The following is a 57671-nucleotide window of genomic DNA, read 5'->3' as shown; positions in this document are numbered from 1 at the left end:
CCTGCGCCGGATCGGGTTCGAGGACGGCGTCGAAGAGGAGCGCGATGACGCGCTCGCCGCCTTTGGAGTAGGCCGCGGCCACGCACACGCGCAGGCGGCCCTGCTGTTCGGGGAGGGTGAGGGTCCTGCGGCTGATGGCGATGTCGTCGTAGTCGGGGAGGTCGGGGCCGTCGGTGAAGTTGTACAGCTCTGTGGCGAATTCGGGGCGGGTCTCCATCAGCATGGCGAGGAGTTCGTTGTACTCGATCGACATTCGAGTTCCTAACTTCCGCGTGGGGTCACAAAAGGTGGGTTGTAGGAACAACGAAGACACGAGATTCCGGTTACGGGTAATCGGCGTGGTTTGGGGAGGAAACTTGCGGATGGGTCATGTTCCTCGCTGGTAACTTCTGAAACGCCAAGGGGCGCGGCGGGAATGACTCCCGCCGCGCCCCTGTGGATCTTGTTTACAGGCCGAGCTGGTGCTCGAAGTTGCCCTCTTCGATGCGCTTGGTGACCGCTTCGAGGTAGCGGGCCGCGTCGGCGCCGTCGATCAGGCGGTGGTCGTAGCTCAGCGTCAGGTGCATGACCGAGCGCACCGCGATCACTTCGCCCAGTTCGGGGTCGTTGATCACGCGGGGGCGCTTGACGATCGCGGCGGTGCCGAGGATCGCGGACTGCCCGACGGGGACGATCGGCGTGTCGAACAGCGCGCCGACCGAGCCGGTGTTGGTGATGGTGAAGGTCGCGCCGAACAGGTCGTCGGGCGCGAGGCCGCCGTCGCGGGCCTTCTTGGCGATCTCGGCGATCCGCTTGGCCAGGCCCGGGATGTTCAGGTCGCCGGCGTTCTTGACGACCGGGACGATGAGGCCCTTCGGCGTGTCCACCGCGAAGCCGACGTGCTCGGCCTCGGGGTAGGTGATCGTCTTCTCCTCCATGTTCATGGTGGCGTTGACGACCGGGTACTGCTGGAGCGCCTCGATCGCGGCGATCGAGAAGAACGGCAGGAAGGAGAGCTTCACGCCGTGGCGGGCGAGGAACTCGTCCTTCTTGGCCGCGCGGAGCTTCGCCACCTTCGTGACGTCCACTTCGCGCACCGTGGTCAGCTGCGCCGTGGTCTGCATCGACTGGAGCAGCGCCTTGGCGGCGGCCTGGCGCAGGCGCGACATCTTCTCGGTGCGTCCGCGCAGCGGGCTGACCTCGGCGGGGGCCGAGGCGGCCTTCGCCGGGGCGGCAGCGGCGGGCGCGGGCGCCTCGGCCTTCTTGGCGTCGATGAGGGCCTGGACGTCCTCCTTGCGGACGCGTCCGCCCACACCGGAGCCGGTGACCTGCGCGAGGTCGACGCCGTTGTCGGCGGCGAGCTTGCGCACCAGCGGCGTCACGTACGAGCCCGAGGGCTTGGACGCGGGCGCGGCGGGGGCCGCGGGGGCCGGGGCGCTGACCGGGGCCTCGGCGACCTCGGGGGCGGCCGGGGCCGGGGCGGTCGGCGTGGACTCGGCCTGCGCCGGAGCCGGAGCAAGCTCCGGTTCGGACTTCACCGCGGGCGTCGGCTCGGGAGCCGGGGCCGGGGCGGCAGCGGCGGTGTCGCCGGAGCCGATGATCGCGAGCACGGAGCCGACCTCGGTGGTCTCGTCCTCGGCGACGCGGATCTCCAGCAGGGTCCCGGCGGCCGGGGACGGGATCTCCGTGTCGACCTTGTCGGTCGAGATCTCCAGCAGCGGTTCGTCGACCTCGACGGTGTCGCCGACGGCCTTGAGCCAAGTGGTCACGGTGCCCTCGGTGACGGACTCGCCCAGCTCGGGGAGGAGCACCTCGGTGCCGGACGCGGCGGCCGGAGCGGGGGCCGCGGCGGGCTCGGGCTCGGCGGCGGGGGCCGGAGCGGCCTCGGCCTTCGGCGCCTCGGGCTCGGGCAGCGGCTCCTGGGCGGGCGCGGGCGCCGGGGCCGCGGGGGCGTCCCCGCCGGCCTCGGACGGGTCGCCGATGATGGCGAGCTCGCCGCCGACCTCGACGTCGGTGTCCTCGGGGACCACGATCTTCAGCAGCACGCCGGCAACCGGGGAAGGAACCTCGGTGTCGACCTTGTCGGTCGAGACCTCCAGGAGCGGCTCGTCGACCTCGACGGTGTCGCCTTCCTTCTTGAGCCACTGGGTGACAGTGCCCTCGGTGACCGACTCACCGAGAGCGGGCATCGTTACCGATGTCGGCATCGTTCGTTCAACTCCTGCGGTTGTGGATTAGTCGTGGGCGTGCAGCGGCTTGCCGGCCAGCAGCATCGCCGCTTCGCCGATCGCCTCGTTCTGGGTGGGGTGCATGTGGATCAGCTGGGCGACGTCGTTCGCGTACGCCTCCCAGTTGTAGATCAGCTCCGCTTCGCCGATCTGCTCGGAGATGCGCGCGCCGACCATGTGGACGCCGACGATCGGGCCGTCCTCGACCGCCACGAGCTTGATGAAGCCCTGGGTCTTGAGGATGTTCGACTTGCCGTTGCCCGCGAGGTTGTAGTTGACCGACTTGATCTTGTCGGCGCCGTACTTCTCCTTGGCCTTGTCCTCGTTGAGGCCCATGGAGGCCACCTCGGGCTCGGTGAACGTGACGCGCGGGATGCCGGTCTCGTCGATGACGGCCGGGTTCAGGCCCGCGATGTGCTCGGCGACGAAGATGCCCTGGAGGAAGCCGCGGTGCGCGAGCTGGATGCCGGGGACGATGTCGCCGACGGCGTAGACGCCGGGGACGCTCGTCTGGAGGTGCTCGTTGACCGGGACGAAGCCGCGGTCGAGGGTGATGCCCTGCTCCTCGTAGCCGAGGTTCGCGGTGACGGGGCCGCGGCCGACGGCCACGAGCACGATGTCGCCTTCGACGACGGTGCCGCCCTGGATGGTCACCTGGACGCCCGAGGCGGTCTTCTCGACCTTCTCGAAGAACTTGCCGGTGTGGAACTTGATGCCGCGCTTGCGGAACGCGCGCTCCAGCTGCTTGGACGAGTCGGCGTCCTCGGCCGCGATGAGGCGGGGGAGGCCCTCGATGATCTCGACCTCGACGCCCAGCGACTTCCAGGCGGAGGCGAACTCGACGCCGATGACGCCGCCGCCGATCACGATGGCCTTGTTCGGCAGCTCGGTCAGTTCGAGCGCGTGCTCAGAAGCGATGATCTTCTCGCCGTCGATCTCCAGGCCGGGGAGGGTCTTGGAGTACGAGCCGGTCGCGAGGATGACGTTCTTGCCGGTGACGGTCTGGCCGCCGTCGACCTGCACCGCGTTCGGGCCGACGAGCTTGCCGGTGCCCTGGATGAAGTCGACCTTGTGGGCCTTGACCAGGCCCTGGAGGCCCTTGTACAGCTTGGAGACGACGTCGTCCTTGTACTTCTTCACCGCGGGCATGTCGACGCCCTTGAACTCCGCGAGGATGCCGAACTGCTCGGACTCGCGGGCGGTGTCGGCGACCTCGCCGGCGTGGAGCAGCGCCTTGGTGGGGATGCAGCCGCGGTGGAGGCAGGTGCCGCCGACCTTGTCCTTCTCGATCAGGGCCACCTTCAGGCCCAGCTCAGCGGAGCGGAACGCCGCCGCGTAGCCGCCGCTGCCGCCGCCCAGGATGACGACGTCGTATCCTGCGTTCGGGTCGCTCATTGCTCTCCCCACTTAACGATGCTTAGGTTCGCTGCCCATCCTTCCACCGGGCGCGTCTCGTGGTCGCCCAGACCCGGTGCTTGGAGTGTGCAACACCATTCAACCGCTTGCTGGGAGCTTCGGAAAGTCAAGTTCGTGTGCGGCTGGACACAGGCGTCATAGCGCATGTGTACGCTTGAAAGTCGACATCGGCGGGTGCGTGAGGAGCGGTCGTGGGCTGGTTCGGACGGAAGAAGAAGCAGGGCGACGGGACGCTGGACCGCGCCTCGGACAACGGCGACCAGCGCCACCTGGTCGAGTTCATCGGCACGCGCACCGGCGTCGAGGCGTATGTGGAGCCGAAGACCACGGTCACCGAGACCACGGTCATGCTCATCGCGCACGACGGCGAGTGGACGCGGCGCCGCGTCGACGGCCCCGCGGGCGCGTTCGCCTTGGGCCGCAAGTACAACGTCCCCGTGTACGAGGTCGCGAAGGTCGGGTACCCGCAGCGAAAGAGGGACTACGACGCGCGCAAGAAGCTGGAGCAGCAGCGCCGCCAGTGACGTGAACGGCCGGTCCTCTCGGACCGGCCGCTCGTAAATTCTCGTGCACTGTCCCGCCACATGGCGGTGAACCGCGGTCGACTAGCGGGCGTGCTCCTCCAGGAGCGCTACCAGCGTCCGCACCGGCACGCCGGTCGCGCCCTTCGCCGTGTACCCGTGCGCCGAGTCCGAGTCGGCGGGGCCCGCGATGTCGAGGTGCGCCCACGGGATCTCCTCGGGCACGAACTTCGACAGGAAGATCCCGCCCTGGATCATGTGCCCGTCGCGCTTGAGGCCGGCCGCGCACTGCGACACGTCGGCGATCGAGGACTCCATGAGCTTGACGAGGTCGTCGGGGAACGGCATGGGCCAGCCGTGCTCGCCGGTCTCCTCGCCGATGCGGCGGACCCGCTCGGTCTCGGAGTCGGTGCCCATGAGGCCCATGGTGCGCCGCCCGAGGGCGATGAGCTGCCCGCCGGTGAGGGTCGCGACGTCGTAGACCGCGTCGGGCTCGTCCTCGACGGCCCGCGAGAGCGCGTCGGCGAGGACCAGGCGGCCCTCGGCGTCGGTGTTGAGGATCTCGACGGTCATGCCGTTGCGGATGGTGAGCACGTCGGAGGGGCGGTACGCCGTGCCGGAGACGAGGTTCTCGGCGAGCGCGACGGTGCACGTGACGTTCACGTCGAGGCCGAGCTTCGCGGCGGCGAGGGTCGCGCCGACGACGGCCGCGGCCCCGGCCATGTCGTACTTCATCTCCCACATGCCCGCGGTCGGCTTGATCGAGTAGCCGCCGGAGTCGAACGTGATGCCCTTGCCGACGAGCGCGATGTGCTTGCGCGCGCCTTCGGGCCGGTACGACAGACGCACCAGGCGCGGCTCGGCGGAGGAGCCGCCGCCGACGGCGAGGACGCCGCCGTACCCGCCCGCCGAGAGCGCCTCGGCGTCGAGGATCTCGACCTCCAGGCCCGCGGCGACGGCGGCCTGCTCGATCTCGATCGCGAACGTCGGCGGGCGCAGCAGGTTCGCGGGGGAGGACACCCAGTCCTTGACGAGGGCGACGCTCTCGCCGAGCACCCGCGCCCGCGTCACGGCCTCCTCCGAGGCGCCGTAGACGCTGACCGACTCGGGGGCCGCGTCGCCGCCGCCGTCGGTCTTGAAGCCCTCGTACTTGTATGCCCCGAGGATCGCGCCGGTGGCGGTCGCCTCCGGGTCGCCCTCGAACGCGATCGCGACCGAGCCCTTCCCGAAGGCGGCGCGCACGGCGGCGCCCGCGGAGCGGCGCAGCGTCTCGTCGTCGAGGTCGTCGGCGTCGCCCAGGCCCACCGCGTACACGAGCGCCGCGCGGAGCCCTTCGGGCGCGGGCAGGCGGGTGAGGGACCCGGCCGACCCGGTGTTCCCGAGGGCCGCGAGCTGCGCGGCGAGCCGCCCGTCGAACGCGGCGTCGACGCCCGCGAGGCTCTCGGGGAGCACGGGCGCGTCCTCGCCGGAGAAGACGCCCACGACGAGGACTTCGGCGTCCGCGTTCGCGGCGTCGCCGGAGGCGCTCAGCAGATCAGTCACGATCGTTCCTTAGCTGTTTCGGGGACCAAATGCTCCGATCCTAGCCACTGGGACGCACGCGATAGGCTCTGTCCCATGTCCGAACCGTCGCTGCTCACCTCACCGCTCCACTCCCGCCACATCGACCTCGGCGCCAAGTTCGCCGAGTTCGCCGGCTGGGACATGCCCCTCCAGTACCCGAGCGGCGTGCTCGCCGAGCACCAGGCGGTGCGCACCGGGGTCGGCGTCTTCGACGTCTCCCACCTCGGCAAGGTCTGGGTGACCGGCGAGGGCGCCGCGGCGTTCGTCAACCGCTGCCTCGCGAACGACCTCGACCGGATCGGCCCCGGCGGCGCCCAGTACACGCTGTGCCTCGACGAGAACGGCGGCGTCGTCGACGACCTCATCGCCTACCGCTTCGCCGACGACCAGGTCTTCCTGATCCCCAACGCCGCCAACACCGCCGAAGTCGCCCGCCGTCTGGCCGACGCCGCCCCCGCCGGGATCGAGGTCCGCGACGTCCACCGGTCCTTCGCGGTGCTCGCCGTGCAGGGCCCCGAGTCGCCGCGCATCCTCGAATACCTCGGCCTGCCCCACGAGCACGACTACATGAGCTTCCGCGAGCACCTCGTGGACCACGCCGACGTCATCGTCTGCCGCTCCGGCTACACCGGCGAGACCGGCTTCGAGCTGGTCGTCCCCAACGAGGCGGCGCTCGACCTCTTCGACGGGATCCTCGTCGCCGGAGCGTCCCCGTGCGGCCTCGGCGCCCGCGACACCCTGCGCCTGGAGATGGGCTACCCGCTCCACGGCCAGGACCTGAGCCTCGACATCACCCCCGTGCAGGCCCGCCTCGGCTGGGCCGTGGGCTGGGACAAGCCCGAGTACTGGGGCAAGGCCGCGCTCGACGCCGAGAAGGCCGCCGGGCCGCGCCGCCGCCTGTGGGGCCTGGAGGCCACCGGCAAGGGCGTCCCGCGCGCCCACATGACCGTCCTCGACGGCGACACCGAGGTCGGCGAGACCACCTCCGGCACCCACGCGCCGACCCTGAAGAAGGGGGTCGCGCTCGCGCTCCTCGACGCCGCCTACAAGCCCGGCGCGGAGCTCGAGCTCGACGTGCGCGGGCGGCGCCTGCCGGTGCGAGTCGTCAAGCCCCCCTTCACGAAAGCCACTCCCAAATAGACGGGCGCGAACCCTGACCTTGCCTGGCGCGACGTTCTCAGATAGCGTTTACCAGAACCTCGCAGACGAAGGAGTCACATGTCAGGCACCCCGCACCGCTATGCCATCGTCGGGACCGGATCGCGCGCCACGATGTACGTCAGGGCCATCATCGAGCGGGGTGACCGGACCGCGCTCGTCGCGCTGGCGGACACGAACCCGAAGCGGATCGCCCACCACGCCGCCGCCGTCGCCGAAGCGGGCCTGCCCGCCCCGGCCCTCTACGCCGCCGCGGACTTCGAGCGCCTCCTCGCCGAGACCGACCCCGACACCGTCATCGTCACCTCGGTCGACGCCACCCACCACGAGTACATCCTCGCCGCGCTCGCCGCGGGCAAGGACGTCATCTCCGAGAAGCCGCTGACCACCACCGCCGAGCACGCCGCCCAGATCCTCGAAGCCGAGGCCAAGTCCGAGGGCACGGTCACCGTCACGTTCAACTACCGCTACAACCCGCTGCACGAGAAGGTCGCCGAGCTCCTGCGCGACGGCGCGATCGGCGAGATCACCTCCGTCGGCTTCGACTGGCTCCTCGACACCCGCCACGGCGCCGACTACTTCCGCCGCTGGCACCGCGACGAGGCCAACTCCGGCGGCCTGCTCGTCCACAAGTCCGGCCACCACTTCGACCTCGTCAACTGGTGGCTCGACGCCGCCCCGGTGCGCGCCTTCGCGAAAGGCAAGCTCGCCTTCTACGGCGAGAACGGGAAGGCCAGCGGCCACGACCGCGGCTACGCGCGCGTCCACGGCTCCGACGCCGCTAAGGACGACCCGTTCGCGCTCCACATGGAGGAGAACCCGACCCTCAAGGCCCTGTACCTCGACGCGGAGGACGAGGACGGCTACGTGCGCGACCAGTCCGTGTTCGCGCCGGGCATCACCATCTACGACGACATGATGTCCCTCGTGGACTACGACTCGGGCGTGACGCTCTCCTACCGGCTCACCGCCTACTCCCCTTGGGAGGGCTACCGGGTCCACTTCAACGGCACCCAGGGGCGGCTCGAACTCCTCGTCGTCGAGAACGACCACGTCAACCCGGCCCTCAAGGGCCCCAACGGCGCCAGCATCCACGGTACCCACGCCGCGGCCGAGGAGGGCTGGTACGAGCTCACCGTCCACCCGTTCTGGGCCAAGCCGGAGAAGATCGACCTGGGGGAGTACCAGCGCGCCGGGCACGGCGGCGGCGACACCCGCATGCTCGGCGTCCTCTTCGACGGCGACACCGACCCGCACGACCGCTCCGCGAACGCCCAGGACGGCGTGAACGCGCTGGCCGCCGGCCTCGCGTCCAACGAGTCGATCCGCACTAGGCAATCGGTTGCCGTCGCAGACCTCTTCAAGCTGGAGAAATAACGCATGGCCCTGCATCCCGACCGACTCTTCCCGGCCGACGAGCGCACCCGCGCAATCGCGCGGGAGCTCCACCGCAACACCGCGGACCTGCCGCTGGTCAGCCCGCACGGGCACGTCGACCCGCGGCTGATGTCGGAGAACCGGCCGTTCCCCGACCCGGCCCGCTTGTTCGTGGTCCCCGACCACTACCTGACCCGGATGCTGTACTCCCAGGGCGTGCGCCCCGACGAGCTCGGCGTGCCCTCCGCGACCGGCGAGCCGGCCGAAGCGGACGGCCGCACGATCTGGCGCCGCTTCGCCGAGCATTACAAGCTGTTCCGCGGCACGCCTTCGAAACTGTGGCTCGACTACACGTTCGCGGAGGTCTTCGGCATCTACAAGGACCTCGGCCCCGATACCGCCGACGAGTTCTACGACCACCTCTCCGCGCGCCTCGCCGAACCGGCGTTCCGCCCGCGGGCCCTGTTCGACAAGTTCAACATCGAGGTCCTCGCCACCACCGAGTCCCCTGTGGACTCGCTGGAGCCGCACGCGGCCCTCGCCGCCCTCCAGGGCGCCGACGGCCGCAAGTGGGGCGGCAAGGGCGGCAAGGTCGTCACCACGTTCCGCCCCGACAACCTCGTCGAACCGGGCTGGCCCGGCTGGAAGGACCGCGTCGAGCAGCTCGCCGCGATCACCGGCGAGGACACTACGACCTTCGACGGGTTCCTCGCGGCGCTGCGCAAGAGGCGCCAGGACTTCATCGCCGCCGGGGCCACCTGCACCGACCACGGGAACCTCACGGCCGCAACGGAGGACGACTCGAAGGCCGCCGCGGGCATCTACGCCCGCGCGCTCGCCGGGGAGGCCACCGACGACGAGGTGCTGCGCTTCCCCGCGCTCATGCTCGTCGAGTTCGCGCGCATGAGCGTCGACGACGGCCTGGTCATGCAGCTCCACCCGGGCGCCAACCGCAACCACAACCAGTGGCTGTACGAGGGCTGGGGCCGCGACGTCGGCGGGGACATCCCCGACGCCACCGAGTACACGCGGGCCCTCAAGCCCCTCCTCGACGCGTTCGGCAACGACCCGCGCTTCCGCATCGTCCTCTACACCCTGGACGAGACGGTCTTCAGCCGCGAGATCGCGCCCCTCGCGGGCGGCTACTCGGCGGTCTTCGCGGGCGCGCCCTGGTGGTTCCTCGACTCCCCTGAAGGCATGCGCCGCTTCAGAGAGGCGATCCACGAGACCGCGGGCTTCTACAACACCGCCGGGTTCGTCGACGACACCCGCGCGTTCTGCTCGATCCCGGCCCGCCACGACCTGGCGCGCCGCATCGACGCGTCCTACCTCGCGCGCCTCGTCGCCGAGCACCGCATGACCGACAGCGAGGCCGCCGAGACGGCGATCGACCTCGCCTACAACCTCCCCCGCAAGATCTACGGATTGGAACAGTAAGTGCCGACTCGAATCGAACGCCTCGAAGTCCACGACGTCCGGTTCCCGACCGCGACCGCAGGCGACGGCTCGGACTCGATCAACCGGGCCGACTACTCCGCCTGCTACGTGGAGCTGTTCACCGACGAGGGCCCCACCGGCACCGGCTTCACCTTCACCGGCGGCCGCGGCACCGAGATCTGCGTCCAGGCCGTCAAGGCCTACGCGCCCCTCGTGGTCGGCAGGACCGTCGAGGAGATCTTCGCGAACCCGGTCGAGTTCTCCCGCTCGATCGTCCAGGAGCCCCAGATCCGCTGGCTCGGCCCCGAGAAGGGCGCCACCCACATGGCCGTCGGCGCGATCCTCAACGCCGTGTGGGACCTGCGCGCCAAGCTCGAAGGCAAGCCCATGTGGCGCCTCCTCGCCGAGATGGACTCCGCCGAGCTCGCCGCGCAGATCGACTACCGCCACATCGAGGACGAGCTCACCTACGACGAGGCCGTCGCGATCCTCGAAGAAGGCCGCATCGGCTACGAGGACCGCCTCAAAGTCCTGGAGAACGACGGCTTCCCGGCCTACACCACCTCCGTCGGCTGGCTCGGCTACTCCGACGAGAAGGTCCGCGCCCTCACCGAGCAGGCCGTCGCCGAAGGCTGGACCGCCGCGAAGATGAAGGTGGGCTCGCCCGACGTCGCCGACGACGTGCGCCGCGCCCGCATCATCCGCGACGTCCTCGGCCCCGACCGGCTCCTCATGATGGACGCCAACCAGATCTGGTCGGTGCCCGAAGCGATCGCGAACATGCGCGAACTCGCCGCGTTCGACCCGTACTGGATCGAGGAGCCCACCCACCCCGACGACATCCTCGGCCACGCCAAGATCGCCAAGGCCGTCGACCCGATCCGCGTCGCCACCGGCGAGGTCGCCGCCAACCGCGTCATCTTCAAGCAGCTCCTCCAGGCCGAGGCCATCAAGGTCTGCCAGATCGACGCCTGCCGCGTCGGCGGCGTCCCCGAAGTCCTCGCCACCCTCCTCATGGCCGCCAAGCACGGCGTGGACGTATGCCCGCATTCGGGAGGAGTGGGACTCTGCGAATACGTGCAGCACCTCGGCATGTTCGAATACCTTCGGATCGGGAAGACCCTGGAGGGACGCATGATCGAGTACGTCGACCACCTGCACGAGCACTACACCGACCCCGTCACCGTCGTGGACGGCCGCTACCGGCTCCCCACGCAGCCCGGCTACTCGGTCACCCTCAAGGCCGAGTCGATCGCCGAGTACTCCTACCCGAACGGCCCGGCGTGGAACGCCTAGCCAATGAGGTCCTGAAGCGGCTCCCCGGGGACGTCACCGTCCCCGGGGACCGCCCCGACCGCTCCGGGATCCTCCACCTCGGCGCGGGCGCCTTCCACCGCGCCCACCAGGCCGTCTACACCGACGACACCGACTGGGGCATCACCGTCGCCGCCCCGAACTCCCGCGGCGTCATCGACGCGCTCGCCGCCCAGGACGGTCTCTTCTCCGTCGCGACCCTCGGCCCCGACGGCGCCGACCTCCGCGTCATCGGCTCCATCGTCGACACCGTCCACGTAGCGACCGAACGCGACCGCGCCGCCGGCCTCGTCGCCGACCCCGCCACGCACGTCGTCACCCTCACCGTCACCGAGAAGGCCTACCGCGACCCGCAGGGCGTCCCCAGCCTCCTCGCCGACGGCCTCGCCCGCCGCGCCGCCGCCGACGGCCCGCCGCTCACGATCCTGTGCTGCGACAACCTCCCCGACAACGGGAAGACCACCCGCGCCGCCGTCGAACCCCTCCTCGACGACGCCACCCGCGCCTGGGCCGAGACCAACGTCACGTTCCCCTCCTCGATGGTCGACCGCATCGTCCCCGCCTCCACACAGGCCACCTACGAGCGCGCCCTCGCCGAACTCGGCGTCTCCGACCTCGCCGCCGTCGAAGCGGAGCCGTTCTCCCAGTGGGTCATCGAAGACGACTTCGCCGGGCCCCGCCCCGGCTGGGCCGCCACCTACACCGCCGACGTCGCCGGATGGGAGCGCCTGAAACTGCGCACCCTCAACGGCGTCCACTCCACGCTCGCCTACCTCGGCGCCCTCGCCGGAACCGAGACCGTCGCCGAAGCCCTCGCCCTCCCCGGCGCGGCCGACTTCGCGCGCTGGCTCATCTCCGAGCAGATCGCGCCGTCCTTCACGCCCCCCGACGGGCAGGACACCGTCGCGTACGGCGACAGCGTCCTGGAGCGGTTCGCGAACCCCGGCATCCGCCACCGCTGCATCCAGATCGCCATGGACGGCTCCCAGAAGCTCCCGCAGCGGCTCTTCGCGACCATCGGCGACCTCGCGGAAGCGCACGTCGACCTCGACCTGATCGCCCTGCCGCTCGCCGCCTGGACCCGCTTCTGCGCCGGGAAGACCGACGACGGCGCGGACCTCCCGCTCGACGACCCGCTGCGCGACGTCATCCGACAGAGCCTCGCCGCGGCCGGACCGAACCCGGCGGCGAGAATCGACGCGATCCTCGGCCTCCGCCAGATCGTCCCCGAACCCCTCGCCGACAACCACCAGCTGCGCCGGGCGGCCGCCAAATGGCTGCGCGAACTCGACCGGCACGGCGTCGCCACCACCCTGGAGCACCTGTGACAACGAGCATCCCGCGCGTCGCCCTCGTGGGCGCCAACGGCTTCGGCCTCCACCACCGCGAGCACAACCTCGCCCCCCGCGTCGAACGCGGCGAACTCGCGTTCGTCGGCATGTGCGACACCGCCGAGATCCAGGAGCGCCCCGGCGCCCCCATCGGCGACACGCCCGTCTTCGACGACTACAAGGCCATGCTCGACGCCACCGACCCCGACGTCGTCATCATCGCCACCCCGCCGCCCTCCCACCTGCCCATCGCGGGCGACGCCATGCGCCACGGCGCCGACATCTACCTGGAGAAGCCCCCCGTCACCAACCTCGACGAGTACCGCAAGCTGTACGACGTCATGACCGAGACCGGCCGCAACGTCCAGGTCGGCTTCCAAGCCCTCGGCTCCCACGCGTTCAACGCCGTCCGCGACGCCATCGAAGCAGGCCGCTTCGGCGAGATCGAGTCGATCGGCGTCGCCGGGTCCTGGCAGCGCCCCGACTCCTACTACCGCCGCTCCGCCTGGGCCGGCAAGCGCGAACTCAACGGCACCCTCGTCGCCGACGGCGCCCTCGCCAACCCGTGGGCCCACGCCTCCCAGCAGGCCATCGCCCTCGCCGGGGACTGGCCCCTCCAAGGCCCCGTCGAACTCGAACGCCTCCGCACCCGCGAATCCATCCAGGTCGACGACACCGCCGCCTGGCGCGCGGTCAACAAGAACGGCGTGCGCATCACCGTCGCCGTGACCCTCTGCGGCGACAGGAAAGTCGAAGGCGACATCTACATCAAGGGCACCGAGGGCGAGGCCTGGTACGGCTTCCGCGAGGACCTCCTGCGCCTCCCCGGCGAGACCGAGGCGAAGCAGTACGGCTCCACCAACCTCCTCGACAACCTCCTCGCCCACCGCCGCCGCGGCGTCGGCCTCATCTCCGGCCTGCGCCGCTCCAAGCCCTTCACCGGCGTCCTGGAGCAGGTCCTCACCTCGCCCGTCCCGCGCCTCGTCGACGAGAAGCACCTAGAACGGGTCGGCGACGACCCCGTGACCATCCTCAAGGGCGTCGACCAGGCCGTGGTCGACGCCGCCACCCAGGGAAAGCTCTACAGCGAGCTCGGCCTCCCCTGGGCCTGAAGCGAAGACGGCCCCCGGCTCGCGCCGGGGGCCGTCGTGCATTCGATTGCCGAACCGGAGTTAACTCGCCCCGGCGCTGGCGGTGACCACCGACTTCACCTGCGAGGGCGTCGTCAGCGAGTACCCGTACGGGACGCCGCTGACCGAGCCGCTCGATGCCGGCGTGCCGGTGTTCACCAGGTAGTTGTTCCTGGAGAGGATTCGGCCCGGGTCCGAGGAGCCCTCGCCGATGTGGACGGCGTCGTCCGCGTTCTCCAGGTAGTTCCCTTCGAACAGGACGCCCGCGTTCTCGGTGGTGGCGACGCAGTACGAGCCGATGTTCTGGTAGAAGTTGTTGTAGACGTGGACGGTCGAGCCGAACCGCACGCGCGGGGTGCGCTGGTTCGTGCCGTTGAACCAGTTGTGGTGGTAGGTGACCCGCAGGTGGCCGATGTCCTGGCCGCCGTTGTCGTCGGAGTGGCCCAGCAGCATCGTCTTGTCGGTGCCGTTGAACCGGTTCCAGGACACCGTGATGAAGTCCGAGCCGCGCTTGATGTCGAGCGCGCCGTCGTAGCCGGTGCCGAAGGTGTTGTTGTCGAACCACAGGTTCGTGGACGAGTCCTGGACGTTGATGGCGTCGTCGGACCAGTTGTTGAACCGCATGTTGTAGACGATCACGTTGCGGTCGGAGTCGAAGTTCAGGCCGCCGCCGGTGAAGGTGGCGCCGGAGTTCCCGATGATCGTGGTGTTGGACCCGACGTTCACCATGCCGGACAGGGCGATCGTGCCGCTGACGCGGACGATCTTGGCGCTGTTGGAGGCCACCGCGGAGGTGAACGCCGAGGCGCTCGACACGGTCGTGGTGGGGCCGCCCGCGCCGCCGGTGGTGCCGCCGTTCTGCGTGGCCCAGCCGGTGAGGCCGGTCTGGGCGAACGCGGGTGCCGGGTCGAGGGCGGTGACCGACAGCGCTGCCAGCGCGAGCGCCGCGACGAGTCCGAGGACCCGTCTGGCCGTGAGGGAGACGATCGTCGACATTGACGGACTTCCTTTCGTTGGAGGGGGAGACGCAACATATCGATATGCGTCTATTTCTCACGGTAAGCCCGACCGGACAGCGTTTGCAAGGGGTCCGTCCGAAATAGAAAGAGACGGGGCCGGCGGGAAGGCACCGGCCCCGTCTGGCTGGTGGCAAGCGCTGGTACTGGCGGGACGGCGCCTGCCTCGGCAGTCGCTACGAGGCGCCCGCGCCGCCCTCCACGATCCCCGGGATCCGGTCCGCGGGGTCCGCCGAGTATGCGTACGGCAGGCTCGTGTCCACCGAGCCGTTGGTGAGGATCTCGCCGGAGCCGTCGAGCACGTTGTCGAACGCGACCAGGCGGCCGTCGGCGGAGTCGCCCTCGCCGATGTGGGTCGGGTCCTCGGTGTTCTCGAAGTAGTTCGCCTCCACGATGACGCCCGCGTCCATCGTGGTCGCGATCCCGTAGGACCCGACGTCCTTGTAGTAGTTGTTGAACACGTGGACCTGCTCGCCGAAGCGCACGCGCGGGTTCCGCTGGTTCGTGCCGTTGAAGAAGTTGTGGTGGTAGGTCACCCGCAGGTGGCCCTCGTCCTGGCTCCCGTTGTCGTCGGAGTGGCCCAGGAGCATGTTCTTGTCGTGCCCGTCGAACCGGTTCCACGCCACGGTGACGAAGTCGGAGCCGCGCTTGACGTCCACGCAGCCGTCGTAGCCGACGCCGAAGGTGTTGTGGTGGATCCAGATGTTCGTGGAGGACTCCTGGACGTTGACCGCGTCGTCGTCCCAGTCGTCGAAGACGAGGTTGGTGACGATGACGTTCGACTGGCCCGAGACGTCGATGCCGCCGCCGGTGATCCGGGAACCGGAGGCGCCCACGATCGTCGTGTCGGACGCGACGTCGTTCATGCCGGAGATGCTGATCGAGCCGGTGAGGCGGACGATGAGGCCGCCTTCGCCGATCGCGGCGAGGAAGTCGGAGGCGTTCGAGACGCTCACCTCTTCCGAGCCGCCGGTGACGCCGCCGTTCTGGCTGGCCCAGCCGACGGGTCCGTTCTGCGCCGCGCCGAGGTCGGCCGGGTCGGCCTCCTCGGCGCCGGCGTGCTGGGCCGCCCAGACGCCGATGCCGCTGGCGGCCGCCGCCGCGCCCGCGCTTGAGGCCAGGAGCACGCGCCGCTTGATCCGCGGAACTGCCGGGTTGGTGCTCACGTTGCGTTCCTTTCGGTTGACGTTTCGTGGCATTTCCGGGATTTGCCCGGAAATACATGGAAATGAATCGATATGCTAACAAGGCAAGCCTGGAAAGGCAACCGGTTGCAGTCGACAATTTTGTTGCGTCGTGCTACAAACTCTCCATGGCTCTTTTCGACCTCCCCCTTGAACAGCTCCGCGAATACCGCCCCGACGTGCCCGAACCGGCCGACTTCGACGAGTTCTGGAAGACGACCCTGAGCGAGGCGGGCTCGTTCGGCCTCGACGTGCGGCTCGAACCCTTCGACGCCGGCCTGGTCGCCGTGGACGTCCACGACGTCACCTTCGCCGGGTGGGGCGGCCACCCGATCAAGGCGTGGCTGGTCAAGCCCAAGGGGATCGAGGGGCCCCTGCCGTGCGTCGTGGAGTACATCGGCTACTCCGGCGGCCGCTCCTATCCGTGGTCGCACACGACGTTCCCGGCGGCGGGCTGGGCGCACTTCGTCATGGACACCCGCGGCCAGGGCTACGGCAACTGGCAGCCCGGCGACACCGCGGACCCCTACGGCACCACCGGTCCCACCAACAAAGGCTGGATGACGCAGGGCCTCGAATCGCCCGAGCACTACTACTACCGGCGGGTCTTCACAGACGCGTACCGCGCGGTGGACGTCGCGAAGGGGCTCGACGGGATCGACCCGGACCGGATCGTGGTCGCGGGCGGCAGCCAGGGCGGCGGCATCACCCAGGCCGTCGGCGGCCTGCGCGGCGACCTCGCGGGCGCGATCGTCGACGTGCCGTTCCTGACGCACTTCCAGCGGGCCGTGACGATCACCGACGCGTTCCCGTACCAGGAGATCGTCGAGTTCCTCTCGGGCCAGCGCCTGCGCGCCGACCGGGTCTTCGAGACCCTCAACTACTTCGACGGCCTGCACTTCGCGGCCCGCGGCACCGCGCCCGCGCTGTACTCGGTGGGCCTGATGGACGACGTCTGCCCGCCGTCCACGGTCTTCGCCGCGTACAACCGCTGGCAGGGCGAGAAGCGGATCACCGTGTGGCCCTGGAACAAGCACGAGGGCGGCGGCGTCCACCAGCGGGGCGAGCACCTGAAGTTCCTCGCCGAACTGCGCTGAGCGAACGAAGGAGGGCGGGACCCGCGGGTCCCGCCCTTTCCTATGCCTCGCGGATCTTGAGCCGCTCCAGGACCTCGTCGTGGAGGAGCCCGTTCGTGGCGAGCGCGGAGCCGCCGTCGGGTCCGGGGCGACCGCGCAGGTCGGTGAAGGTGCCGCCCGCCTCCTGGACGATGAGGGCGAGCGGGGCCAGGTCCCACAGGGCCACTTCGGGTTCGGCGGCGACGTCGACGGCGCCTTCGGCGAGCAGGCAGTACGAGTAGAAGTCGCCGAAGCCGCGTTCGCGCCAGGCCTCGTGGAGGAGGCCGAGCATGGCCCCCTGGCGGTCGACCTTGGCCCAGCCGGTGATCGAGGAGATGCTCACGGAGGCGTCGCCGAGCTTGCCGACCTTGGAGACGCTGATGCGCTTCCCGGCGCGCTGGTCGCGCCCGGCGAAGGCCCCGGCGCCCTTCATGGCCCACCAGCGGCGGCCGAGGGCGGGGGCGGAGACGACGCCGACGACGGGCTCGCCGCGGTCGAACAGGGCGATGAGCGTGGCCCAGATGGGCACGCCGCGCACGTAGTTGCGGGTGGCGTCGATGGGGTCGATGACCCATTTGCGGCCGGAGGCGCCCGGGTTGTCGCCGTACTCCTCGCCGAAGATCCCGTCGCGGGGGCGGGCGCGGCCGAGCGTGGACCGCAGCACCTCTTCGATGGTGGTGTCGGCGTCGGAGACCTCGGTCATGTCCGGTTTCGACGAGACCCGGAGGTCCGAGGACCGGAACCGGCTCGTACCGATCTGGGCCGCCGAGTCCGCGAGCAGATGCGCGAGGCCGAGATCGTCGTTGTAGCTGGAAGAGGGCATGGGCTCATCCTACTGACCCGGCCCCTGCGGTCAGTTCTTCGTGTCCGCTTCGTGCAGGGAGGCGAGGACGCGGCGGAAGGAGGCGAGGCGTCCGGCGCGCGGGTCGTCGGGGCCGATCTCGGCGTCGAGGGCGCAGTCGCCGATCTCGGGGGTGTGGGTGCAGCCGCGCGGGCAGTCGCGGGCGACCTCGGCGAGTTCGGGGAAGGCCTTGAGGATCGAGTCGGCGGTGACGTGGGCGAGGCCGAAGGAGCGCACGCCGGGGGTGTCGATGACCCAGCCGCCGCCGGGCAGCTCGAAGGAGACGGTGCTGGTGGAGGTGTGGGAGCCCTTGCCGATGGCGCGGACCTCGCTGACGGCGCGCCCGGCGCCGGGGACGAGGCGGTTGACGAGGGTGGACTTGCCGACGCCGGAGTGCCCGAAGAACACGTTCTCCTTGTCGCGCAGGAGGCCGATGAGCTCGTCGAGGGGGCTGTCGGGCTCGGTGGCGACGATGGTGAGGTCGAGCTGCGAGTAGTAGGCGCGCACTTCGTCGACCATCGTGGGGGCGAGGTCGTTCTTGGTGAGGCACAGGATGGGGGAGACCCCGGCGTCGTAGGCGGCGACGAGGCACCGGTCCACGAACCCGTACCGCAGCGGTGGGTCCACGGTGGAGGCGACGACGACGAGGCGGTCGACGTTGGCGACGACGACGCGCTCGGTGGCGTTCTCGTCGTCGGCGGAGCGGCGCAGCTCGCCGTGGCGCGCTTCGATCCTGACGATGCGGGCGAGCGTCCCGGGGTTGCCGCTGAGGTCGCCGACGAGTCCGGCGCGGTCGCCGACCACGATGGACTGCTTGCCGAGTTCGCGGGCCTTCATGGCGGTGACCGTGGTGTCGCCGACGCGGCAGGTGTAGCGGCCGCGGTCGACCGCGGTCACGAAGCCCTCCTTGGCGTTCGCGTGCTTGGGCCGGATCTTGGTGCGGGGGCGGGAGCGGCGGGAGGCGCGCACCTTCACGTCGTCCTCGTCCCACTCCTCGTCATCGTCGTCGGCGTCGACGTCCCAGTCCGGCCTCGGCAACGGCTACTCCTTCCCGCGCACGGCCTGCTCCCAGACCTCCGCGAATTCCGGCCAGGTCTTGGAGGTGCAGGCGACGTCGTCGAGGACGAGGCCGGGGACGACGAGTCCGGCGACGGCGCCGGCGTGGGCCATGCGGTGGTCGGCGTAGGTCGCCCAGGTGCCGCCGGGGCCGCGGCCGCCGGAGTTGACGCGGAAGCCGTCCTCGTACTCGTCGACGTCGGCGCCGATCTTGCGCAGCTCGGTGACTAGGGCCGAGACGCGGTCGGTCTCGTGGCCGCGGATGTGGGCGACGCCGCGGATCGTGAAGGGCCCCTGGCTGACGCCGAAGAGCGCGGCGAGCGCGGGGGTGAGCTCTGCGGCGTCGGCGAGGTCGAGCTCGCCGGGGATCGGCTCGCCGGAGCCGACGGCGGTGAGGCCGCCGCGGCTCCATTCGACGCGGGCGCCCAGCTCGGTGAGGAGGTCGCGGACGGCGTCCCCGGCCTGGGTGGTCTCGGTGGGCCAGCCCTCGACGGTGACGGTGCCGCCCGCGGCGGCGGCGGCGATGAGGAACGGCGCGGCGTTCTGGAGGTCCGGCTCGATGGTCCAGGTGCGGCCCTGGAGCTCGCCAGGGGCGACGCGCCAGCGGTTCGGCTCGGAGTCGTCGACCTCGGCCCCGGCCTGGCGGAGCATCTGGACGACCATGTCGAGGTAGGGGCGGCTGGGCACGGGCCGGTCGCCGGTGTGGCGCAGGTCGATGCCCTCGGTGAACCGCGGCGCGGCCATGAGCAGCGCGGACACGAGCTGCGAGGTCTTGGACGCGTCCACGTCGAGGGCGCCGCCGCGGACGGCGCCGGTGGCCTCGACGGTGAACGGCAGGGCGAGGCGCCCGCCGTCCTCGATGCCCACGCCGAGGCCGCGGAGGGCCTTGATGACGCCGTCGTTGGGGCGCTTGCGGGCGTGCGGGTCGCCGTCGAAGGCGACGGGCCCGTCGGCGAGCGCGGCGACCGGCGGCAGGAACCGCATGACGGTCCCGGCGAGGCCACAGTCCACGGACGAGCCGCCCTTGAAGGCGCCGGGGGTGACGGTCCACGCGTCGTCGTCCGAGGTGTCGACGCCGACCCCGATGGCCCGGAGCCCTTCGACCATGAGGAGGGTGTCGCGGGCGATGAGGGGGCGCTCGATGGTGCTGGGTCCGGCGGCGAGCGCGGAGAGGATGAGGGCGCGGGCCGTCATCGACTTCGAGCCGGGCACGCGGACGACCGCGTCGAGCTCGGCCTCCGCGTACGGGGCCTCCCAGCGGCGCTTGTCGGGGGCGGCGGTTGCGTTCACGCCCGCCAGTCTAGTGGTCCGGTGTGCGGGAACCGGGTGGTCGCCGGACCGGGGTGGCGCCGCGCGCTCGCTCCGGAAATGGAGGAGCCGGACTGTCGGGGGCGGGGGTTACGGTACGGGCATGTGCGGAAGGTACGCGAACAGCAAGTCGAGCCCGTCGATGGCGGCGCTCTTCGACGCGGAGGACTTGATCGCGGGGGCGTGGACCCCGAGCTACAACATCGCGCCCACGGTGCAGGCGCCGCTGGTGCGCCGCTCGAAGTCCCGCGAGGAGCGGGTGGTGGAGCTGGCCCGGTGGGGCCTGGTCCCGCCGTGGGCCTCCGACCCGGCGATCGGGGCGCGGATGTTCAACGCGCGCATCGAGACCGTGTCGACCTCCCGCGCGTACAAGCGGCCGTTCGCGACGCGGCGCGCGCTCGTCCCGGCCGACGGCTGGTACGAGTGGCGCAAGCTCCCCGGCGGCGGTAAGCAGCCGTACTTCTTCACCCGCCCCGGCGGCGTGGTGCTCGCCGGGCTCTGGGACACCTGGAAGGACGGGGACCTCACGCTCCTCAGCTTCACGGTGCTCACGTGCCCGGCCATGGGCGAGGCGATGGAGACCATCCACGACCGCATGCCCTACGTCCTCCCGCCCGAGCGGTTCGCCGCCTGGCTGGGGGAGGAGGACGCCGACGAGGGGGAACTCCTCGCGGGTCCGCTCCCGTCCCTGCCCGGGGACCTGGAGATCCGCAAGGTCGGCCGCGGCGTCGGCCGCGCGACGAACGACGGGCCGGAGCTCATCCGCCCCGCGGACGGCGAGGAGGGGCCGTCCACACTCCCTGGAATGTGAAGTCAATCACACCGCTGCGTCGGTATCTGTACCACAACTCGTCGGTCTTTCGTGTACAAGCCGTCGCCGGCTGAAGGGAACGCTTCCCCGCGTCTCGGCGTAGACGCCCGGAAGGGCTGCGGCGGCAGTGAAATAGGGAGGCAGCAATGCGGCGAATCCGCCCCGAGGAAGTAGCCCGCGCCCGTAAGGACCCCCGGCTGCTCGACGCCGCCGAGTACCGCAACGAGAACATCGGCGGCTCGTACCGGATGAGCGGCGACGACTGGCTCCGCCGCGGCAACTGCGCCGAGGCCGAGCCCGACGTCATGTACCCCGAGCCCCGCGAGCCCATCGACGAGGCCCTGGCCATGTGCGCGTCCTGCCCGGTTCGCACGCCCTGCCTGGTGCGCGCCCTCGAAGCCCGCGACCGCCACGGCGTCTGGGGGGCCACCGCGCCCCGCGAGCGCCGCGCCATGATCGAGGTCTGGAAGGACATCAACCCCCTGGCCGTCGGCGCCTAGCGCGCCCCGGTCCTGATCGGCCGCGACCGCCCTGCCCGGGGCGACCGTCGCGGCCATTCTTCGTTCCAGGGGGGAGGAACCTCCCCGGACCGGCGGCGGTGTCTGGTCCGCCGGCCCGGGGCAGGTACTGGGAGTTCACGCCGCGGCTCGCGCCGCGGCGATCAAGGCCCTGCCGGGCCCACTGACGTTAACGACCCCGCGCACCGAAAGTTACTGATTCAATCCACAAAGTAATCATTTCGGATGGTTCCACGGCCCATCGCCCGCTTCGCACCCCATCCTCGGCCCAGTTCCCGCACTGTGGCGGATCCGACTCCCGCATTCAGCTCCCGGCGGAATGAACCCGCCCCCGCCGCTGTTGAGCGGTACGAGTCTCCGACCTCGCTGTAAGGAGCGCATCGCATATGACCACCACCGTCCGCGGCCGCGAAGACGAGCGCCTGGCCGCTCTGCTGAGCGGACCCGAATGGTCCCCCGCCTACGGGACCGATCCCGTCGGCGGCGTCACCGCCGCAGGTATTTCCGCCGTCCCCGCCCAGGGCCCTGCCGTAGGCTCGGCTACTGAGGCCGACGAGAGGGAGACGGTGACCGAGGCAGGAAGCGAGACCGCCCAGGAGCGGCGCGCGCGGTTCGAACGCGACGCGATGCCCCTGATCGACCAGCTCTACGGCGCCGCCCTGCGCATGACGCGCAACCCGGCCGACGCCGAAGACCTCGTCCAGGAGACCTTCCTCAAGGCCTACTCGAAGTTCCACCAGTTCCGCGAGGGCACCAACCTCAAGGCGTGGCTGTACCGGATCCTCACCAACACGTACATCAACTCCTACCGCAAGAAGAAGCGCCAGCCGCTCACCTCGCCCACCGACGAGATCACCGACTGGCAGCTCGCCGACGCCGAGTCCCACTCGGCCTCCGGCCTGCGCTCGGCCGAGACCGAGGCCCTCGACCACCTGCCCGACTCCGACGTCAAGGACGCCCTCCAGCGCCTCGGCGAGGACTTCCGCCTCACCGTCTACCTCGCCGACGTCGAGGGCTTCTCCTACAAGGAGATCGCCGACATCATGGGCACGCCCATCGGCACCGTCATGTCCCGCCTCCACCGCGGACGGCGCCAGCTCCGCCAGCTGCTGAGCTCCTACGCCGCCGACCGCGGCCTCTCGCCCGCACAGGAGGGCCAGTCGTGACCAGCGAAGCGGACAAGCCCCACCTCGACTGTCGCGAGGTGCTCGAAGAGGTCCACCTCTACCTCGACGAGGAATGCTCCGACGTGCGCCGCGGCGTCATCAAGGACCACCTCGACGAATGCTCGCCGTGCCTCTCCGAGTACGGCATCGAGCAGGAGGTGCGCACCATCGTGCACCGCTGCTGCTCCAAGGAGGTCGCCCCCGACGACGTCAAGGAGCGCCTCCGCCAGAAGCTCCACGCCATCGAGCAGGTCAGCGAGCTGTTCAGCGAGGTCGCCGAGCGCGATCGCTGACCGCGCCCCGGCGCCCTGCGCTCAGGCGGCGTTCGCCTCGATCATGCCGATCGAGATCTGGAGCGACGCCTCGCGGATCTCGTCCTCCGAGTCGTCGACCCGCGGATACGTGATCCAGTTGCTGTACAGCGTCGTGATCGCGTCCCACGCGCGCATGCGGTGGATCAGCGGCGCGTCGCCGTCGACCAGCAGCGCGTGCAGCCGGCGCTGGCGCAGCCGGAACACCGACATGCGGTCGAGGCGGGTGAGCGCGGCCTGGTTGTTCTGCATGAACCGCAGCACCGGCACGTGCGCGCGGATGACCTCCGCGTAGCGGCGCAGCAGCTCGGTGCGGGTGCCCAGGACCCTCGGCTGGGTGTCGCCCCAGTCGCAGATGCCGTCCAGGTCGTTCGCGTAGGACTCGAAGAAGCTCGCCGCGATGTCTTCCTTCGTCTTGAAGTGGTAGTACAGCGCGGCCTTGGTGACGCCGAGGTGCTCGGCGATCTCCCTGAGAGAGGTGTGCTCGTAGCCGTGCTCGCTGAAGAGCGCGATCGCGGTCTGCTGGATCCGCTCGCGGGTGCTCGGCTGGTTCTGCTCGCGCGGTTCGCGCGGCGACTCGGTCATCTGGGCAAGTCTCGTTCTTGTCCGGTGCGGCCAGTGCCATCGCGGGGCAGTCGCGGCCACGGCCGCCTGCCCCGCCAAGCGCTAGCTGTTCGGCCGCTTCCCGTGGTTCGCGGCCTTCTTCTTACGCGACTTGCGCTTGCGAGCTGCTTTCGCCATCGCTTCCTCCTTGGTGGTCTCGGGAATTCGGTGGGTCAACCTTACCGGTACCTGCGCGACCGTCCGGAGGGCGTTGACGACGGGGTGAAATCGACGGACGCTTGGGGGGTGTGCGAAGGGCTCCCGCCCGGTCCGCGGGACGCCCCCGGCGGCGGTGGACGGTGGTGGCCCGCGTGGACTAGGCTTCATTTTGAAGGTTTGTTTAATATTTACTGCGGTACCCCAGGCGGTACACACGACAAGGAGCGACCCGTGAACCAGCCCCAGGCCGGCCTCCCCGACTCGACCGGCGCCGACGAGGCTCCCGGTACCGGCATGGCCGCCGACATCGCCGAGCAGCCCGGCGTCTACGCCGACGTGCTCGACCACGGCGCCGCCGAGATCGCCCGCATCGCCGCCCTCATCGCCCAGCGGCGCCTCCGCTCCATCGTGTTCACCGCCCGCGGCACCTCCGACCACGCCGCCCTCTACGCCGCCTACCTCACCGAGATCCGCCTCGGCCTCCCCGCGAGCCTCGCCAGCCCCTCCGTCGTCACCGTCTACGACGCCCGCCCCGACTGGTCCGACAGCCTCGTCATCGCCGTCTCCCAGTCCGGCGGCTCCCCCGACCTCGCCCAGGTCGTCGCCGCCGCCCGCGCCGGCGGCGCCCTCACCCTCGCCGTCACCAACAACCCCGACTCGCGCCTCGCCCACGAGGCCGAACTCCACCTCGACGTCCGCGCCGGCCACGAGCGCGCCGTCGCCGCCACCAAGACCTACACCGCCGAACTCCTCACCCTCCTGCTCCTCATCGAGGGCATCCGCACCGGCACCGGCCGCCTCGACACCGCCGAGGCCGCCGCCCTCGACAAGCTCCCCGAACTCGCCCAGAGCGTCCTCGACGACCCCGGCGCCGCCGACCTCGCCGGGCGCTACCGCTTCGCGTCCCGCTTCGTCACCACCGGCCGCGGCTACGCCTACCCCACCGCCCGCGAGACCGCCCTCAAACTCATGGAGACCTCCTACCTCCCCTCCCTCGCGTTCTCCGGCGCCGACCTCCTCCACGGCCCCCTCGCCATGGCCGACCCCGGCGTCCCCGTCCTCGCCGTCGTCGGCTCCGGCCCCGGCGGCCACGCCATGTGGAACGTCCTCACCCGGCTGGAGAAGCAGCGCGCCGACGTGGTCATCGTCGGCGCCGCCGACGTCCCCGGCCAGACCGCCCGCCTCGCCACCCCCGCCGTCGACGAGCGCATCGCCGCGCTCCTCGACATCCTTCCGCTGCAACGGCTCGCGCTCCATCTCGCCATCGAGCGCGGCGAGAACCCCGACGCCCCAAGAGGTCTCAAAAAGGTCACGGAGACGGTGTGATCCCAGCTCCGAAGGGCCGCAACCGCTGCTGTTCACCTTCGGTTCACCGAGACGTTCCCCCGCCTCCGTACACTCAGCGTCATGCAGGCCCCACCTGCCGCGCAGACCGGCATCACCGAGATCGTCTGGCATGACAGGCGATACCGGGCCCGTGCGGCCGCCGGAGGCGCCGCATTCGAGATCTATTCGGACACTTCGGAACCCGGGTTCCAACCCGCCGGATCCACCTACCACCGGTTCGTCCACGCCTCCGAAGTGACCAGTCCCGGCGGGGAGATGCTCCTCGCCGGCGTCGCACCGCTGTCGATCCCGGTCATGCCCGGGATCACCGCGTCCACAGTGCACCAGTACAGCCAGAACCCCCGCATCGGCCCCGCCGAACGCGCCCTCGTCTCCGCCACGCGGGCCACCGCCTTCATCACCCCCGGCACCCGCATGGTCAAACCCCTCAGCCGCCACCAGGTCTCGCGCCAGCTCACCTCCGCGCCCCTCGTCAGCGGCCTCTGCTTCCGCGAATTCGACGTCGCCCACCTCCGCTTCCCGAGCGACCGCATCGTCCTCTCCGGCGACCCCGACGACGTCCGCGACATCGCCTTCTGCCTGCGTTGGCGCGCCATCGGCCCCGACGACTACACCAGCAGCGAACTCGCCAACTTCCCCGGCCTCGTCGGCATCCCCGGCCGCGAACGCCGCGGCTCCATGGTCCTCGGCACCGGCTTCCTCCCCAGCGGCACGCACCTCATCGCCGAATACGCCACCGCCGGACTCGCCGACCTGCCGCTCTCCGCGCGCGCCGAGATCCTCGCGTACACGCCCGACGGCGCCGAGATCGCGCTGTTCCAGTACCAGCCGCAGACCAACGTGTGGAACCGCGTCGCCGGCGCCCGCCACCGCGACCTCGTCAACCGCATCCCCGGCCTGGAGACCGGCCGCACCCTCTTCCGCGTCAACCCCTCCGTCCACGCCGGACTCACCGGCGAGCATGAAGGCGAACGCGTCCCCATCACCGCCGACCCCGGCCACGGCTTCCACGCCTACGCCCGCGGCGCCGCCAGCCGCAGCCCCATCACCGCCCCGCGCCGCTTCCACACCCGCGCGCGCTGGCGCGACATCGAGGTCCTCGCCCTCGGCCGCAACGAGGACTGGGTCCGCCTGCGCCTCAGCCAACCCGACATCGAGGCGATCATGGCCGCCGACGCCACCTGCGTCGAACGCGGCGTCTACGAATGCTGGGCCCCCCTCGCCGAACTCGAAGACCCCCGCACCGTCACCACCGAATACCCCGTCCCCCCGGCCCCGCCGATCCCCTAACGCGGGCCTTGGATTCCTGGCGAGGCGCCAGCGGTCGTCGATCTTGTCGACCCAGCCCATGCGCTGGAGGCGATGGAGGGTCTCGACGGCGAGGTCGGCGGGGAGGCCCGCCACCGCGGCGAGGCGGGCGGTCTCGACCACGTAGCCGCGGGGGAGGGACTCCACCAGGCGGGCCTCGACTTCGGTGAGGCGGTCGATCGGGCGGCGCTGGGGTGGCGGGGCGCTGGCGAGCGGGCCGCCGATGCCGGTGACGTCTTCGATGACCTCTTCCGCGCAGGTGACCAAGCGGGCTTCCCACGGTTCGCGGGCGAGACGGTGGACGCCGACCGATTGGGATGAGGTGACCGGGCCCGGGGTGAACATCAGGACCCGGCCGAGTTCTGCCGCGTATCGGGCCGTGTTCCTCGCGCCTGAGCGGTCGGCCGCCTCTACGACTACCGTTCCGGCGGTGAGTGCGGCGATCACTCGGTTGCGAGTGAGGAAGCTTTTCCGGACTTTGCCGAGGTGCGTAGTCTTCGGGTCCGACGCTAGACTTGGCGCATGGAATCCCGCGCGTTGATCGTCAGCGCCATGACGGCTGCTCTGCCGTTCATGCTGGGCACTGTTTCTTCAACGGCCTCAACGTGGACCATCATCTCGGCTTATCTTGGGGCCTCCGGTGTCGTCGCCCTATATAAAAAAATCCTTAGCTCGGATTTGTGACTTCTCTCTCGACATTCTTGACTTTGAGCCTGACGCAAGAGTGGGGATCAACTGTTGCGGCGGGTGCTAGGTAGGCCCAATTCGGTGCGGCCGGGCTTGTTCCGTTCAGCGCGGTTGAGGGAGGCGAGCTTGCTGATCGCCGCGGTCTGGCTGGTCTTGAGCCCTTCGATCTCGCCGAGCCAGCCATTGGCCCTGGCCTCCTCGATGCGCTCGGTCAGGTTCGCGATGATCTCCTGAAGACGCCCTTTCGCCCGCGGGTCGACGCGGAGCATCGGGCAACGGACGCAGGCGTGCTCGTGAGCGCAGGGCGTGCCGTAGGGGCGGCCGCAGTCGCCGAGCTCGAGCTTGCGCAGGGCGAAGTGCTGCTGGAACTCGATCCACTCTTCGGCGGTGGGTTCGCGGTATTCCTCGCTGGGGCGGGTTGACCGGCGGCGGTCGACGAAGGCGCGGTAGGAGTGGATGAGGTCGTCCTGGAAGACCGCGGTATAGCCCTCGGTGGTGTTGATGTTGGCGTGGCCGAGGATCTTCGCGGCGATGTGGATCGGCAGGCCGCCGGTGACCGCTTCGGTCGAGAACATTCTTCGGAAGTCGTGTGGGGTGCAGTGCAGGGGACGTCCCGCGCGGTCGGTGAGGCCGGTCCGTGCGAGCACTTCGTTGAGCAGGTTCGGGACAGTGCCGGGGCTGATCACTTGCCTCCGCCAGCCGAACTGGCGCTGGAACAGATGCGGGAGTTCGGGTCCGGTGGTGCGCTCATGGCCGTCGTAGCGGGCGACGAGGGGGATGGTGCCCTCGGGGGTGCGGACGCGTTGAACGATGCTGGCGAGGACGCTGGCGAGTTCGGGTGTGACCAGGAGTAGGCGTTCCTCGCCGTTCTTCGAGGGGACGATCTGGAGGAGCGGGACCACTTCGCCGGTGTCGGGGAGCCGGTAGGAGACGAGGGCCAGGTGGGTGAGTTCCAGTAGCTCTTCGATTCGGGTGCCCGTGTGCCGGAAGGTTTCGACGCAGGCCCAGGCCCAAAACGCCCTATCTTCCTGGTTGCCGACGTCGATCGTCTCGCCCGTGGCGAGGTCGATCGCGAGGACCCGCGGTGTTCCGCGGTTGGAGTCGCCCGGTCTTCGGCTCTTCGCGGGAACGGTTCGCTGGTAGCGGCGGCCGTCGTGTTCGAAGGTGACGTCGATGGCAGTCCGCTCCGTGGCCTCAAGGAGTCTGGCGGCATCGTCCTTCCATGTTTCAGCGGCGTCGACCATGCGTGGCAGGTGTGGAAGTCGTTCCCTGATGCGTTGGTGCATCGCGGCTTTCAGGACCTTCCTGGACTTGGACAGTCCCTCGGTCTCGCCGCGGCGGATCGGGCAGGGGACGGCCCATCGGGCCCAGGAGGGATCCTCCAGCGCCCATTCGGCGATGTCCAGGTAGAAGCTGCGAACCTTCATCAAGACGTCGAAGTAGGACTTGCGGGGGACGCGTTCGCCTCCTCGGTCGACGTATCGAAGCCGTTCCTTCCAGGCGATGGCGACGTCTTCAGGCAGGTGCAGGCTGTCGATGCCGGGGTGGTGCTTCTCGATGTCGGCCCAGAAGGTGCCGACCAGAACGGTGACCCGCTCCCGGAAGGTGGAGTAGTCCATCCCGGCGCGACGTTCCCGCAAGTACCTGATCAGGACCTCGCGGACCGAGGGGCTCTTGATCCGGTACCAGTCGACGAGTTCATCGACCGGCCGCTGACCGGGTCGGGAGACCGACTCGAGGGTGGTGCCAGACTCGATCTGACCGAGGTCGACCAGGAGCAGCCAGGCGCCGTAGGTGCCGGAAGGGACTCTGCGATCGGTGGGGGCGTGGGCGTCGCGGAAGGCGAGAAGGTCAGACGCGCCGATCTCTTCCAACGGCTTTCCGGTGGTGATGACCAGCGAGGTCAGAATGTTCAGCGCCTGACCGAGCGGCCGTGGCGCCATGCCCATCTCCTTCCCAGCGTGTTCGGTCTTCAGGAACAGCTCCGGGCTGACGAGGGCGCGGATCTTCCGGTAGATCGAGACGGGCTTGAAACTGCAAAGGAAGTCGTAGCTGGGTCGGAACAACCGCACTTGGATCAGACAGCCGAGCACGACCGGAAGATCACTTCGCCCGCGGCCAGTAGCAGCAATCAGATCGTCGACGATGCCGCCGATCCACTTGCCCTCGTACTTCGTCTCATAGAACTCCCAGCGGTCCTGCCAGGTGGCCCCAGGCGCCAGCTCTAGCCAGGTCAGTATCGCGGCAGCATCCCTGCGCCCGCGCTTCGAACGATCCAGCCGCTGTGTCCAGGTCGGCAACTTCTCGATGGCGTTCAAAATCGTCTCGACCTCGGCCGAGTCGAACGGGCCGGGACGCCAAGCAGGGGTCGCGGATGCGGCGGCGTCGTTCGCGGACAAGGAAGAGCTAGCGGTCGTTGCCGACTGCTGTGTGCTGGTGGTGCTCATGGCTGTCCTCCGAACAGGATGTCGAGGTCTTCGGGGTTGTATCCGCCGGCAATAGGTGGTGGTGGTGGCGCCTGCTTGGCTTCCTCACGGTCGGCTAGGTGCTTGAGGACGCGGGTGAAGACCTCGTCGTCGTCTTCTTCGAGGTAGATCTGAGTGGTCGAAAGATGCGCGTGGCCGAGGATCGTCTGAACGTCCAGCAAGGACAGGCCTGGATCGCGAGCCATCCGCTTCCCTGCCGTGTGCCGGAAGTCGTGCATGGTCCAGTTGGTGCCGAGCTTCGCGTTGGTGCGGCGCAGGACCGCCCGCAGGGCGTCGTAGTTCAATGGAGCCCGTTTCCCGTTGCGGCGGTAGAGGGTCTGCCAGACCGGATCGGTCGGTCCTATGGCGCCGATGTCGTTGAAATACAAGCGAAGCCAGACGATCGCTTCGGCGCTGACCGGGAGCCACTGTTCGGCGCGGGAGCCTTTGCGGATGACTCGGACAAGCTGTTGACCCCAGTCGATGTCGGCGCCGGCCATGCCCAGCAACTCGGAGGCCCTGGCGCCGGAGGAGACGTCGACGGCGACGATCGCCCGGTCCCGGTTCGACCCCAGCTCCTTGAACAGCCGGTTCCATTCGTCGTCGGGCATCATTCGCGGCTTGCGTTTAGGCAGGCGCGGGTTGTAGCGAAGTCGGCCTTCGGCTCTGAACGGCTGGAGCGGGTTGTGGTGCGCGTTCGCTCGGGAGCCGCCGCGGCCGAGCTCGCGGACGACCGGGTTGAACATCGGGCCTTCGCCGCGTTCGATCCAGTAGTCGTAGAAGCTGCGAAGGACCGCGTTGGAGTGCCGGATCGTCGTGGGCTTGTACTTGTCGTCGAGGTAGGTCTTGCGGGTGATTGGGTTGACCGTCCCAGCGGTCTCGACGGACTGTTTTCTTACTGCCGCAACAGGTTTCGTGGACTGTTGGAGCCAGAGTACGAAGTCTCGGACCTCGCAGGGAGTGGCGTGATCCCAGGCGACGCCGACGGCGATAAGGAACCGCCACCACCGCAGCAGGTCCATCGCGTAGCTGCGGACTGAGCCTGCCGAGTTGCCGCGGGCGGTGAAGTCCCGTAGGAACGTCTGCACGGGCGCTACGGGTTCTCCCAGGCCGTCTTGGAGGACCCACGGCACCACGCCTTGATCCTTGACAACCTGGCCCCACAACGGCAGCCGGATCGCCTCGATCTCTCTCGAATCAGCGTCGAACAACGCGCAGCTCCTTCACACCCTGGAGCCGCATGTCTATCGAGGTGACCGCCTCACCTCACTGCAACACGCCGAGGATCCCTCTGAAAGTCCGGTCAACAGATCGGTGCTTCATCGCGGTCGAGCCCGGCGGCCATTCGCTGATGAGCATGCCCTGTTCGGCGATCATGTTGAACATCGAGTGGTTCGCCTTGGGGTAAGGCATCTCCAGGCCGCAGGCCAGGACCGCGACCGTGGCGCCGCCCCTCGCGAGGGAGCCGAGGTGGGCCGCTCTGTCGATGCCGAGTGCGCCGCCGGAGACGATCGTCCAGCCCGCGCTGGTCAGGTCCGCGGCCAGGTCGTCGGCGAGGTGCTGGCCGTATTCGCTTGCGGCCCTTGAGCCGACGATCGCCACCGAGCGGGCGCACAGTTCTGCCAGGTCGTGTGGGCCCCTGACCCACAGGCAGCGGGGCGGGCGCACATGCGGTTCGTCGGCGTCGCAGACGAGTTGGAGGTCGCGGAGCTGCTCGGGCCAGCCGGGTTCGCCGGGGATGAGGACTCGGGCGCCCGCCGCTTCGGTCGCGGCGGCGATCTGGGCGGCGCGGTCCGCGGGGTCCGGCGTGCAGGAGACTGCGGCGCTGGTGAGGCGGTTGAGGCGTTCGGGGACGTCGCCGGTCCAGATGCGCTTCACCGCCTCGATCGGGCCGACCTCGGCGAGGAGGTCGTCGAGCTCGGCGTCCCCGGGCTCGATGAGCTCGGACAGCATCATCAGTGCCCGGCGGTCGTCGTTCGGCAGGTTGGTCACTGGTCCTCCTCGTTCGCTCGCATCCAAGAATTCATCTGACCGAGTAGCCCAGGCGCAGTTCGTTCGCCTCGGCCACGTCTTCGGCGGTCGGGCCGGCGTGTTCGCGCAGGTCCGCGATCGTCCACGCCAGCTTCAGGACCCGGTCGTAGCCGCGGGCCGTGATGCGCTCCTTCATGAGCAGGTCGTCCACGTACTTGCGGACCGGCGCCGGGAGGCGCCACCTCGCCGATCGGAGGGCCGGGCCCGGGACTTCGCTGTTCAGGCCCCAGGACTCGCCCGCGTCCGCCCACCGCGCGGCGGCGGCCTCGCGAGCGCGTTGGACCCGTTTCGCGACGGACTCCGACGGTTCGGCCTCGGTCAGGTCGGTGAGGATCGCCGAGGGCGGGACCGGTGGGAGGTTGACCCGGAGGTCGATGCGGTCCAGCAGCGGGCGGGAGATCCGGGTCAGGTAGCTGCGGCGCTTCAACGGCGGGCAGGTGCAGTCGACCGGTTTGTTCGGTGCGCAGGCGCACGGGTTCGCGGCCAGGACGAGGGTGACCTTCGCCGGATAGCTGATCGCGGTGTTGGCGCGGCGGATGCGGACCTCGCCGCATTCCAGGGGCTGGCGCAGCGAGTCGAGGACCGAGCGGGGCCACTCGGGGGCCTCGTCGATGAACAGCACCCCGCGGTGGGCCAGTGCGAGCGAGCCGGGGCCGATGGCGCCGGTGCCGCCGCCGACCAGGGCCTGCATGGTGATCGAGTGGTGCGGGGCCTCGAACGGGGCGTGGTGGATGAGCGCGGCGGAGCCGCCGGTGAACCTGCCTCGGAGCGAATGGAGCGAGGTCACTTCGACCGCTTCGGCGTCGGAGAGCGGCGGCATGATCGACGGAAGGCGCTCGGCGAGCATCGTCTTGCCTGCTCCCGGGGGACCGACCATGAGCATGTGGTGGCCTCCGGCGGCGGCGATCTCCAAGGCGCGGCGGGCGAGCGGCTGGCCGCGGACGTCGGACAGGTCCGGGAGGCGGGGCGGTTCGGGTCGGGGCGGGCGGGGGATCGGGTCGAGGGGGGTCTGGCCGAAGACCCAGGCGACGAGGGTGGCGAGGTCCGGCGGGGCGAGGATCGTGAGGCCCTCGACGATCGACGCCTCGGCGGCGTTCTCCGGGGCGACGATCGCGGTGCGCAGGCCGGAGCGGCGGGCCTCCAGGAGCGCGGGGAGCGTGCCGGGGACCGGGCGGAGGCCGCCGTCGAGGCCGAGTTCCGCCAGGAGGACGGTGTCGGCGAGGCGTTCGACGGGGAGCAGGTCGTCGGCGCACATGATGGTGACCGCGAGCGCGAGGTCCGCGGCGGAGCCGGTCGTGGGGACCGAGGCCGGGGCGAAGTTCACGCTGATCGACTTGTCCGGGAAGCGGAGCGCGGAGTTCGCCATCGCGGAGCGGACGCGGGTCTGGGCCTGGTTGACGACGCTGTCGGGCAGGCCCGACATGCGGACCGTGTCGGCGCCTTTGGAGGAGGACTTGAAGACCGAGGCCTCGACGGTCACCGTGACGGACGAGGCGCCGATGGTGCAGACGGTGGTGGTGCGCGCGTAACCCACGGCGTGCTCCTTTGCGGTGTTCGAGTGCCAGTTGCGTTGCGCCCGTGACGGTGAGTGCGAGCCGGTCGATGCGCCACGGCTGGTCGGGGCGGCAGTGCTCGCGCAGCCAGGCGCGGGCGAGGCGTTCGACGCGGTGGAGCTTCTCGCCGTCGACCGCGCCGAGCGGGCCGCCGAAGCGCGAAGAGCGGCGGGTCTTCACCTCGCAGACGACGACCGTGTCGGCAGCGCGGGCGACGAGGTCGAGTTCGCCGGTGCGGTGGCGCCAGTTGCGGGCGAGGATCTGCATGCGGTGGCGTTGCAGGTGCGCGGCCGCGAGCTGCTCGCCGAGGCGGCCGAGTTCGTGCGGGCGGAGGCGGCGCAGGTCGGTGGCGGCGGGAGCGGGCGGTGCGGTCATGACCGGGCTCCTTCGGTGAGGGGCGCCGCGTGGGGGCGGCCGGGGCGGGGGAGGAGGCGGACTTTGCCGTCGCCGAACAGGAGCATCGGGTCGAGGTAGCGGGGGCCGCGTTTGAGGCCGAGGTGGAGGCAGGCGGCGGCGGTGCAGGAGGCGTGGCCCGCTTGGAGCGTTCCTATCGTCTGGCCCGCGGTGACGGTGTCGCCTGCGGCGACGGCGGGTTCGACCGGTTCGTAGGTGGTGCGCAGGCCGTTCGCGTGGGCGATGCTGACGACGCCGCGTCCGGCGAGGTCGCCGGCGTAGACGACCCGCCCGGGCCCGGCGGCGACCACGGGCTGGGCGTCGGCGGCGGCGAGGTCGATGCCGCGGTGGCCCGGGAGCCAGGGGAGGGGCGGTGGATCGAAGCCGGTGCGGAGGTCGAGGCCGCCGGTGGGAGGGAGCCACGGGCCCGAGGTGCGTTCGGCGGCGGATGCGGTGGCGGGTTGCGTGAAGGCGGACGCAACGAGGATCACGGTGGTGATGAGGCCGATGATGATCGCGTGGTGTAGTCGTCGCATGACTCAAGGTTGAGACGGGTGCCCGGAATCGTCCAGAAAAATCTTTTGGGCCTGTGGATAACTCGTTCGTCCTGGTCGGCGCATTGCGTCTGTCACTGCGGTCCACCGCCTCGACGGCGTTGCCGCGGGTCCAAGTACACTGATCGGAGCGGTACGGCACCACTGTGCGCCGAACCGACTTCGCGCGTTCGTCGCGGCCCGACCTCCATCGCCCGCTCAGTGCCTGAGCACTGCGGTGGCGCGGTCCGGCCCTCGCGATCCCCCAGGTCCGGGTGCTTCCCGGTTGCGGATCGCCGGAGACGGGCGCCAGGCGCGGGACGCCCGGACTTCGGGCGCCTCCCGCGAATGAACCAGGGAACGAAAGGAATACAACCGTGTCGGTTGTCACCATGCGCCAGCTGCTCGAAAGCGGCGTGCACTTCGGCCACCAGACCCGTCGCTGGAACCCGAAGATGAAGCGGTTCATCCTCACCGACCGCAACGGCATCTACGTCATCGACCTGCGCCAGACGGTCGACTACGCCTCCAAGGCCCACGACTTCGTCAAGAACGTCGTCGCCGAGGGCGGCGAGGTCCTCTTCGTCGGCACCAAGAAGCAGGCCCAGGAGGCCGTCTCCGAGCAGGCCCAGCGCGTCGGGATGCCCTTCGTGAACCACCGCTGGCTCGGCGGCATGCTCACGAACTTCCAGACCATCCAGAAGCGCCTCATGCGCCTCAAGGAGCTGGAGATCATCGAGGCCAACGGTGCGGCCAACCGCACCAAGAAGGAAATGCTCCAGCTCATGCGCGAGAAGGACAAGCTTGAGCGCACGCTCGGCGGCCTCCGCGACATGGAGAAGACCCCGGCCGCGATCTGGATCGTGGACACCAAGAAGGAGCACATCGCCGTCGACGAGGCCCGCAAGCTCGGCATCCCCGTCGTCGCGATCCTCGACACCAACTGCGACCCCGACGAGGTCGACTTCCCGATCCCCGGCAACGACGACGCGATCCGCTCCGTCGCGCTGCTGACCAAGATCATCGCCGACGGCGCCGCCGAGGGCCTGCTGGCCCGCTCGGGCGGCCAGGCCGGCGAGAAGGCCGAGGGCGAGCCCCTCGCCGAGTGGGAGAAGGAGCTCCTCGTCGAGGACAAGCCGGCCGAGGCCCCGGCCGCCGAGGCCGCCGCGCCCGAGGCGACCGAGCAGCCCTCCGCCGAGTAATCGATCCCAGACGAGAAGTAAGAAGGGGAGCAATGGCCAACTTCACGATGGCTGACGTCAAGAAGCTCCGGGAAGCCACCGGCTCCGGGATGATGGACGTCAAGAAGGCCCTCGAAGCGGCTGACGGCGACTACGACACCGCGCTTGAGGCCCTGCGCATCAAGGGCGCCAAGGACGTGGGCAAGCGCGCCGAGCGCACCACCGCCCAGGGCCTGGTGGCCCAGTCCGGCAACACCATCCTCGAACTGCTCTGCGAGACCGACTTCGTCGCCAAGAACGGCGCGTTCATCGAGCTCGCGCAGACCCTGGTGGAGCGCGCCGACGAGGTGCGCCCCGCCGACGGGCCCGCGTTCGCGCAGGCCGAGCTGAACGGCAAGACGGTCGCCGAGGTCATCGCCGAGGAGTCGGTGAAGCTCGGCGAGAAGCTGGCCCTGGGCCGCGTCGGCTCGCTGGAGGGCGAGGTCTCGGTGTACATGCACCGCAAGGCCGCCGACCTCCCGCCCGCCGTCGGCATCCTCGTCTCCTACACCGGTGACGCCGAGGCCGCCCGCCAGGCCGGCATGCAGGCCGCCGCGATGCGGCCGAAGTACCTCACCAGCGACGAGGTCCCCGCCGAGATCGTGGAGACCGAGAAGCGCGTCGCCCTGGAGACCGCCAAGGAAGAGGGCAAGCCCGAGCGCGCCTGGGACAAGATCGTGGAAGGCAAGGTCAACGCCTACTACCGCGACTTCGTCCTGCTCGACCAGACCTCGGTCCTCGACAACAAGAAGACCGTGCGGCAGGTGCTGGCCGACGCCGGCACCGAGGTCACCGGCTTCATCCGCTTCGAAGTCGGCCAGGAGTAGCGGGTAGTCCGCGGGCGCGGACTACACTGGCTCCAGCCGTAAGCATGGGAAGGGGCGGCGGCGCAGGCCGCCGCCTCGTTCCATGTCCGCACCACAGCGGGCCGGACGGCCGCGAAGGAAAGACAGAGCAGGGGAGATCCCATGAGTCAAGCCACGTTCCGCAGGGTCGTGCTGAAGCTGTCCGGTGAGTCCTTCGGCGGCGGTTCCGTCGGCGTCGACCCCGACGTCGTCCAGGCCGTCGCCCGGCAGATCGCCGCGGGCGTGGCCGCGGGCGTCCAGGTCGCCGTGGTCGTCGGCGGCGGGAACTTCTTCCGCGGCGCCGAGCTCCAGCGCCGCGGCATGGAGCGCGCCCGCGCCGACTACATGGGCATGCTCGGCACCGTCATGAACTGCCTCGCGCTCCAGGACTTCCTGGAGAAGGAGGGCGTCGACACGCGCGTCCAGACCGCCATCGCCATGGCCCAGGTCGCCGAGGCGTACCTGCCGCTGCGCGCCATCCGCCACCTGGAGAAGGGCCGCGTCGTCATCTTCGGCGCCGGCGCCGGGATGCCGTACTTCTCCACCGACACCGTCGCCGCCCAGCGCGCGCTGGAGATCGGCGCGCAGGAGGTCCTGGTCTCCAAGAACGGCGTCGACGCCGTCTACACGGCCGACCCGCGCACCGACCCCGACGCGCAGCGGCTCGACGACATCACCTTCGACGAGGCGCTCAAGCGCGAGCTCATGGTCGTCGACCAGGCCGCGTTCAGCCTCTGCAAGGACAACTCCCTCCCCATGCGCGTCTTCGGCGCCGACGACGACGGGAACCTGCGGCGCGCCATCGTCGGCGACCCCATCGGCACCCTCATCCACGCCGCCCAGGACTAGACCCAGCAGAAGCGGCGAACCCCGCGCCCGGGGACCTCCGCGCCACCGAGGACCCACGGCGGGACGGTACGGTCAGAAGTGCTGTCAGGCCGCGAGAGAATGCGAGTAGAACCGTGATTGACGACACCCTCCTCGAAGCCGAGGAGAAGATGGAGCGGGCCATCGAGCACGCCAAGGAGGAGTTCGCCGCGGTGCGCACCGGCCGCGCCTCGTCCGCCATGTTCAACCGGATCACCGTCGACTACTACGGTGCGCCCACCCCGATCCCGCAGGTCGCCTCGATCGCGATCCCCGAGCCGCGCATGGTCATCGTCAAGCCCTTCGACACCTCCCAGATGAAGGACATCGAGGACGCCATCCGCAACTCCAACCTCGGCGTCAACCCCTCGAACGAGGGCACCCAGCTGCGGCTGAACCTGCCCCCCATGACCGAGGAGCGGCGCCGCGAGATGATCAAGGTCGTCCGCACCAAGGGCGAGGACGCCAAGATCGCCATCCGCAACGTCCGCCGCAAGGCCAAGGACGAGATCGGCAAGGCCGTCAAGGACGGCGAGGTCTCCGAGGACGAGGGCCGCTCCGGCGAGAAGGAGCTCGACGACCTGACCGGCCGCTTCACCGGGCACGTCGACGAGCTGGTCGGCTCCAAAGAGTCAGAGCTGCTTGAGATCTGATGAGCACGATTCCCGACGGTCCGCCCGGCCGTCGCCCCCGCCCGTCGCTTGACGGCCCCGGGAGCGGGCCCGGCACCGCCGAGGCGGTCCCCGCGTCCCGGCCCAAGGCCGGACGCAACCTCCCCGTCGCCATCGGCGCCGGGCTCGGTATGGCCGCGGTCGTCATCGCCTCCGTGCTGATCCAGCCGGTCGCGTTCCTGGTCCTCGCGGTGATCGCCGTCGGCGTCGCCTGCTGGGAGACCGGCACCGCGATGCGCAAGGGCGGCAAGAACGTCCCGGTGATCCCGCTCGCGGCCGCCGGGGTGCTCATCGTGGTCCTCGCCTGGTTCGGCGGGGCCACCGGCCTGCTCCTGGGCACCGCCGTCAGCGTCGCCGCGCTGTACGTGTGGCGGCTCTCCGAGGGCGCCACCGGCTACCGCACCGACGTGCCCGCCGCGGCCCTCGTGCTCGTCCAGGTCCCGTTCCTGGCCGGGTTCGTGATGCTCCTGGCGACCTCCGAGGCCTCCGAGGCCCGCTGGATCGACGGCGCCGCCGCGCAGGTCCTCATCTACCTGTTCGCGGTCGTCATGTCCGACACCGGCGGGTACACCGCCGGGGTGCTCTTCGGCCGCCACCAGATGACGCCGCGGATCAGCCCCAAGAAGTCCTGGGAGGGCCTGGCCGGGTCCGTCGTGGCCGCCGCGCTCGGCGCCTCGGTCACCCTCTGGCTGTTCTTCGGCGTGTCCTTCCCGCTGGGCGTGGCGTTCGGCGTGTGCGTCGCCCTTGCCGCTACGTTGGGGGACCTGTCGGTCTCGCTGCTGAAGCGGGACCTGGGCATCAAGGACATGAGCAATCTCATTCCCGGCCACGGCGGGGTGATGGACCGGCTCGACTCGATCCTCATGGTGGCCCCGGTGGCCTATGTGTGGTTCCGTTACCTGCTCGGGTGATGTGTCCTGATTGGTGTATCCGGTGAAGGAGGGCCCGGGGTGAATTCGACGATCCGGGGTTGGCGGGCCGCGGGCCTGTCATGCGAGACTAGGTCGTGACATGTCTGTAGCACTCACGTTGACCGAACCGCGCCCCCGCAAGGCCGCGCCCCGGCACCTCGCCGACCTCGACCTGGCCGGGTGCCAGTCCGTCCTCTCCGAGATCGGGCAGCCCGCCTTCCGCGCCAAGCAGCTGCGCCAGCAGTACTTCGGCCGCCACGTCGGCGACGCCTCGCTCATGACCGACCTCCCCGCCGCCGCGCGCGAGGCCATCGGCGAGGCGCTGCTCCCGCGGCTCCTCGACCCGGTCCGCGTCGACTCGTGCGACGACGGGCAGACGGTCAAGGCCGTCTGGCGCCTGTACGACGGCGCGCTCGTCGAGTCCGTGATCATGGCCTACCCCGACCGGGTGACCGCCTGCGTGTCGTCGCAGGCCGGATGCGGCATGGCCTGCCCGTTCTGCGCCACCGGCCAGGGCGGCCTGACCCGCAACCTCACCACCGCCGAGATCGTCGACCAGGTGGTCGCCGCCGCGCGCCTCGCCGAGGAGCGCGGCCTGGGCCGCCTGTCGAACATCGTCTTCATGGGCATGGGCGAGCCGCTCGCGAACTGGGCGCGCCTGAAGTCGGCGCTGCACCTCATCACGAAGCCGGTGCCCGACGGGATCGGGATCTCCGCCCGGAACGTCACCGTGTCCACCGTCGGCCTCGTGCCGACCATCGAGAAGCTCGCGCAGGAGGGCCTGCCGGTGCGGCTGGCCGTGTCCCTGCACGCGCCCGACGACGAGCTGCGCGACGAGCTCGTCCCCATCAACACCCGCTGGAAGGTCGCCGAGGTCCTCGGGGCGGCCTGGGAGTACGCTCGGGTGACGAAACGTCGCGTCTCGATCGAGTACGCGATGATCAGGGACGTGAACGACCAGCCGTGGCGGGCCGACCTGCTCGGGAGGCTCCTGAAGGGCCGACTGGTCCACGTCAACCTGATTCCCTTGAACCCCACGCCGGGGAGCCGGTGGGACGCGAGTCCCAAGCCGGTTGAGGCGGAGTTCGTGCGGCGGCTGCGCGATGCGGGCGTCTCCACGACGGTGCGCGATACGCGCGGCCAAGAGATCGACGGCGCTTGCGGGCAGCTGGCCGCTTCGGTACGGGAGGCCGGGACGCCCGGCCGCACCGCTGCCGAGCCGCCCGGCGCCTCCGGCGCCGCGGAGTAGGCGGAAAGGGTGGCTTGGTAGTGGCGAGTCATGGTGACCGGTTCCGGCGCCGGGCGTTGAGCCGGGGCTACAAGGTCGATGAGGTCGATGCGTTCCTTGACCGCGTCGAGGCGACGCTCGCCGGCGAGCCGGTGGGCAGTCCCGTCTCGGCGGACGAGGTCGACGATGTCGTCTTCAGGGTCCGCTTCGGCGGATACGACGAGTGGCAGGTGGACGTCTACCTCGACCGGGTCGCGCGGCAGCTCGCCGAACTGGAGGAGCGCGGCGTCCTCGGATCCGCCCCCGCCCCCGACTACGGCAAGCCCGAAGCCGCCGCCCAGGGCCGCGGCTTCGACGAGCCCCCCATGCAGCAGGGCCCCGGTTCGCGGCGCGCCCCCGAGACCCAGGCGACGCAGGTCATCCCCGCGCAGGAGATGATGGCCGCCCGCGAGATGGCCCCCCCGCCGCCCGCCCCCGAACCGGTCGGCCGCGGCCGCGGCCCCATCAGGGCCGCCGCGGCCCCGCCCGACGACGAGGGCTTCGGCGACCTCCGCGGCGGCGGCGACGACGAGGGCTTCGGCTTCCTCGCCGGTCCTCCCGGAGACGACTACGACGACCCGTTCGCCAAGCGCGGCGGCGCCCCCCGCGGCGGCCAGGACTTCGGCGGCCCGGGCGGGCGCGGCGACTTCGGCGGGCCGCAGAACGACTTCGGTCCGCGCGACGATTTCGGCGGCCCCCAGAACGACTTCGCGCCCCAGCGGGACGACTTCGGTCCCGGACCGGGCGACTTCGGTCCCGGCCCCCGCGACGACTTCGGCCGCGACGACTTCGCCCAGCAGCGGGGCCCGGGCGGCGCCAACGGCTACGGCCCCCGCGGCGGTGCCCCCGAGCCGGGCGTCTACGGCGGCGGTCCCAGCGGCGGCGAGTACGGCTCGCCGCGCGGCGACTTCGCGCCCCCGCCGCAGGCCGGTCCGCGCGCGGGCGGCCATGACGGCCCCCAGGCCGGGCCCCCGCACGGCGCCACCGAGCAGCTCCCGCTCCAGTCCGACCCGCGGCGCGGCGGCTTCGGCCCCGCCGACCAGCCGGGCGTGTACGGACAGGGCCCGCGGCGCGGCGCCCCCGAGCCCGCCCCCGGGTTCGGCGCGGCCTACGACGACGAGTTCAGCGACACCGGCAGCCGCCGCGCGGCCCCGCCGCACCAGTCGCCGATGCAGCAGTCCCCGATGGGCCAGCCGCCGCACCAGACCGGCGCGATCCCGCGCGCCGACCGGTACGGCCAGCCCGAACCCGAGCCCATGCCGCCCGCGGCCCCGACCCAGGCGATTCCGCAGAACCTGGTCCCGGGCATGCAGCCGGGCGGCCCGATGGGCCGTCCCGAACCGCAGCAGCCCGAGCCCTACGGGGCCCCGAGGGGCCGCGAGTACGGGCAGCAGGGCGGCTTCGGCTCCCCGCCGCAGCCCGAGGACACCGGGTACGGCCGCCGCGGCGGCGTCCCCAGCCCGCCCGTCCAGGGCGGGTTCGGGTCCCCGCATGAACCCACCGGCGGCTTCGGGTCCCCGCACGAGCCGACCGGCGGGTTCGGCTCGCCGCACGAGCCCACGGGCGGTTTCGACCGCGGGCCGCAGCAGCACGAGCCCACGGGCGGTTTCGGAGGGCCCGTCGGCGGCCCCGCCGGCCCGCCGCCCGGCCCCGACCCGTCCGCCTTCGGAGCGCCCGCCGGCGGACCCGCAGGTCCGCCCCCCGGGCCCGGCCCGCGCGGCGCGGCCACCCCGCCGGACTTCGGACGCCGCAACCCCTACGAGGGCCGCGGTTTCGAGGCCCCCAGCCGCCACGGCCGCGAAGAGATGACCACGGAGATGCGGGCGTCGGACTCCCCCTTCACGCCCGACGACGTGCAGCGCCTCGAACAGCTCCGCCGCGCCTTCCAGCCGCGCCGCTTCGGCTCCGGGTACGACCCGAGCCAGGTGGACCAGATGTTCGACGCCGTCTCGGCGGCGATGACCGGCCGCAACCCGGTCCCGCTCTCCGACCGCGAACTCGACACCAGCCAGTTCTCGCTCGTCCAGGGCGGCTACTTCGAGGCCGAAGTGGACTCCGCGCTCCGCGAGGTGCGCGAGATGTTCGCCCGCCGCGGCATGATGCACTGAGACGCAACGGAAAAGGGGGCGGGGCCGCGAACGCGGCCCCGCCCCCTTCGTTCAACGCCCGCTCAGCGCAGGCCCGCCTTGACGAGCCACACGTCGGTGACGATGACGGCCAGCAGCACGGCGACCGTGATGAGGATGAAGGCGTCCTCGACCCAGCCCTGGTGGTTGCCGAACAGGTACGCCAGGTTGATGACGATGCCGGCGGTCAGCGCGGAGTAGAGGGCCTTGCGGCTGGTGGGCTTGCGCTGATCGGGCGAGAGAATCTGCTCTTCGGCAGCCATGCTGGTTCCTCCAACCGTTCGTTTGATCCCGCACAGTCTCCCACGCCACAAGGACCAACGTCCCGGCCCCGCCGGAGCTGTGACTTGTAGTCTGGACGCGTCCTCGTCCCCATGTCCGGAAGGGTAACCGTGCGAATCACCGGTACCGGCCACGCCAGCATGTTCATCGAGACCGCCGCGGGAACGATCCTGTGCGACCCCTGGGTGAACCCCGCGTACTTCGCGTCGTGGTTCCCCTTCCCCGACAACTCGCAGCTCGACTGGGACGCGCTGGGCCGGGCCGACTACCTGTACGTCTCGCACCTGCACCGGGACCACTTCGACGAGGAGAACCTCACGAAGCACATCAGCAAGGACACCACGGTCCTGCTGCCGGAGTACCCCACCTCCGAACTGGAGTCCGAGCTGCGCGCCCTGGGCTTCCACAAGTTCATCAAGACCGTGTCCGAGGAGATCGTGGAGCTCCCCGGCGGCGTCAAGGTCATGATCCAGGCCCTCACCAGCCCCACGGACGGCCCCATCGGCGACTCGTCGCTGTGGGTCGAGGACGCCGACGGCACGCGCCTGCTCAACCAGAACGACGCCCGCCCCACCGACATGAGCGTGTTCCTCAAGCACGGCAGGATCCACGCCCACCTGCTCCAGTTCTCCGGCGCGATCTGGTTCCCGATGGTCTACGAGCTGCCCGACAACGCCAAGCGCGCCTTCGGGAAGCAGAAGCGCGAGCGCGGCTTCGACCGCTCGCTGCGCTACATCGACGACGTCAAGGGCGACTGGGTCTTCCCCATCGCCGGTCCCCCCTGCTTCCTCGACGACGAGCTGTACCAGTTCAACGACGTGTTCGGCGACGAGGGGAACATCTTCCCCGACCAGATGTCGTACGTCCAATGGCTGGAGCAGCAGGGGCACGACAAGAACATCATCCTGCTGCCCGGGTCCGTGGCCGAGGTCTTCGCCGACGGGCGGGGCTCGGTCGAGCACCCCGTGGACGACATCAAGCAGTGGTTCGAGAACAAGAAGCAGCACCTCGACGAGTTCAAGGAGCGGATGCAGCCGCGCATCGCCGCGGAGAAGGCGTCCTGGTCCCACCCCGAGATCGACGTCCTGGAGACCCTCCGCGAGCGCATCGAGCCGCTCATGGAGTCCGCCGAGCACATCGCCACCGGCATCGGCGGCCCCGTGCGCTTCGACCTGACCGCGCCGGACTCCGACGAGGTCGTCGAGTCGATCGTCTTCGACTTCCTGGAGCGCAAGATCCACCCCGACGACGGGGGGAAGGTCCGCTACCGGTTCCGCACCGAGCGGCGCCTCATCGAGCACCTGCTCCACATCCGCGAGGTCGACTGGGTCAACTCGCTGTTCCTGTCGTGCCGCTTCACCGCCGCGCGCATCGGCCAGTACAACGAGTACGTGTACGCGTTCTTCAAGTGCCTCAGCGAGGAGCGCCTCCAGTACGCCGAGGGCTGGTACGCCGAGCAGCGCCCCGACGACGAGGACATCACCATGAACGGGTGGCAGCTCCAGCGCCGCTGCCCGCACCTCAAGGCCGACCTGTCGGTGTTCGGCAAGATCGAGGAGGGCGTCCTCACCTGCCAGATGCACGGCTGGAAGTGGAACCTCAAGTCCGGCAAGTGCATGACCTCCGTCGGGCACGACATCAGGTCCTGCCCCGCCGACGAGGCCCCCGCCGCCTCCTAGACGAGAAGCCAAGGGCCGGAACGCATCGCGATCCGGCCCTTCGCGCTACCCCTCGATGCCGAAGTCGTGCATCATCGCCATGATCTGCGTCTTGTAGAACTCGTCGATGTTCTCCTGCACCGGCAGGGACCCGAACGCCTCCATGACGACCAGCCCGAACACCCGCACCCACGCCGAGGTGAACGTGAAGATCCACGACAGCGGCAGCGGCTCGCCCACGATGAACACCGAGCACTTGTCCGTCAGCTCGCGCTGGAGGTTTTCGGAGATCTCCGGCATCTCGACCGGCCCGGCCGCGGGCAGCTCGCCGGTCTCGGTCTTGCGGTAGAACGCGGCCATCTCGCGCCCGCACAGCTGCGAGTGCTCCAGGGACTTCAGGGTCACCGGGTCGACGTTCTCGGGGGACTGCTCCAGGCGCACGCCGTTGATCCCCATGGCGCTGTTGGACTCCGGGTAGGAGATCATCAGCTCGAACTCGCGCCGGTTGCCCACGGCCCAGGCCCGGAACGCCCAGATCCAGGACTTCATCCGTTCGAGGTGGGCGTCGGGCGGGGAGGCGTCCATCGCCTTCCTGGTCTCGGCGATAAGTTCGTCGTAGAGGTCGCAGCAGATGGCGACGAGCAGCGCGTCGAGGTTGTCGAAGTACCGGTAGAGGGCCGCCGGGGTGACTCCCACCTCCCGTGCGATGGCGCGGAGGGAGATCCCGCTCGGACCGTGCTCCTGGAGCTGGCGCCGGGCGCTCGCCTTGATCTCGGCGATGGTCTCCGCCCGCATGCGCTCGCGGCGGGTCGGGCCACCCGCGGTGTTGGAAGTCACTGCTCTCCTCTGTTTACGATTCAGTTAACGGCGTTGACTCTATGAGGGGCGTTCATTAGAGTAAACGGCGTTAGCTAAATTATCGACGCTTACCATCGTACCGCCGGGTCGCGCTTCGGCACCAGCGGTCGCAGCCTCCCTCTCCGTTGAACACCCATAGGAGAAACCTCATGTATTCCCTGCTAGGCCGGGCGGTCATCAAGACCCGCTGGGTGATCCTGGCCGGCGTCCTCGCGGTCTTCGCCATCGGCGCGACCTGGGGCCTCGGCGTCTTCGACGAGTTCACCGACGGCGGGTACGTCTCCCAGGAGTCCCGCTCCGTCGTCGACGCCGAGGCGATCGAGGACGAGTTCGGCTCCATCGGCGCCGAGGTCGTGGTCCTGTACTCCTCCGACACCCTCACGGTGGACGACCCGGCCTTCGCCGACGCCGTGCAGAGCGCGGTCGCCGACATCAACGGCATCGACGAGGTCGAGAGCGCCGCGTCCTACTACGAGACGGGTCAGGAGGGCTGGGTCGCCGAGGACCGGCACGCCACCTTCGTCCCGGTCACCCTCGCGGGCGCCTCCGACGAGGAGCGCGCGGGCGTCTTCTCCGGCATCGAGCAGGAGCTGCGCGACGCGGGCGACACCGGGGACCTGGAGGTGCGGCTCGGCGGCGGCGCGGCGATCTTCGCCGACCTGAACGAGCAGGTCCAGCACGACCTGGAGATCGCCGAGATGATCTCCATGCCGATCCTGCTGCTCATCATGATCCTGGTCTTCGGCGCACTCGTGGCCGCTTCGCTGCCGCTGCTCATCGGCGGCATGTCGATCCTCGGCGGCTTCGCGATCACCCGCGTCATCACCGAGTTCACCGACGTGTCCGTGTTCGCCGCCAACGTCATCACCATCATCGGCCTCGGCATGTCCATCGACTACTCGCTGTTCGTGCTGCGCCGCTTCAGGGAAGAACTCGCGCAGGGCCGCGACAAGCGCACCGCCGTCCTGAACACCGTCGCCACCGCCGGGCGCACCGTCATGGTCTCGGGCCTCATCATCGTCCTGTCGATGGGCGGACTGCTCCTGGTCGACGTGCCGTTCCTGCACGGCATCGCGTACGGCGTCATGTCGGCCGTCGGCGTCGCCATGCTCGCCGCGCTCGTCGCCCTCCCCGCGGTCCTGTACCTCTTGGGCCACAACGTGGACAAGGGCCGCCTGCCGTGGCGCCGCAACGCCGCGCCGAAGACCGACACCGGCTTCTGGCACGGCCTCGCCGCGGGCGTCATGCGCCGCCCCGTGCTCGTCCTGCTCCCCGTCCTCGCGTTCATGGCGCTCCTGGCGAGCCCCATGCTCGACATGCAGTTCGGCGGCGTCGACGAGCGCGACATGCCCGAGGACGCCGAGTCCCGCGTGGTCACCGAGACGATCGCCGCCGACTTCCCCGGCGGCGACGAGGAGACCTTCCAGGTCATGGCGGTCGGCGACGCGGCCGCGGCCGCCGAGGTCCAGTCCGAGCTCGAAGCGCTCGACTTCGTCGACGGGGTGCGGCCCGCGGCCGAGCCGACCGCCGACGCGACGCTCTTCGAGGTCCTCTACGACCTCGACCCGTTCAGCGCCGACGCCCGCGGCCTCATCGAGGACGCCCGCGCGATCGAGGTCGACGGGGCCGACCTGTACGTCACCGGCGGCGCCTCCGACCGCGTCGACATGCTCGACGCCATCGGCGAGGGCCTGCCGTACATGCTCGGGTACATCGTCATCGTCACGATGGTGGTGCTGTTCCTCGCGTTCGGCTCGGTCCTGCTGCCGATCAAGGCGGTCCTGATGAACGCCGTCTCGCTCGGCGCCGCCCTCGGGATCGTGGTGTGGATCTTCCAGGAGGGCCACCTCTCGGACCTGCTGGGCTTCACGCCTTCGGGCTACATCGACCCGTCGAACCTGTTGCTCATGATCGCGCTGCTGTTCGCGCTCGCCACCGACTACGAGGTGTTCCTGCTGTCGCGGGTGCGCGAGGAGTGGGACCGCGGGGCCGACAACCGGACCGCCGTCCTGCGCGGCATGCAGTCGACGGGCTCGATCATCACCGCCGCGGCGGCGATCCTCATCGTCGTGGTCGGCGCGTTCGCGTTCAGCGGCATCACGTTCATGAAGATGATCGGCCTCGGCATGGCCGTGGCGATCCTGCTGGACGCCACCGTGGTCCGGATGCTCCTCGTCCCCGCGACGATGCGCCTGCTGGGCCGCGCCAACTGGTGGGTCCCCGGCCCGCTGGGGCGCCTGTACGCGAAGTACGGCATCAAGGAGTCCGACGAGGCCCCTGCGGCCGAGGAGCGCACGCCCGTCAAGGTCTGAGCGCCGACCGAACCTGCACACCGGGAACCAGGGGCCCGTCCGGAGCGATCCGGGCGGGCCCGTTCCGTTGCGGGAGTGGCGCGTTCCCGGCGCGTCCCGGTATGCGGCCCGACCTGGGCGCCCGTCCGAACAATATCCAAGAATTTAAGTTGAGCCATTGACTTTAGGCAAGCGGTTGCATAGATTGATGTGATCTAGGAGCCAACCCCCTCCGAAAGGTCCCAATACCCTATGACCGACAACGATGTCGCTGTGGTGCGCCCGAAGCAGCGCAGCTCGGGCCCACCGCCCGAGACCGCCGCGCCCGCGCCGCCCCCGGCCCCGAACAAGGGCCGCGGGACGATCCGCACGCGCGAACGCTGGGCCGCCCTGAGCTTCATGTCCCCGTGGATCATCGGCCTGCTCGCCATCACCATCGGGCCCATGGTCGCCTCGTTCTACCTCTCGTTCACCGACTACAGCCTCGGCTACGGCGAATGGGTCGGCGGCGAGAACTACGCCCGGATGCTCGACGACCCGCGGCTCGCCAACGCCGTCAAGGTCACCGCGGTCTACACGTTCGTGTCGGTGCCGCTCCAGCTCGCCGCCGCGCTCCTGCTCGCGATCGTCCTCGACCGGGGCCTGCGCGGGATGAGCTTCTACCGCTCGGTGTTCTACCTGCCCTCGCTGCTCGGCGGCTCGGTGGCGATCGCCATCATGTGGCGCCAGATCTTCGGCACCGAGGGCCTGGTCAACCAGCTGCTGGCGATGTTCGGCATCCAGGGCGAGGGCTGGGTCTCCCACCCCGACTACGCCCTCGGCACCCTGATCATCCTGCACGTGTGGACGTTCGGCTCGCCGATGATCATCTTCCTCGCGGGACTGCGCCAGATCCCCACCATGTACTACGAGGCGGCCAAAGTGGACGGCGCCGGACCGGTGCGCCGCTTCTTCAGCGTGACGATCCCGCTCCTGACGCCCATCATCTTCTTCAACCTGGTGCTCCAGATCATCAACTCGTTCCAGTCCTTCACGCAGGCGTTCATCATCTCCAGCGGCAAGGGCGGCCCGGCGGACTCCACGATGTTCCTGACGCTGTACCTCTACGACCAGGGCTTCACCCAGTTCGACATGGGCTACGCCTCCGCGATCGCCTGGCTCCTGCTCGCGATCATCGCGATCTTCACCGCGCTCAACTTCCTGATGTCGAAATTCTGGGTGTTCTATGGCGACAACGACTGAGACGACGACGCTCCCCGCCGCTCCGGCCCGCCGCCGTGAGCGCGGCGCCGCGACCGGCCTGCGCCGCTTCGTCTTCCACCTGCTCCTGACCGTCGCCGCGATGGTCATGATCTACCCGCTGCTGTGGATGCTCTCCGCCAGCTTCAAGCCCATCGACGAGATCTTCACCGACCCCGGCCTGATCCCCTCGACCTGGGAGTGGTCCAACTACTCCGAGGGCTGGAACGCCCTGCCGCACCCGTTCGAGAAGTACATCTGGAACTCGATGGTCATCGTGGCCGGCTCCATCGTCGGGAACCTGGTGTCCTGCTCGATGGCCGCCTACGCCTTCGCGCGGCTGCGGTTCCCCTTGCGCGGCATGATGTTCGCCATCATGCTCGGGACCATCATGCTGCCGATCCACGTGGTGATCATCCCGCAGTACATCCTGTTCAACAACCTCGGCTGGGTCGACACGTTCTGGCCGCTCATCGTCCCCAAACTCCTCGCCACCGACGCGTTCTTCGTGTTCCTCATGGTCCAGTTCATCCGCGGCCTGCCGCGCGAACTCGACGAGGCCGCCTCGATCGACGGCTGCGGCTACTGGGGCACCTACCTGCGGATCATCATGCCGCTGTGCATGCCCGCGCTCGCGACGACCGCCATCTTCACGTTCATCTGGACGTGGAACGACTTCTACTCGCAGCTGATCTACCTGCGCGACGTGGACCTCCAGACCGTGCCCCTGGCGCTGCGCCTGTTCATGGACTCCACGGGCACCACCAACTGGGGCGCCCTGTTCGCGATGTCGATCGTCGCACTGGGCCCGATCTTCGGGTTCTTCCTCGCCGGCCAGCGGTACCTCGTCCGGGGCATCGCCACAACCGGCATCAAGTAACATCCGGCATACATTCCCTCACATAGTCCTGAAAGGACCGAAGCATGCGCAAACCCAACCCCTCGGGCGTCTCGCGGAGGACGCTCGCCAAGGCCGGGATCTTCGGCGCTGCGGCCGCACCCCTCCTAGCGGCCTGCGGCAACGGCGGCGGCGGCGCCGACGAAGGCGACGGCGAGCTGGACTTCTGGTGGTGGGGCTCCGACCCCCGCCACGAGTACACCCAGCAGATCATCGACGCCTTCCTCGCCAAGAACGAAGGCGTCACGATCAAGCCCAGCCCCAACGAGTTCGACGCCTACTGGGACGCCCTGAACGTCTCCGTCTCGGGCAACAACGCCCCCGACGTGCTCCAGCAGGACGACCGCTACCTGCGCGACTACGCGGACAAGAACGCCCTCCTGGCCCTCGAAGAGCTCGACATCGACCTGTCGAACATCGAGGACGCCACCCTCAAGACCGGGCAGTTCGACGGCAAGACCTACGGCATCCCCACCGGCGTCAACGCGTTCGCGCTCCTGGTCAACCCGGCGCTGGTCGAGGCCGCAGGCGTCGCCATGCCCGACGACACCGCCTGGAGCTGGCAGGACTTCCTCGCCTGGACCGCCGACCTCTCCTCGAAGGGCGACGCGATCGGCAGCTCCGGCCTCTCCCTGAGCAACGAGTCGCTGTTCAACGTGTTCGCCCGCCAGAAGGGCGAGAGCCTCTACACCGACGACGGCACGCTCGGCTTCACCGAGGCCACCATGAACGAGTGGTGGCAGATGGTCCTCGACCTCCAGGCGGCCGGGGGCATCCCCGAGTCCTCCAAGATCGTCGAGTACGCGGCCGCGGGCCAGGACCAGTCGCCGCTGGCGACCGGCACCGGCGTCTCGGAGTTCTACTGGACCAACCAGATCGGCGCGATCCAGACCGTCCTCGGCTCCGACCTCGTCCTGCTGCGCCCGCCGGGGGAGTTCACCGGCAGCCAGCCCGGCCTGTTCCTCAAGTCGGCCATGTTCTGGTCCGCCGCGCGCACCACCTCCGACCAGGCGGCGGCGGGCAAGCTCATCGACTTCCTGCTCAACAGCGACGAGTCCCTGGACCTCATGCTCGGCGACCGCGGCCTGCCGGCCAACATCGCCCAGCGCGAGCGGATCCTCCCGCAGCTCCCGCCGGACCAGAAGCTCGGCGCGGACTTCATCGCGGCGATCACCCCGGACCTCGCCGAGGGGCCCGCGGTCCCGCCGGTCGGCTCCGGCGCCGCCGCCGACATCATGCGCGGCGTCTACGAGGGCCTGCTGTTCGGCAGCGCCACGGTCGAGGAGTCGACCGCGTCGTTCATCGACCAGGTCAACACCGCCATCGGCGCTTAAGCGCCCTTAGCACCGCACGACGCGAGGGGACGGGCCGCGCCCGTCCCCTCCCGCATGCCGCACGGGTATCATTGGACCGATGACCAGCCAGTTCGTGCTCACACTCTCGTGCCCCGACCGCCTCGGCATCGTGTACGCCGTCTCCGGGTTCCTCACCCGCCGCGACGCGAACATCGAGGACTCCCAGCAGTTCTCCGAGCACGGATCCGGCCGCTTCTTCATGCGCGTGGAGTTCAGGACCGGGCACGAGCGGGACGAGCTGGCCGTGGAGTTCGCCGAGATCGCCCGCGAGTTCGACATGGACTGGCAGCTCACCGACCGGGCCGTCAAGCCCCGCGTCCTCATCATGGCCTCCAAGCAGGGCCACTGCCTGAACGACCTGCTCTACCGCTTCCGCATCGGCGCCCTCCACGGCGAGGCCGCCGCGGTCGTCTCCAACCACCCCGACTGGGCCGACCTCGCAGCGTCCTCCGGCGTCCCCTTCCACCACCTGCCCGTCGGCCCCGGCGGCAAGGCCGCCCAGGAGCAGGAGATCCTCGACCTCATCGAGGCCGAGCGGATCGACGTCGTGGTCCTCGCCCGCTACATGCAGATCCTCTCGCCCGAGTTCTGCGCGAAGCTCCCCGGCCGCATCCTCAACATCCACCACTCGTTCCTGCCGAGCTTCAAGGGCGCCCGCCCCTACCACCAGGCCCACGCCCGCGGCGTCAAGCTCATCGGCGCGACCTGCCACTACGTCACCTCCGACCTCGACGAGGGCCCCATCATCGACCAGGAGGTGGCCCGCGTCGACCACGCGATGACCCCCGAGGACTTCGTCTCCGCCGGGCGCGACCTCGAATCGACCTGCCTCGCCCGCGGCCTCGCCGCCCACCTCGATCAGAGGATTCTGCTCAACGGCCACTCCACGGTCGTTTTCCGCTAGCGGATAATGGCCGCGTGACAGCCGCGAATGTAGAGCAGCGCGAGATCGTGCTCCTGGGGTCCACCGGCTCCATCGGCACCCAGGCCATCGACATCGTCCGCGCCAATCCCGACCGCTTCCGCGTGACCGCGATCGGCGCGGGCGGGTCCAACCCCGCCCTCCTCGCCGAGCAGGCCGTCGAACTCGGCGTCGAGGCCGTGGCCGTGGCCGACGCGACCGCCCTCGAAGCGGTCCAGCTGCGCCTGTTCGCCGCCGCGAAGGAGCGCTCCTGGGACACCGGGGGCTTCAAGATGCCGAAGCTCATCGCCGGACCGAACGCCATGACCGAGATCGCCGCCTGGCAGGCCCACACGGTCCTCAACGGCATCAACGGCTCCATCGGCCTCGCCCCGACCCTCGCCGCCCTCGAAGCGGGACGCCAAGTGGCCCTTGCCAACAAGGAGTCCCTCGTCGCCGGGGGCCCGCTCGTCGCCGCGGCCGCCGCCCCCGGCCAGCTCGTCCCCGTCGACTCCGAGCACTCCGCGCTCGCCCAGTGCCTGCGCTCCGGGACTCCCGAACGCGTCGCCAAGCTCGTCCTCACCGCCTCCGGCGGGCCTTTCCGCGGCCGCACCCGCGACGAGCTCGCCGACGTCACCGTCGAGCAGGCCCTCGCCCACCCCACGTGGGCCATGGGCCCGGTCGTCACCATCAACTCCGCGACCATGGTCAACAAGGCCCTCGAAGTCATCGAGGCGCACGAGCTGTTCGGCATCGGCTACGACGACATCGAGGTGGTCGTCCACCCCCAGTCGGTGATCCACTCCATGGTCGAGTTCACCGACGGCTCCACCATCGCCCAAGCCTCCCCGCCGGACATGCGCCTGCCCATCGGCCACGCCCTCGCCTGGCCCGACCGCCTCCCCGGCGCCGCCCGCCCCGTCGACTGGACGCAGGCCGCCGACTGGCACTTCGAGCCCCTCGACGCGACCGCGTTCCCCGCCGTCGCCCTCGCCAAGGACGCCGGCCGCGCGGGCGGCCTGAGCCCCGCGGTCTACAACGCCGCCAACGAAGAAGCCGTCGCGGCGTTCCGCGACGGGCGCCTCCCGTTCCTCGGCATCGTCGACACGATCGCGCGGGTCCTCGACGCCGCCCCCGAGTTCGGCAAGCCCGCGAGTGTCGCCGACGTCCTCGAAGCGGAGAACTGGGCGAGGTCGAGCGCCCGACGGCTAGTCTTGGACGCGTCCGAGCGTTAGAAGGAGCTGCATTGGCCGCCTATATCACCGGGATCGCCCTGTTCGCGCTGGCGATCCTCATCTCCGTGAGCCTCCACGAGTTCGGGCACATGCTCACCGCGAAGGCGTTCGGCATGAAGGTGACCCGCTACTTCGTGGGCTTCGGGCCGACCCTGTGGTCCTTCCGCAAGGGCGAGACGGAGTACGGCGTCAAGGGCGTCCCGCTCGGCGGCTTCGTCAAGATCGTCGGCATGACCCCCCTCGAAGAGGAGGAGGAAGACCTCGACGAGAAGGACCAGAAGCGGGTCTTCTGGCGCAAGCCGCTGTGGCAGCGCACGATCGTGCTCGCCGCGGGCTCGGTCACCCACTTCATCCTCGGTTTCGTCGTCCTGTGGATCCTGGTCGCCTTCGTCGGGATCGGCGTCAACCCCGCGTACGCCTCGGCCCAGAGTGAATCGGAGAAGAACGTCGCGGTCGCGGTCGCCCCGTGCGTCGTCACCAGCGACCCCGACTCGGGCACCGCCGGGGACTGCGCCGAGGGCCAGATCGAAGGCCCCGCGTACACCGCGGGGATCGAGGACGGCGACGAGATCGTGAACGTCGGCGGAACCGCCGTTGACAATTGGGACTCGCTCATCGCCACCGTCTCCGACCTGACCCCGGGCGAGGCCGTCGCCGTCACCGTCGACCACGAGGGCACGGAGAAGACCGTCGAGGTCACCCCGTACGCCGCCGAGGTCGAGAACGAGGACGGCACCGTCGAGACCGTTGCGCGCCTTGGCGTCATCGTCTACGTCGACCCCGCCATCCCGTACACCGCCGAGGGAACGGGCCCGATCGCCGGGATCGGCGAGACCGTCTCCTACACCGGCGACATGTTCCGCGAGACGTTCGTCGCGCTCGGCCAGCTGCCCTCGAAGATCCCGCCGCTGTGGGACGCGATCATGGGGGAGGAGCGCTCCGAGGACACGCCCGTGAGCGTCGTGGGCGCCTCCCGCCTGGGCGGCGAGATGGTCCAGTACGACCAGTGGGCGATGTTCTTCATGCTGCTGGTGGTCCTCAACTACTTCATCGGCGTGTTCAACCTGCTGCCGCTGCTGCCCATGGACGGCGGACACATCGCCATCGCCTGGTACGAGAAGTTCCGGTCGTGGGTGGCCGCGAAGCGCGGCAGGCCCGACCCGGGCCGAGTGGACTACTTGAAGCTGATGCCGCTGACCTACGCTGTGATCGTCCTCCTGGGCGGCTTCATGCTGCTCACCATCACCGCCGACATCGTCAACCCGATCACTATCTTCAACTGACCAGCGAATCTGGGTGGAGACTAGCTCTATGACCGCAGTGAACCTCGGTATCCCCACCAAGCGCCACGATCACGAGATCGAGCCCCTGGCGCCCCGCCGGACGACCCGCCAGCTCAACGTCGGCGGTGTGCTCGTCGGCGGCGGCGCCCCGATCAGCGTCCAGTCGATGACCACGACCCGGACCTCCGACATCGGCCCGACGCTCCAGCAGATCGCGGAGCTGACCGCCGCGGGCTGCCAGATCGTGCGGGTCGCGTGCCCGACGCAGGACGATGCCGACGCGCTCAAGGTCATCGCGAAGCAGTCGCAGATCCCGGTGATCGCCGACATCCACTTCCAGCCGAAGTACGTGTTCGCGGCGATCGACGCGGGCTGCGCGGCCGTGCGCGTCAACCCGGGGAACATCAAGCAGTTCGACGACAAGGTCGGCGAGATCGCCAAGGCCGCGAAGGACGCCGGGACGCCGATCCGCATCGGCGTCAACGCCGGTTCGCTCGACAAGCGCCTGCTCCAGAAGTACGGGAAGGCCACGCCGGAGGCCCTCGTCGAGTCGGCGCTGTGGGAGGCGTCGCTGTTCGAGGAGCACGACTTCCGCGACATCAAGATCTCGGTCAAGCACAACGACCCGGTCGTCATGGTCAAGGCGTACCGCCTGCTCTCCGAGCAGTGCGAGTACCCGCTGCACCTGGGCGTCACCGAGGCCGGGCCCGCGTTCCAGGGGACGATCAAGTCCGCGGCGGCGTTCGGCGCGCTCCTGTCGGAGGGCATCGGCGACACCATCCGCGTCTCGCTCTCGGCCCCGCCGGTCGAGGAGGTCAAGGTCGGCAACCAGATCCTGGAGTCCCTGGGCCTGCGCGAGCGCGGCCTGGAGATCGTCTCGTGCCCCTCGTGCGGGCGCGCGCAGGTCGACGTGTACACCCTCGCCGAGCAGGTCACGGCCGGGCTCGAAGGGCTGCCGGTCCCGCTGCGCGTGGCCGTCATGGGCTGCGTCGTAAACGGCCCCGGCGAGGCCCGCGAGGCCGACCTGGGCGTCGCGAGCGGCAACGGCAAGGGCCAGATCTTCGTCAAGGGCGAGGTCATCCGCACCGTGCCCGAGTCGCAGATCGTGGAGGTGCTCATCGAGGAGGCCGTGCGCCTCGCCGAGGAGATGGGCGCCGACCTCCCCGACGAACTGAAGGAGCTCGCGGGACCGGTCGTCAAGGTCCACTGAGTGTCGGATGGCCGACTCCCGACATCGGGACGGTTCCCTACGCTGGAGTACAGCGGCAGTTCACGCCGGGTGCGAACCGGACATCCCGCTCATCGTGTGCAGAATTCCACATTGGTGACTCGGGGGATTCCGCCTGCCCGCCCCGGGGCGCCACGCATAATGACTGTCGTGCATGCACCCGTGGAAGGGGAGCCATCGACATGGGCAAGATCGAGCGCCAGATATCCGAGGGCGTCACCAAGTACTACTGGTACCCCGGCGAGAAGGTCGACTGGATCCGGGGCGTCCTGACGCTCCTCGGCGGCGGGCTGCTGTTCGCGCTGATCTACGTCGTCACGAAGAACACGCTCCTCGCCGCGGTCGTGGCGGGCACGGCGGTCCAGGCGGTCGTCGGCGCCTACCTCGGCCGCCGCGACGCCGCGGGGCTCTCGGAGTTCCACGACCCGGCGACCGAGCGGCGCGAGGCCGTCATCGACGGCACCCGCGCGGCCTGGCGCGGCACGCTCCAGGGCCTGCTGTGCGCGGGCTCGGCGATGCTGGTGCTCAACATGCCGCACACCGGGTTCCTCGCCGACTGGGTGCTCCCGTTCGTGCCCTCGATCATCGGCGCCCTCGCGCACTCCGGCGGGATGCTGTGGGAGCGGCTCGCGCAGGAGGTCACGGCCCCCGAGGCGGCCGCTGCCGCGGCGGCGGACGCCGACGCCGAGGCGCCCACGAAGGAGCTCGAAGCGGCCTAGCCGCTTCGTCCGAAAGGCCCGCGCCCCTGACGGGGGGACGCGGGCCTTCGGCGTTCGCGGGGAGTGGTGAGCCGACGCAGGGCGACTGCACGCCGCCTGGGTTGGACAGGCGGGGCGCTCGACCGCGGGAGGTGTCGTACACCGCCGCCCCGGTCGGAACCGGACGGCGGAACTACCGCGGGAGCAGCGCCCCGCGTCGGCTCGGTAGGAGAGAGTCCTCGCGGGGTCCGGCCTGCTCAAGGAGCGGACCGGTGCCCTCAGGATGCCCATTCCGGACTCGAAACGCAAGAGGTTTTCTCGTCGCGAACCGCACTTTTGCGCGTCGTCTCCGTAACGGTGCAACAGCCGCCCCGCAGGTCCCGCGCCCCACGCGGCTAGCATGTGCCGATGAGTTCCCGTCCCGCCCTGCGCCCCGGAAAGCAGAGTCCCCGCCGGAGCGTTCCCGAGTCGATCAGCCGCCCCGAGTACGTCGGGAAGCCCGGCCCGGCGCCGTTCACCGGCACCGAGGTGAAGGACGCCGAGACGATCGCGAAGATGCGCGTCGCGGGCCGCATCGCCGCCGACGCGCTCGTGGAGGCCGGGAAGGCCGCCGTCCCCGGCGCCACCACCGACCGGATCGACGCCGTCGTCCACGAGTACCTGTGCGACCTGGGCGCCTACCCCTCGACGCTCGGCTACCGCGGCTTCACCAAGTCCTGCTGCACCTCGCTCAACGAGGTCATCTGCCACGGCATCCCCGACTCCACCGTGATCCGCGACGGCGACATCGTCAACGTCGACATCACCGCCTTCATCGGCGGCGTCCACGGCGACTGCAACGCCACGTTCCTCGCCGGGGATGTCTCCCAGGAGGCCCGCGACCTCGTCGAGCGCACCTGGAAGGCCACCTGGCGCGGTATCAAGGCCGTCAAGCCCGGCCGCCAGCTCAACGTCGTCGGCAAGGTCATCGAGGCGTACGCCTCCCGCTTCGGGTACGGCGTGGTCCGCCAGTTCACGGGCCACGGCATCGGCACCGCGTTCCACTCCGGGCTCTACGTGCCCCACTACGACAACCCCGGGCTCACCGTCGAGATCGAGACCGGCATGACCTTCACCATCGAGCCGATGATCAACCTCGGCACCGCCGACCACGACATGTGGGACGACGGCTGGACCGCCGTCACCAAGGACCGCAAGTGGTCCGCCCAGTTCGAGCACACGCTCCTGGTCACCGGCGACGGCTACGAGATCCTCACCCTCCCCACCGAGGGCGCCCCCGCCGGGACCCCCGCGGGCCAGGTGTAGCGGAGGGCCCGGCCGCGACATCGCGACCGGGCCCCTCACTTCCCTTGCGCTCCTAAGTGATCCGGCGCTCGCTCGGCAGCGTCGCCTTCGTGAACAGCAGCGCCCCCGCGGCCGCGGCCAGCGGCACCGCCAGCAGCATGATCGCGAAGCTCGTCCACGGCAGCTCCCAGCCGTACAGCGTCTCGAACGGGTAGTTCCACTGGAGCGGCCGGTTCAGGGCCTCGCGGATCACCGCGTACCCGATCACGCCCGCCACCGTGCCCAGCCCCGCGCCGAACAGCGCGATCACCACCGTCTGCCACATCGCGAACCGCTTGCGCAGCCCCGGCGCCGCGCCGACCGCGCCGAGCGTCGCCATGTCCTTGCGCTGCTCCGCGATGATCAGGCCCGTCGACACCGCCGTCGCGCCCAGCGCGACCAGCGCGCACAGGCCCGTCACGGCGATCGTGAAGTAGAACATGAAGTCGTCCGTGTAGTCGACGTAGTTGAAGCTCGCGAACACCTGGCCGTCGGCCAGCTCCTGGCTGAAGTCCTGCATGAGCGCCTCGGCCGCGCCCTGGTCGACCTCGCCGCCCTCCACCAGGTACTCGTGGCCCCACACGCCCGACTCCAGGCCCATGAGCTCGGCCGCGGCCGGGCCCAGGAACAGCCGGTTGTAGCCCAGCTCGCCCTTC

General features: G+C 70.0%; 52 protein-coding genes and 3 pseudogenes (2 of these 55 only partly in view). 34 read left to right on the top strand and 21 right to left on the bottom strand.

Annotation, left to right across the window (positions count from 1 at the left end; translation table 11 throughout):
- From WA640_RS01905 to lpdA, 3 genes are all read right to left on the bottom strand, one after another.
- Nucleotides 1-253, bottom strand: the 5' portion of a protein-coding gene (locus WA640_RS01905) for a hypothetical protein (RefSeq protein WP_106362096.1). 179 nt of this gene lie to the left of the window's left edge; the window shows 253 of its 432 coding nt (coding positions 1-253); it begins with the start codon at nt 251-253; its stop codon lies off the left edge, out of view.
- 193 nt (nt 254-446) lie between these two features.
- Nucleotides 447-2186 (bottom strand): 2-oxoglutarate dehydrogenase, E2 component, dihydrolipoamide succinyltransferase, encoded by a 1740-nt coding sequence (gene sucB, locus WA640_RS01900; protein WP_335985817.1) that lies wholly within the window; start codon nt 2184-2186, stop codon nt 447-449.
- A 27-nt stretch (nt 2187-2213) separates the two neighbouring features.
- Complete coding sequence (gene lpdA / locus WA640_RS01895; RefSeq protein ID WP_106362098.1) at nt 2214-3602, bottom strand: dihydrolipoyl dehydrogenase; 1389 nt, start codon at nt 3600-3602, stop codon at nt 2214-2216.
- 212 nt (nt 3603-3814) lie between these two features.
- Between lpdA and WA640_RS01890 the strand changes: the two genes are divergently transcribed.
- The gene (locus WA640_RS01890) at nt 3815-4147 is read left to right on the top strand and encodes an oxidoreductase (protein ID WP_106362099.1); all 333 of its coding nucleotides are present in this window, start codon (nt 3815-3817) and stop codon (nt 4145-4147) included.
- A gap of 81 nt (nt 4148-4228) precedes the next feature.
- Here the strand turns inward: WA640_RS01890 and WA640_RS01885 are convergent, their stop codons facing one another.
- Nucleotides 4229-5686 carry a leucyl aminopeptidase gene (locus tag WA640_RS01885; protein ID WP_335985816.1) on the bottom strand — a complete coding sequence of 486 codons (1458 nt, stop codon included), beginning with the start codon at nt 5684-5686 and terminating at the stop codon, nt 4229-4231.
- A 75-nt stretch (nt 5687-5761) separates the two neighbouring features.
- Between WA640_RS01885 and gcvT the strand changes: the two genes are divergently transcribed.
- The 6 genes from gcvT (at nt 5762) to WA640_RS01855 (ending at nt 13436) form a co-directional block, all read left to right on the top strand.
- Nucleotides 5762-6847, top strand: coding sequence for a glycine cleavage system aminomethyltransferase GcvT (gcvT, locus tag WA640_RS01880; RefSeq protein ID WP_335985815.1), 1086 nt, complete (start codon nt 5762-5764; stop codon nt 6845-6847).
- 78 nt (nt 6848-6925) lie between these two features.
- Entirely contained in the window at nt 6926-8242 is a 1317-nt protein-coding gene (locus WA640_RS01875; protein ID WP_335985814.1) for a Gfo/Idh/MocA family oxidoreductase, read from the top strand.
- Nucleotides 8243-8245: 3 nt separating this feature from the next.
- Nucleotides 8246-9679, top strand: a complete 1434-nt coding sequence (gene uxaC, locus WA640_RS01870; protein WP_335985813.1) for a glucuronate isomerase — start codon at nt 8246-8248, stop codon at nt 9677-9679.
- On the top strand, nt 9680-10975 hold the full coding sequence (locus tag WA640_RS01865; protein WP_335985812.1) for an enolase C-terminal domain-like protein: 1296 nt from the start codon (nt 9680-9682) through the stop codon (nt 10973-10975). It abuts the gene before it with no gap.
- On the top strand, nt 10963-12321 hold the full coding sequence (locus WA640_RS01860; protein ID WP_335985811.1) for a mannitol dehydrogenase family protein: 1359 nt from the start codon (nt 10963-10965) through the stop codon (nt 12319-12321). The genes WA640_RS01865 and WA640_RS01860 overlap by 13 nt, the downstream gene beginning before the upstream one ends.
- A complete protein-coding gene (locus WA640_RS01855) occupies nt 12318-13436 on the top strand; it encodes a Gfo/Idh/MocA family protein (RefSeq protein ID WP_335985810.1) in 1119 nt (372 codons plus the stop codon). The genes WA640_RS01860 and WA640_RS01855 overlap by 4 nt, the downstream gene beginning before the upstream one ends.
- Before the next feature lie 60 nt (nt 13437-13496).
- On the opposite strand, the gene WA640_RS01850 is transcribed toward WA640_RS01855, so the two are convergent.
- Nucleotides 13497-14450, bottom strand: coding sequence for a pectate lyase family protein (locus WA640_RS01850; RefSeq protein WP_335985809.1), 954 nt, complete (start codon nt 14448-14450; stop codon nt 13497-13499).
- A 196-nt stretch (nt 14451-14646) separates the two neighbouring features.
- On the bottom strand, nt 14647-15636 hold the full coding sequence (locus WA640_RS01845) for a pectate lyase family protein (protein ID WP_335985807.1): 990 nt from the start codon (nt 15634-15636) through the stop codon (nt 14647-14649).
- 146 nt (nt 15637-15782) lie between these two features.
- Here WA640_RS01845 and WA640_RS01840 point away from each other — a divergent pair, with 146 nt between their 5' ends.
- Nucleotides 15783-16751: an acetylxylan esterase gene (locus WA640_RS01840; protein WP_335985806.1), complete on the top strand. Its 969-nt coding sequence runs from the start codon at nt 15783-15785 to the stop codon at nt 16749-16751.
- A gap of 40 nt (nt 16752-16791) precedes the next feature.
- Here WA640_RS01840 and hisN read toward each other — a convergent pair whose 3' ends face one another.
- From hisN to aroA, 3 genes are read right to left on the bottom strand one after another with little or no spacing between them, the layout of a single operon-like run.
- Complete coding sequence (gene hisN / locus WA640_RS01835) at nt 16792-17592, bottom strand: histidinol-phosphatase (RefSeq protein ID WP_335985805.1); 801 nt, start codon at nt 17590-17592, stop codon at nt 16792-16794.
- 30 nt (nt 17593-17622) lie between these two features.
- The gene (rsgA, locus tag WA640_RS01830; RefSeq protein ID WP_335985804.1) at nt 17623-18648 is read right to left on the bottom strand and encodes a ribosome small subunit-dependent GTPase A; all 1026 of its coding nucleotides are present in this window, start codon (nt 18646-18648) and stop codon (nt 17623-17625) included.
- 3 nt (nt 18649-18651) lie between these two features.
- On the bottom strand, nt 18652-19956 hold the full coding sequence (aroA, locus tag WA640_RS01825; RefSeq protein ID WP_335985803.1) for a 3-phosphoshikimate 1-carboxyvinyltransferase: 1305 nt from the start codon (nt 19954-19956) through the stop codon (nt 18652-18654).
- 121 nt (nt 19957-20077) lie between these two features.
- Here aroA and WA640_RS01820 point away from each other — a divergent pair, with 121 nt between their 5' ends.
- The 4 genes from WA640_RS01820 (at nt 20078) to rsrA (ending at nt 22762) form a co-directional block, all read left to right on the top strand.
- Nucleotides 20078-20785 carry an SOS response-associated peptidase gene (locus WA640_RS01820; protein ID WP_335985802.1) on the top strand — a complete coding sequence of 236 codons (708 nt, stop codon included), beginning with the start codon at nt 20078-20080 and terminating at the stop codon, nt 20783-20785.
- 146 nt (nt 20786-20931) lie between these two features.
- The gene (locus tag WA640_RS01815; protein ID WP_106362114.1) at nt 20932-21285 is read left to right on the top strand and encodes a WhiB family transcriptional regulator; all 354 of its coding nucleotides are present in this window, start codon (nt 20932-20934) and stop codon (nt 21283-21285) included.
- A 404-nt stretch (nt 21286-21689) separates the two neighbouring features.
- Complete coding sequence (locus tag WA640_RS01810) at nt 21690-22469, top strand: sigma-70 family RNA polymerase sigma factor (RefSeq protein ID WP_335985801.1); 780 nt, start codon at nt 21690-21692, stop codon at nt 22467-22469.
- Nucleotides 22466-22762: a mycothiol system anti-sigma-R factor gene (rsrA, locus tag WA640_RS01805; RefSeq protein WP_335985800.1), complete on the top strand. Its 297-nt coding sequence runs from the start codon at nt 22466-22468 to the stop codon at nt 22760-22762. The genes WA640_RS01810 and rsrA overlap by 4 nt, the downstream gene beginning before the upstream one ends.
- Nucleotides 22763-22783: 21 nt before the next feature.
- On the opposite strand, the gene WA640_RS01800 is transcribed toward rsrA, so the two are convergent.
- Both WA640_RS01800 and WA640_RS28745 read right to left on the bottom strand, forming a co-directional pair.
- Nucleotides 22784-23365, bottom strand: a complete 582-nt coding sequence (locus WA640_RS01800; RefSeq protein WP_106362117.1) for a TetR/AcrR family transcriptional regulator — start codon at nt 23363-23365, stop codon at nt 22784-22786.
- 81 nt (nt 23366-23446) lie between these two features.
- On the bottom strand, nt 23447-23521 hold the full coding sequence (locus WA640_RS28745; protein ID WP_374209694.1) for a 50S ribosomal protein bL37: 75 nt from the start codon (nt 23519-23521) through the stop codon (nt 23447-23449).
- A gap of 315 nt (nt 23522-23836) precedes the next feature.
- Here WA640_RS28745 and WA640_RS01795 point away from each other — a divergent pair, with 315 nt between their 5' ends.
- From WA640_RS01795 to WA640_RS01785, 3 genes are all read left to right on the top strand, one after another.
- On the top strand, nt 23837-24868 hold the full coding sequence (locus tag WA640_RS01795; protein ID WP_442904676.1) for an SIS domain-containing protein: 1032 nt from the start codon (nt 23837-23839) through the stop codon (nt 24866-24868).
- A gap of 81 nt (nt 24869-24949) precedes the next feature.
- Entirely contained in the window at nt 24950-26179 is a 1230-nt protein-coding gene (locus WA640_RS01790; protein WP_335985797.1) for a hypothetical protein, read from the top strand.
- 72 nt (nt 26180-26251) lie between these two features.
- Complete coding sequence (locus WA640_RS01785; RefSeq protein WP_335985796.1) at nt 26252-26518, top strand: hypothetical protein; 267 nt, start codon at nt 26252-26254, stop codon at nt 26516-26518.
- Between the two features lie 21 nt (nt 26519-26539).
- On the opposite strand, the pseudogene WA640_RS28740 reads toward WA640_RS01785, so the two are convergent.
- Nucleotides 26540-26644, bottom strand: a pseudogene (locus WA640_RS28740) (DNA-processing protein DprA); the annotation flags it as partial.
- A gap of 75 nt (nt 26645-26719) precedes the next feature.
- Between WA640_RS28740 and WA640_RS01780 the strand changes: the two are divergent.
- On the top strand, nt 26720-26881 hold the full coding sequence (locus tag WA640_RS01780) for a hypothetical protein (protein ID WP_335985795.1): 162 nt from the start codon (nt 26720-26722) through the stop codon (nt 26879-26881).
- Nucleotides 26882-26928: 47 nt separating this feature from the next.
- Here the strand turns inward: WA640_RS01780 and WA640_RS01775 are convergent, their stop codons facing one another.
- The 6 genes and pseudogenes from WA640_RS01775 to WA640_RS01755 form a co-directional block, all read right to left on the bottom strand.
- Nucleotides 26929-29331: a tyrosine-type recombinase/integrase gene (locus WA640_RS01775; RefSeq protein WP_335985793.1), complete on the bottom strand. Its 2403-nt coding sequence runs from the start codon at nt 29329-29331 to the stop codon at nt 26929-26931.
- Nucleotides 29328-30560 carry a tyrosine-type recombinase/integrase gene (locus tag WA640_RS01770; RefSeq protein WP_335985792.1) on the bottom strand — a complete coding sequence of 411 codons (1233 nt, stop codon included), beginning with the start codon at nt 30558-30560 and terminating at the stop codon, nt 29328-29330. Before WA640_RS01770 ends, WA640_RS01775 begins: the two co-directional genes overlap by 4 nt.
- A 55-nt stretch (nt 30561-30615) precedes the next feature.
- Nucleotides 30616-31341, bottom strand: a complete 726-nt coding sequence (locus tag WA640_RS01765; RefSeq protein ID WP_335985791.1) for a DNA-processing protein DprA — start codon at nt 31339-31341, stop codon at nt 30616-30618.
- Between the two features lie 31 nt (nt 31342-31372).
- The gene (locus WA640_RS01760; RefSeq protein ID WP_442904649.1) at nt 31373-32914 is read right to left on the bottom strand and encodes a YifB family Mg chelatase-like AAA ATPase; all 1542 of its coding nucleotides are present in this window, start codon (nt 32912-32914) and stop codon (nt 31373-31375) included.
- 16 nt (nt 32915-32930) lie between these two features.
- Nucleotides 32931-33308, bottom strand: a pseudogene (locus tag WA640_RS28735) (YraN family protein); the annotation flags it as partial.
- Nucleotides 33305-33862 (bottom strand): murein hydrolase activator EnvC family protein, encoded by a 558-nt coding sequence (locus WA640_RS01755; protein ID WP_335985790.1) that lies wholly within the window; start codon nt 33860-33862, stop codon nt 33305-33307. The pseudogene WA640_RS28735 and the gene WA640_RS01755, both read right to left, overlap by 4 nt.
- Before the next feature lie 374 nt (nt 33863-34236).
- On the opposite strand from WA640_RS01755, the gene rpsB reads away from it, so the two are divergent.
- The 7 genes and pseudogenes from rpsB to WA640_RS28730 form a co-directional block, all read left to right on the top strand.
- On the top strand, nt 34237-35061 hold the full coding sequence (gene rpsB / locus WA640_RS01750) for a 30S ribosomal protein S2 (protein ID WP_335985788.1): 825 nt from the start codon (nt 34237-34239) through the stop codon (nt 35059-35061).
- A gap of 32 nt (nt 35062-35093) precedes the next feature.
- On the top strand, nt 35094-35906 hold the full coding sequence (gene tsf / locus WA640_RS01745; RefSeq protein ID WP_106362123.1) for a translation elongation factor Ts: 813 nt from the start codon (nt 35094-35096) through the stop codon (nt 35904-35906).
- 141 nt (nt 35907-36047) lie between these two features.
- The gene (gene pyrH, locus WA640_RS01740; protein ID WP_335985787.1) at nt 36048-36773 is read left to right on the top strand and encodes a UMP kinase; all 726 of its coding nucleotides are present in this window, start codon (nt 36048-36050) and stop codon (nt 36771-36773) included.
- Nucleotides 36774-36886: 113 nt separating this feature from the next.
- Entirely contained in the window at nt 36887-37444 is a 558-nt protein-coding gene (frr, locus tag WA640_RS01735) for a ribosome recycling factor (protein ID WP_106362125.1), read from the top strand.
- A complete protein-coding gene (locus WA640_RS01730) occupies nt 37444-38373 on the top strand; it encodes a phosphatidate cytidylyltransferase (protein ID WP_106362126.1) in 930 nt (309 codons plus the stop codon). Before frr ends, WA640_RS01730 begins: the two co-directional genes overlap by 1 nt.
- A gap of 100 nt (nt 38374-38473) precedes the next feature.
- Complete coding sequence (rlmN, locus tag WA640_RS01725) at nt 38474-39622, top strand: 23S rRNA (adenine(2503)-C(2))-methyltransferase RlmN (RefSeq protein WP_335985786.1); 1149 nt, start codon at nt 38474-38476, stop codon at nt 39620-39622.
- A 20-nt stretch (nt 39623-39642) separates the two neighbouring features.
- Nucleotides 39643-39999 (top strand): annotated as a pseudogene (locus WA640_RS28730) (DivIVA domain-containing protein); the annotation flags it as partial.
- 1811 nt (nt 40000-41810) lie between these two features.
- Here the strand turns inward: WA640_RS28730 and WA640_RS01715 are convergent.
- On the bottom strand, nt 41811-42029 hold the full coding sequence (locus WA640_RS01715; RefSeq protein WP_335985784.1) for a hypothetical protein: 219 nt from the start codon (nt 42027-42029) through the stop codon (nt 41811-41813).
- Between the two features lie 129 nt (nt 42030-42158).
- Between WA640_RS01715 and WA640_RS01710 the strand changes: the two genes are divergently transcribed.
- Nucleotides 42159-43727, top strand: coding sequence for a Rieske 2Fe-2S domain-containing protein (locus WA640_RS01710; protein WP_335985783.1), 1569 nt, complete (start codon nt 42159-42161; stop codon nt 43725-43727).
- Between the two features lie 45 nt (nt 43728-43772).
- Here WA640_RS01710 and WA640_RS01705 read toward each other — a convergent pair whose 3' ends face one another.
- Nucleotides 43773-44543: a TetR/AcrR family transcriptional regulator gene (locus WA640_RS01705; RefSeq protein WP_335985782.1), complete on the bottom strand. Its 771-nt coding sequence runs from the start codon at nt 44541-44543 to the stop codon at nt 43773-43775.
- Between the two features lie 170 nt (nt 44544-44713).
- On the opposite strand from WA640_RS01705, the gene WA640_RS01700 reads away from it, so the two are divergent.
- The 10 genes from WA640_RS01700 to map all read left to right on the top strand — a co-directional run bounded on the left by WA640_RS01700 (nt 44714) and on the right by map (nt 56997).
- Entirely contained in the window at nt 44714-46876 is a 2163-nt protein-coding gene (locus WA640_RS01700) for an MMPL family transporter (RefSeq protein ID WP_335985781.1), read from the top strand.
- 231 nt (nt 46877-47107) lie between these two features.
- Nucleotides 47108-48097 carry a carbohydrate ABC transporter permease gene (locus WA640_RS01695; RefSeq protein ID WP_106362132.1) on the top strand — a complete coding sequence of 330 codons (990 nt, stop codon included), beginning with the start codon at nt 47108-47110 and terminating at the stop codon, nt 48095-48097.
- On the top strand, nt 48081-48974 hold the full coding sequence (locus WA640_RS01690; protein WP_106362133.1) for a carbohydrate ABC transporter permease: 894 nt from the start codon (nt 48081-48083) through the stop codon (nt 48972-48974). Before WA640_RS01695 ends, WA640_RS01690 begins: the two co-directional genes overlap by 17 nt.
- Before the next feature lie 44 nt (nt 48975-49018).
- Nucleotides 49019-50326: an ABC transporter substrate-binding protein gene (locus tag WA640_RS01685; protein WP_335985779.1), complete on the top strand. Its 1308-nt coding sequence runs from the start codon at nt 49019-49021 to the stop codon at nt 50324-50326.
- A gap of 79 nt (nt 50327-50405) precedes the next feature.
- Entirely contained in the window at nt 50406-51251 is an 846-nt protein-coding gene (purU, locus tag WA640_RS01680; protein WP_335985778.1) for a formyltetrahydrofolate deformylase, read from the top strand.
- A gap of 47 nt (nt 51252-51298) precedes the next feature.
- Complete coding sequence (gene dxr, locus WA640_RS01675; protein ID WP_442904675.1) at nt 51299-52483, top strand: 1-deoxy-D-xylulose-5-phosphate reductoisomerase; 1185 nt, start codon at nt 51299-51301, stop codon at nt 52481-52483.
- A gap of 11 nt (nt 52484-52494) precedes the next feature.
- Nucleotides 52495-53766 (top strand): M50 family metallopeptidase, encoded by a 1272-nt coding sequence (locus WA640_RS01670; RefSeq protein ID WP_335985776.1) that lies wholly within the window; start codon nt 52495-52497, stop codon nt 53764-53766.
- A 28-nt stretch (nt 53767-53794) separates the two neighbouring features.
- Entirely contained in the window at nt 53795-54976 is a 1182-nt protein-coding gene (ispG, locus tag WA640_RS01665) for a flavodoxin-dependent (E)-4-hydroxy-3-methylbut-2-enyl-diphosphate synthase (RefSeq protein WP_106362138.1), read from the top strand.
- Nucleotides 54977-55176: 200 nt separating this feature from the next.
- A complete protein-coding gene (locus WA640_RS01660; protein WP_106362139.1) occupies nt 55177-55713 on the top strand; it encodes a hypothetical protein in 537 nt (178 codons plus the stop codon).
- A 387-nt stretch (nt 55714-56100) separates the two neighbouring features.
- The gene (gene map, locus WA640_RS01655; protein ID WP_335985775.1) at nt 56101-56997 is read left to right on the top strand and encodes a type I methionyl aminopeptidase; all 897 of its coding nucleotides are present in this window, start codon (nt 56101-56103) and stop codon (nt 56995-56997) included.
- A gap of 52 nt (nt 56998-57049) precedes the next feature.
- Here the strand turns inward: map and WA640_RS01650 are convergent, their stop codons facing one another.
- Nucleotides 57050-57671, bottom strand: partial view of an FtsX-like permease family protein gene (locus WA640_RS01650; RefSeq protein ID WP_335985774.1) — the 3' portion only. 2177 nt of this gene lie beyond the right edge of the window; the window shows 622 of its 2799 coding nt (coding positions 2178-2799); its start codon lies beyond the right edge, outside the window; its stop codon occupies nt 57050-57052.

The organism is Glycomyces sp. MUSA5-2 (assembly GCF_037034145.1).
In the GTDB taxonomy this organism is placed as follows: Bacteria; Actinomycetota; Actinomycetes; order Mycobacteriales; family Micromonosporaceae; genus Glycomyces; species Glycomyces artemisiae.
Note: the sequence above shows the minus strand (reverse complement) of the source record. Positions and strands in the feature narration are given on the sequence as shown.

Excerpts from the sequence above, each read along its gene's own strand:
- sucB (WP_335985817.1), bottom strand. The coding sequence starts at position 2,186 with ATGCCGACATCGGTAACGATGCCCGCTCTCGGTGAGTCGGTCACCGAG.
- lpdA (WP_106362098.1), bottom strand. The coding sequence starts at position 3,602 with ATGAGCGACCCGAACGCAGGATACGACGTCGTCATCCTGGGCGGCGGC.
- gcvT (WP_335985815.1), top strand. The coding sequence starts at position 5,762 with ATGTCCGAACCGTCGCTGCTCACCTCACCGCTCCACTCCCGCCACATC.
- WA640_RS01875 (WP_335985814.1), top strand. The coding sequence starts at position 6,926 with ATGTCAGGCACCCCGCACCGCTATGCCATCGTCGGGACCGGATCGCGC.
- uxaC (WP_335985813.1), top strand. The coding sequence starts at position 8,246 with ATGGCCCTGCATCCCGACCGACTCTTCCCGGCCGACGAGCGCACCCGC.
- WA640_RS01850 (WP_335985809.1), bottom strand. The coding sequence starts at position 14,450 with ATGTCGACGATCGTCTCCCTCACGGCCAGACGGGTCCTCGGACTCGTC.
- WA640_RS01840 (WP_335985806.1), top strand. The coding sequence starts at position 15,783 with ATGGCTCTTTTCGACCTCCCCCTTGAACAGCTCCGCGAATACCGCCCC.
- hisN (WP_335985805.1), bottom strand. The coding sequence starts at position 17,592 with ATGCCCTCTTCCAGCTACAACGACGATCTCGGCCTCGCGCATCTGCTC.
- WA640_RS01820 (WP_335985802.1), top strand. The coding sequence starts at position 20,078 with ATGTGCGGAAGGTACGCGAACAGCAAGTCGAGCCCGTCGATGGCGGCG.
- WA640_RS01815 (WP_106362114.1), top strand. The coding sequence starts at position 20,932 with ATGCGGCGAATCCGCCCCGAGGAAGTAGCCCGCGCCCGTAAGGACCCC.
- WA640_RS01810 (WP_335985801.1), top strand. The coding sequence starts at position 21,690 with ATGACCACCACCGTCCGCGGCCGCGAAGACGAGCGCCTGGCCGCTCTG.
- WA640_RS01800 (WP_106362117.1), bottom strand. The coding sequence starts at position 23,365 with ATGACCGAGTCGCCGCGCGAACCGCGCGAGCAGAACCAGCCGAGCACC.
- WA640_RS01795 (WP_442904676.1), top strand. The coding sequence starts at position 23,837 with ATGGCCGCCGACATCGCCGAGCAGCCCGGCGTCTACGCCGACGTGCTC.
- WA640_RS01790 (WP_335985797.1), top strand. The coding sequence starts at position 24,950 with ATGCAGGCCCCACCTGCCGCGCAGACCGGCATCACCGAGATCGTCTGG.
- WA640_RS01785 (WP_335985796.1), top strand. The coding sequence starts at position 26,252 with ATGGAGGGTCTCGACGGCGAGGTCGGCGGGGAGGCCCGCCACCGCGGC.
- WA640_RS01780 (WP_335985795.1), top strand. The coding sequence starts at position 26,720 with ATGGAATCCCGCGCGTTGATCGTCAGCGCCATGACGGCTGCTCTGCCG.
- WA640_RS01775 (WP_335985793.1), bottom strand. The coding sequence starts at position 29,331 with ATGAGCACCACCAGCACACAGCAGTCGGCAACGACCGCTAGCTCTTCC.
- WA640_RS01755 (WP_335985790.1), bottom strand. The coding sequence starts at position 33,862 with ATGCGACGACTACACCACGCGATCATCATCGGCCTCATCACCACCGTG.
- tsf (WP_106362123.1), top strand. The coding sequence starts at position 35,094 with ATGGCCAACTTCACGATGGCTGACGTCAAGAAGCTCCGGGAAGCCACC.
- pyrH (WP_335985787.1), top strand. The coding sequence starts at position 36,048 with ATGAGTCAAGCCACGTTCCGCAGGGTCGTGCTGAAGCTGTCCGGTGAG.
- WA640_RS01730 (WP_106362126.1), top strand. The coding sequence starts at position 37,444 with ATGAGCACGATTCCCGACGGTCCGCCCGGCCGTCGCCCCCGCCCGTCG.
- rlmN (WP_335985786.1), top strand. The coding sequence starts at position 38,474 with ATGTCTGTAGCACTCACGTTGACCGAACCGCGCCCCCGCAAGGCCGCG.
- WA640_RS01715 (WP_335985784.1), bottom strand. The coding sequence starts at position 42,029 with ATGGCTGCCGAAGAGCAGATTCTCTCGCCCGATCAGCGCAAGCCCACC.
- WA640_RS01700 (WP_335985781.1), top strand. The coding sequence starts at position 44,714 with ATGTATTCCCTGCTAGGCCGGGCGGTCATCAAGACCCGCTGGGTGATC.
- WA640_RS01695 (WP_106362132.1), top strand. The coding sequence starts at position 47,108 with ATGACCGACAACGATGTCGCTGTGGTGCGCCCGAAGCAGCGCAGCTCG.
- WA640_RS01690 (WP_106362133.1), top strand. The coding sequence starts at position 48,081 with ATGGCGACAACGACTGAGACGACGACGCTCCCCGCCGCTCCGGCCCGC.
- WA640_RS01685 (WP_335985779.1), top strand. The coding sequence starts at position 49,019 with ATGCGCAAACCCAACCCCTCGGGCGTCTCGCGGAGGACGCTCGCCAAG.
- purU (WP_335985778.1), top strand. The coding sequence starts at position 50,406 with ATGACCAGCCAGTTCGTGCTCACACTCTCGTGCCCCGACCGCCTCGGC.
- ispG (WP_106362138.1), top strand. The coding sequence starts at position 53,795 with ATGACCGCAGTGAACCTCGGTATCCCCACCAAGCGCCACGATCACGAG.
- WA640_RS01660 (WP_106362139.1), top strand. The coding sequence starts at position 55,177 with ATGGGCAAGATCGAGCGCCAGATATCCGAGGGCGTCACCAAGTACTAC.
- map (WP_335985775.1), top strand. The coding sequence starts at position 56,101 with ATGAGTTCCCGTCCCGCCCTGCGCCCCGGAAAGCAGAGTCCCCGCCGG.